Below are 56,294 nucleotides of genomic sequence, written 5' to 3' on the forward strand. Positions count from 1 at the left end.
CGAAGGTTGGCGCAGCTTGCCCTAACTGGGAAGTGGAGAAGAAGACGGGGCGAATGGCGTCAAAATCGCGCTCTTCCACCATGCGTTGCATGAGTACTGAGCCGACCATTCCGCGCCAACCGATAAAACCAACATTTTTCATAGCGTGTTTTCCTGCAGATATATGTGCTGTATATGTGAATAAGTGCCCCTGGCATCCCCTCACATTACAAAATGCAGCTAAAGTCGCAAGCAAAATTAATCAATGATTGCTTAGCAATCAGAAGTGCAACTTATCCCCTCATCCATAGGGGACGCATTTCCTCCTACCACAGTACGCGGTCAGAGTGATGCGTAGAGCAGAAAGTCCGCAACAATTATCAGGGAATTTGAGTGATGAGTGAAATCTTTTCCGCCGCAGTTTTATTGATCCTGATTATGGATCCACTGGGAAATTTGCCCATTTTTATGTCGGTGCTAAAACACACGGAACCCAAGCGCCGCAAGGCGATCATGATACGTGAGCTTTTAATCGCACTTCTACTCATGCTGATTTTTCTCTTCGCTGGCGAGAAGATTCTGGCGTTTTTAAACCTGCGCGCCGAGACGGTTTCCATCTCCGGTGGCATCATTTTATTCCTGATTGCCATCAAGATGATTTTCCCTAGCGCCACCGGAAATAGTTCGGGGCTGCCGGCGGGAGAAGAACCGTTTATTGTGCCGCTCGCGATTCCATTAGTGGCGGGGCCAACGCTGTTGGCGACCTTAATGCTGCTTTCACATCAGTACCCGAATAATTTGTCGCATCTGGTGATTGCGCTGCTGATCGCCTGGGGCGGTACGGTAGTGATTTTGCTGCAGTCGTCGCTGTTCCTGCGCCTGCTCGGTGAGAAAGGGGTGAACGCGCTGGAGCGTCTGATGGGCTTGATTCTGGTGATGATGGCGACCCAGATGTTCCTGGACGGTATTCGGATGTGGATGAAGGGGTAAAAGGTTAGTTCGGTGCGGCCCCGGGGTCGGCGTAAACGCCTCGGCCGGGCTACCGCTCAAGTAGCCCGGCCGAGCGTAGCGACGCCGGGGAAGCCGTCAGCTCAACAGCGTAAACGCAATCATACCGATAATAGCGCCGACCGTTCCCAGGATGGTTTCCATCATGGTCCAGGTTTTCAGCGTCTGCGCTTCGGTAGCGCCGGTAAACTTACCGAACAGCCAGAAGCCTGCGTCATTCACGTGGCTCACCACGATAGAACCGCCGCCGATACAGATAGAGAGCGCCGCCAGCTGCGCACCGCTGTAGTGCAGCTGTTCAATCACCGGCATCACCAGGCCAACCGCGGTCAAACACGCCACCGTGGCGGAACCCTGAATGATACGTACCGCCGCGGCCAGGATGAAGCAGGTCAGCGCAATCGGCAGGCCCATCCCGGTCAGGGCTTCACCCAACGCCGGGCCAACGCCGGAATCCACCAGCACCTGTTTGAACACGCCACCGGCACCAATCACCAGCAGGATAATCCCCGCAGGCTGCAGCGCCGCGCCGCAAATTGCCATCACCTTGTCTTTTTCCATGCCCTGACGGAACGCCAGACCATAGATAGCCACCAGGCAGGCAATCAGGATCGCGGTGAACGGGTGGCCGATAAATTCAAACCACTGATAGGTTTCTGACCCCACCGGCACGAAACGCGCGGCAATAGTTTTCAGACCCACCAGCACCAGCGGCAGCAGGATCAGCGCCAGGCTAAAGCCGAAAGACGGCATTTTACCTTCGCCAAGGTGCGGCTCGGTGATGTCATCAGGAATATTCAGCTCAACGTAGCGGCTGATAAAGTTGCCCCACAGCGGACCGGCAATAATCATCCCCGGGATCGCCGCACACAGGCCAATCAGAATCATCCAGCCAAAGTCAGCATGCATCTGGGAGGCCAGCAGCATCGGCGCTGGCCCCGGCAGCAGGAACGCCGCCGCGGCAGCAACGCCCGCAAACAGTGGAATCACCAGCTTCACCAGGTTCGTCCCGGTGTGGCGCGCCATCGAGAACGCGACGCTAATCAGCAGCACGATCGCCACTTCAAAGAACAGCGGCAGCGCGCAGATAAGACCGGCAATACCAATCGCGTAGTGCGCACGGCTATGGCCGAACGATTTCAGCATTTTGACGGCAATCTGATCGACCGCGCCGGTTTCATGCAGAATCTTGCCAAACATCGCGCCAAGCGCCACGACAATCGCCAGGAAGCCCAGCGTGCCGCCCATCCCTTTCTCCATGGTTTCCGCGATTTTAATCAACGGCATACCGGAGAAAAGCCCTGCACCAATAGACACCACCATCAAAGCCAGGAAGGCGTGCATACGCGCCTTCATGACTAAAAACAGCAGCAGCAGAACGGAGCCGACTGCGGTTAAAACGAGCGTTAAAGTTGTCACGCGGCACGGCCTTTGTTGATCACCTCAATCGTACTGTCGATAACGCCTTCCAGCGGCTGATCGATATCAACCACCAGGACATCGCGTTCTTCAGCGCCCGGCTCTTGCAGGGTTTCAAACTGAGTGACCAGCATTTGAGTTTTGAAGAAGTGACCTTTACGCGCCTTCAGGCGGCTCTCAATCACCTCGAAATCCCCTTTCAGGTAGACGAAGGAGAGGTTCGGGTTACCTTCACGCAGAATGTCGCGGTACGCTTTTTTCAGCGCCGAGCAGACAATCAGCGAAACTTTGTTGGTGCGCTGCATCGCGAAAGCCGCGTCGTTCAGCGCCTGCAACCATGGTTTGCGATCGTCGTCGTTCAGCGGTTCGCCGGAGGACATTTTGACGATATTGCTGCGTGGGTGCAGGAAGTCGCCGTCGAGGAACGCGGCGTTCAGACGGTGTGCGACTTCGCTGGCGACGGCGGATTTACCGCTGCCGGATACGCCCATCAGTACATAGACATGGTGATCGTGGTTAGTCGTGCTCAAGGCGTCCTCCTGTTGGGCACTGGCAATTAGATTGGGGAAATTGTTACGGGTAACAGTTATCGGTAACATTGTCCTGCCGGGCAAGTGGATAAGCAATAACCATTCGTGCCGGAAGTGAATTCTAAGTGAATATGTGTGATCTAGTTCAAACTTGTTAGGGCTAAATAGATCCGCCCGGTGACAAAGTGAAACCTAAATCTAACATTTTTGGCGTAACCGCTTCACCGCGAATGCGCGCCAGCAAGCGCTCTGCGCCGATGCGCCCCATGCGTTCACGCGGGGTCAGCACGCTGGCAAGACGCGGCTCCATCACCTGACCGATGTCGTGGCCGTGGAAACCGGCAATCGCGATGTCGTCAGGAATGCGCAGCCCAAGGCGCTGGCACTCAAACGCCGCGCCAACCGCCAGGTCATCGTTGGTACAGAAAATACCGTCCAGGTTGGAGAACTCGCGTCGCGCCTGGCGCATCAGTTCGATGCCGGAAGTATAGGAGGACGACTGTTCTACCATCACGCTGTACGGTATCAGGCCCGCGTCAAGCATCGCCTGCTCGTAGCCCTTCTGTTTGATGATAGTACGTTCGTCGAGACGTGCGCCTAAATAGGCAATGTGACGATGACCGCGGGCAATAATCGCCGCCGTCATCTGGCGCGCCGCTTCGAAGTTATCAAAGCCAACGGCGATGTCGAGGCACGGTGACTGGCTGTCCATCAGCTCCACCACCGGGATCCCGGCGACTTCAATCATCTTCAGGGTGCGGGGAGTGTGGGTACGTTCGGTGAGAATCAGACCGTCAATGTTCCAGGAGAGCATCGACTCCAGGCGTTCCTGCTCCATTTCTGGTTTATAGCCGTAGTGCGCCAGCATGGTCTGATAGCCGTGAGCATCGGTGACGCTTTCTACACCGCGCAGCACTTCAGCAAAAACCTGGTTGGTTAACGATGGCAGCAGCACGCCAATAGCGCGGCTAGTGGCGTTGGAGAGAATATCGGGCGCCCGGTTGGGGATATAACCCAAATCATCAAGAGCCGCCGCAATTTTGCCACGTAACGCCACGGAAACCTGTTCCGGGTTACGGAGAAAACGGCTAACCGTCATTTTGGTTACGCCAACGCGATCGGCAACATCCTGAAGTACGGGTCTTTTCTTTTTCATCGTCCGGAGGTAAGCAAAGGTGAAATATTGCTGAAGTTTACCACGGAGATGGCGCAACCTCCCCGCAAGATTAGGGAGGTTGCGCGATTTATTTAAGCCGGATCAAACTGGCGGCAGATCGAAGAGTAAAATTTCACTTTCGCTATCCGCGTGAACGGAAATTGCCTGCTCGTCCCAGATGGCCAGGCCATCGCTGGTGGTAGCCTTGGTGCCATTGATGCTCACTTCGCCTTTGACTACCTGAATCCACACGCGGCGGTCAGCGGCAATCTGGTGCACCGACTGTTCGCCTTTCGCCAGCGCCCAACGGTACAGTTCCATATCCTGATACACCTTCAGCGAGCCTTCACGGGCATCCGGTGACAGCACCAGCTGTTTGCCCTGCAGGGCGTCGAAGCGGCGCTGTTCGTAACGCGGCGTGATGCCGGTTTTTTCTGGAATGATCCAGATCTGGTACAGGTGCAGCTTATCGGTGGCGCTCGGGTTGTACTCAGAGTGACGAATACCGGTACCCGCACTCATAATCTGGAACTCGCCCGCCGGAACCTGCTCTTTGTTGCCCATGCTGTCCTGGTGCTCAACGGCGCCTTCCAGAACGTAGGTCAGGATTTCCATGTCTTTGTGCGGGTGAGTACCGAAGCCCTGGCCGGCGTCAATCACGTCATCGTTAATCACGCGCAGTGCCGAGAAGCCCATGTAATTCGGATCGTAATAATCGGCAAACGAGAAGGTATGCCAGGAATCCAGCCAACCATGATTCGCATGACCACGTTCATTTGCTTTGCGTAAGAAAATCATTTTTTACCCCCTCATGTTTTCGATGAAACAAGTTTGGACGTAAACCGGTCAGGATGATAGTGGGTGAAAATTGACTCCTCTGTTCAAAAAATATGAACAAGAACGGAGGAGCCATGTTTGCTTATTTGGCGAGGCTTATCGTGGCAGGTGCTGGCTGCTCAAAGGCCCGTTCCAGCAGTTCCATATTGGTCAGAGCCTCAGTTTCCTTGACGAAATTCGGCGTGCCGTTTGTCAGCGTCTGGTACAGCGCATCGTATACGCGACCGTAGTCACCGCGCTCCGCCTGCCACTGCTCTTTCACCGTGTCGCCTGCGTCGTTAACGTACTCCAGGTAAGAGACGGAGTCGTCGGCCGCGAAGTTCGCATCGCCCGGCATAATGCCCGCTTTCAGGCTGGTTTCCTGCTGGTCGATACCGTATTTCACAAACGACCCTTTGGTGCCGTGAACGGTAAATTTCGGGTAGTCGATTTTCACCAGGTGGCTGGTTTTGACAATCGCTTTCAGGTTGCCGTAGTAGAGTTGCGCTTCAAAGGTGTCGTCCGGGTTGGCCGGGTTGCGCAGGCTACGGATATCGTAGGAGGCGTGATCCGGGCGGCCAAACAGCGAGATAATCTGGTCCATGGTATGCACACCCAGGCCATAAAACGCGCCGTCCTGCGGGCGACCCGGCTGGGTTGGCGATTCCGGGCGGTAGTAATCAAAGTGGCTTTCCACTTCCACAATCTCACCCAGCTTGCCGCTCTCAATCGCTTTTTTGGCGGTCAGGAAGCAGGAGTCAAAGCGACGGTTCTGATACGGCGACACCGTCAGCCCCTTGCTTTTCGCCAGCGCAAACAGCGTTTTGGCTTCGGCAAGCGTTGGGGTGAACGGCTTTTCCACCAGCACGTTCTTGCCCGCTTCCAGCGCCTTTTTGGCGTACTCGAAGTGGCTATCGGCATGGGTACAGACCACCACCAGCTTCACCTGCGGGTCGTTCAGAATATCGTCCAGCTCGCTGGTGAAATGGATATGCGCGTACTGCGGCGCCTGCTCATCCGGCTTTGGGCTGCGGCGATAGATATGGGCGACGTGCCAGTCGGCTTTACGTTCGAGGACATAAGGAAGGTGGTAGCGGGTGGCGCTTTTGCCAAAGCCGATAAAGGCGCAGTGCAGAGTCATGGTTCAGTCCTTTTGAAATGTTTGCTGAACACCATAGCGCACCTCGAAACGAAATGAATCCCCACACGGCTAAAAATAGCCCGAAATAATACGTTATAACCGGCCTATAAAAACCACCAATAAATCCTGCAAAAATAACGAGTTAAATTCCGAAAATCATCCTGAATCGTTGACCGTGCCGGGCAAATTCTGGATAAGGGTGCCTGCGAAATAAGGGATATTTCGCACCTGTATCCCGCAACGGAGTCACCACGAATTGCTCATAGGAAGAGAGTTTCTCGCCGTTAATTGCACCATTTTCTTTTGGCTACTCGCCCTAATAGCCTGGTACTTCAACGCCCCCTCTCTGGCGTGTTTATCCGGCGTGTGTGCCCTCTCCTCTTTTGTCATCCACATCAAACTTAATCAGGCCAATCACATGTTTAAAAAGAATAAATCCATTGACGTTTCCCCTGCCACCGTACCGGCTTCACTCCCTGTCGAGGAAAAAGAGTCCGTCAGCGCCAAAAAGCAGGATGCAACGGTAATCGCCAGCAACGTGTGCTTTGAGGGCAATATTGCCTCAAACGGGCACGTCTATATTTACGGTTCGCTGAAAGGCAACATCGAGGCTGAAGAGGGGCTGATAAAAATCATTCACGGCGGCCTGGTCGAGGGCAACATCACCTGCCGCGAACTGATTATCGACGGTAACGTGGTGGGGCAATGTCACAGTCAGTCGCTGGAAATCGCCGAAAACGGCCATGTGGTTGGTACCCTTGCCTACCATCAACTGGCCATAAAGAAAGGCGGGAAATTCTCTGGGCAGGCAGAGGTTCTGCCCGCAGAAACAGGGAAAAACAATGTGGTCGGTTTTGCCCATGAGCCCACGATCTCCGACACTGCGTCCGCCAATACGACCAAACCCACAGAAAAAAATGACAAAAAAAAGCCAGCTTAAAGCTGGCTAAAGTAATACTGGAAGCAATGTGAGCAATGTCGTGCTTTCAGGTTCTCCGCAAGGACGCCCTGAATGCAGGACAATAATAATCATTCTCATTCGCACTTGTCCAACGTTTTTTGCAAAAAAAGCCAATTGACGCACATTTCAAAATCAATGATGTTAAAAGGGACTTTTAACCCACCAAGGAAATGAAGAATGAGTGACATAGTGATCCGCCACGCTGAACCTGAAGATTACGACGCAATCCGTCAGATCCACGCCCAGCCGGAGGTGTATCACAACACGCTACAGGTCCCTCATCCTTCCAGCCATATGTGGCAAGAGCGGCTAGCCGACCAGCCCGGTATCAAACAGCTCGTCGCCTGCATCGGTGAGCAGGTGGTTGGACACCTCTGCATCGCCGTTGCCCAGCGCCCTCGCCGCAGCCACGTCGCCGATTTCGGTATCTGCGTCGACGCCCGCTGGCAGAACCGCGGCGTCGCCAGCGCGCTGATGCGTACCATGATTGATATGTGCGACAACTGGCTGCGCGTCGACCGCATTGAGCTGACGGTGTTTGTCGATAACGCACCAGCGGTGGCGGTTTACCAGAAGCATGGGTTTGAGATTGAAGGCACGGGGCGGAAATATGGGCTGCGTAATGGGGAGTATGTGGATGCGTATTTTATGGCGCGGGTGAAGGGGTAGGCCCTCACCCTAACCCTCTCCCAGAGGGAGAGGGGACCGTATGGTGCAGCTTATAAATCAGTAATCTACCCTGCCTTTCTCCCTCTCCCTTCCAGGGAGAGGGTCGGGGTGAGGGTAAACTAGTACCCCGCCGTCAAATCATCAGGCGAACGCGGATCCGACGCCCCATACAGCGTTCCGTCCGGGTCCACCATAATGCTCTGCGTGCTGCCCATCGCCTCTTTCACCGCCACCTTCTGCCCCTTCGCTTCCAGCAGCTTCAGCGTATCCGGGCTAAACCCTTTCTCAACCCGCAGCTCGTCCGGTAGCCACTGATGGTGGAAGCGCGGCGCATTGGTGGCTTCCGCCACGTTCATGCCGAAGTCGATGGAATTCACCACCATCTGCAGCACCGTGGTGATAATCCGGCTGCCGCCTGGGCTACCGGTCACCAGCCACGTTTTCCCGTCTTTCACCACAATGGTTGGCGACATCGACGACAGTGGGCGTTTCTTCGGCCCAACCGCGTTGGCATCACCGCCCACCAGCCCGTAAACGTTCGGCACACCAGGTTTAGCGGAGAAGTCATCCATCTCGTTATTCATCAGAATGCCGGTATTGCCCGCCACGATGCCGGTACCAAAAGTGGTGTTGAGGGTGTAGGTCACCGCCACCGCGTTACCGTCTTTATCCACCACTGAGAAGTGGGTGGTCTGGTTGCTTTCGTACGGTGCCAGTTTGCCCGGTTTAATCTGGCTGGACGGTTTGGCCTTGTTGATATCAATCTGCTCAGCAATCGATTTGGCATAGGTTTTGTTGGTCAGCGCCTGCCACGGCACCTTCACGAAGTCCGGGTCGCCGAGGTATTCAGAACGGTCGGCGTAGGCGTGCTTTTCCGCCTCTGACATCAGTTGCATCGCGTCGGCGCTGCCGAAGCCGTATTTATGCAGGTCGAAGTTTTCGAGGATGTTGAGGATCTGCACGATGTGGATCCCGCCGGAGGACGGCGGCGGCATCGAGAAGACTTCGTAGCCGCGGTATTCACCGCTTATCGGCGTACGCTCAACGGCTTTGTAGTTTGCCAGATCCGCTTTGCTCATCAGGCCGCCGTTTTTATGCATCTCTTCAGCAATCTGGTCGGCAATCGCCCCTTTGTAGAAGGCATCCGGTCCGTTTTCGGCAATCAGCTCCAGGCTTTTTGCCAGATTCGCCTGCACCAGTTTATCGCCCTTTTTCAACGGCTCGCCGTCTTTCCAGAAAATGGCCTTACTGTTGGCATGATTGGGCAGCACTTCACTGCCGTAGGTTTTAAGATCGTCAGCCAGCGCGTTGTTGACCACAAACCCCTCTTTGGCGAGCTTAATCGCCGGGTGAATCACTTTGTTGAGCGGCATCGTGCCGTACTTCTCCAGCGCCAGCGAGAAGCCTGCCACCGTGCCCGGCGTGCCGGAGGCCAGGTGCGAGGTCAGCGACTTTTTACTGTCCGGGTTACCCTGGTCGTCGAGGAACATATCGCGGGTCGCCTGCTCCGGGGCCATTTCACGGAAATCAATCGCCGTGGTTTTGCCATCTTTGGTCCGCAGCATCATAAACCCGCCACCGCCGATATTCCCCGCCTGCGGGTGAGTCACCGCCAGCGCGTAGCCCACGGCCACCGCCGCATCTACGGCATTGCCGCCCTGGCGCAGAATTTCAACGCCCACGCGCGTGGCGGTAGCATCAACCGAGGCCACCATGCCATGCTGGGCACGTACTGGATGGAAAACATCCTCCTCAACGCCGTAAGAAACCGGCGGCGGTGGAGGTGCAGAAATCGCGCTAAAACAGCTTCCTGACAGCAGAGCAGCAAGGGCTACCCGGCGTAAAAACGTCGGTATTATTATCATCATCATTCTCCAGAGCGTGCGGTGAGGTCCTCACTAAGCCTGGTTCATAATGCTGAAATAATCCTCGTTACGATGGGAAAGGAGTAAACTTAAGCGATCCCCTACACGGAGGAAAGACGATGAAACGATTACTGATTCTGGCGGCACTGCTGCCGTTCACCGCGCTGGCCGCGCCGCTGAACGTCGATAACAACCCGAATAAGCCGGGCTATGAGATTCCAAGCCAGCAGCGGATGCAGACCCGCATGCTCAATCAACAGCAGCAGCAATCCAGCATGCTGAACCAGCAGCGCAAGGTGCAGACGCAGCAGCAACAGCAGCATCTGCAAAACCAGCTGAACACTAACCAGCAGCGCGTTCAGCAGGCGCAGCCGGGCATGCTAAATCAGCAACAGCAGCAGCCGCTGCCCAATAACAACGGCGGCATGCTGAAGCAGTATTAAGGCTGGAAGTCAGGCCCGATGATATCAATCGCATCGGTACAGATGCAGTCGACACCCCAGCGCAGCAGCTCGGCGGCGCGCTGGGGGTTATTCACGGTATAGACCAGAATCCGCAGCCCCGCTTCACGCAGCGCATCGACCCGCGCTTCATCCAGCAGACGATGGTTAAGATGAATGGAGACGCAGCCCAGACGCGTCGTCAGCTCACGCCAGTCGTCACGCCACTCATCCAGCAGTAACCCCCGCGGCAGCTCCGGTGCGGCAAGCTGGGCGGCTTCCAGCGCATCAATTTCAAACGACGACAGCAGCGGTGGGGTCATGTCAGCCCACAGTTCACGCGCGGCCAGCGCCACCACTTTCCCGGTCAACGGCCCGCTGCCGGTGGTCGGTTTAATTTCGATATTTGCCATCATGCCGTGCTGACGGCAGCGTTCCGCCACCTGCGACAACAGCGGCAGCGGCTCGTCTTTAAAGCTGCTGTTAAACCAGCTTCCGGCATCCACGCGCAGCAGGTCCTGCCAGCTCAGTTCACCCGCGATGCCCCAGCCGTTGCTGGTGCGTTCGAGGTTGTCGTCATGCAGCAGGAAAATCTGCCCGTCTTTCGACAGCTTGGCGTCAAACTCAATCATGGTATGCCCATAGCGAGCGCCAACGTCGATCGCCGCCAGGGTGTTTTCCGGCGCTAACTTACCGCCGCCACGGTGGGCGACGATGTGGGGATAAGGCCAATTGCTCATACGCGTAATCCTGTCTCACCTTCAAAGAGGTGCAGATGATCGTCCGGCAGATGCAGCCACAGCGTGGTGCCCCCGTGCGGACGCTGTTGGTGCGGTAAGCGCACCACCATTTTCTGCTCACCAAAGCGGCCGTGGGCCAGGTTATCGGCGCCGAGAATTTCCAGCGTATCCATCACCAATGGCACGCCGCCTTCGGCCTGCGAGCTTAGCGCAATATGTTCCGGACGGATACCCAGCGTCATGCGGCGACCGGCATATTCGCGCTGAGAGGCTGGCAGCGGCAGCTGCATACCGTTTTCCAGCACGAAGCGCGAGCCGGATTCATCAATCTGACCGTCCAGCAGGTTCATCGCCGGGCTGCCGATAAAGCTCGCCACAAAGCGGCTGGCCGGTTTCTCATACACTTCCACCGGCGTGCCAATCTGCTCGGCAATCCCTTTGTTCATCACCATCACCCGCTGGGCGAGGGTCATCGCTTCCACCTGATCGTGGGTCACATAGAGTGACGTGGTTTTCAGACGGCGGTGCAGCTGCTGCAATTCAAGACGCATTTGCACGCGCAGCTTGGCGTCGAGGTTGGAAAGCGGTTCGTCGAACAGGAACACCGCCGGGTCACGCACGATAGCGCGCCCCATCGCCACGCGCTGGCGCTGGCCGCCGGAGAGCTCGCGCGGGCGGCGCTTCAGCAGGCCGTCCAGCTCAAGAATACGCGCCGCTTCCTGCACTTTTTCGGCAATGTGCGCTTTGCCCATGCCGCGAATTTTCAGCCCCCAGGCCATGTTCTCTTCCACGCTCATGTGTGGGTAGAGCGCATAGTTCTGGAACACCATGGCGATGCCGCGATCCTTCGGCTCCATTTCGGTCACGCGCTTGCGATCAATCCAGATGTCACCGCTGGTTACGCGCTCAAGCCCTGCCACCATACGCAGCAGCGTCGATTTTCCGCAGCCCGACGGGCCGACCATCACAATAAATTCCCCGTCTGCCACGTCCAGCGTCAGCGGTTGAATGACCTGGGTTTTACCGTCCCAGCTTTTGGTTACTGCCTGTAGTTTTAAACCAGCCATTTTTATTTCTCACTATCGACCAGGCCGCGTACAAAGGCACGCTGCATGGCTAAAACGATAACAACGGGGGGAATAAGGGTGAGCAGCATCGCCGCCATCACCTGGTTCCACTGCGTGGTGCCTTCACCGGTAGCGATCATCCCTTTGATGCCCGCCACGGCGGTGCCGAGGTTCACGTCGGTAATAATCAGCAGCGGCCAGAGATACTGGTTCCAGCCGTAGATAAAGGTGATGACGAACAGCGCCGCAAGGTTGGTTTTCGACAGCGGCAGCACGATGTCGCGGAAAAAGCGCATCGGCGAAGCGCCGTCGATACGCGCCGCTTCAATCAGCTCGTCCGGCAGGGTCATAAAGAACTGTCGAAACAGGAAGGTGGCGGTCGCCGACGCCATTAACGGCAGCGTCAGGCCCGCGTAGCTGTCGAGCATCTTCAGGTTGGCAATGACCTCAACCGTCGGGAAGATACGCACTTCCACCGGCAGCATCAGGGTGATAAAGATCATCCAGAAGAACAGGTTACGCAGCGGAAAGCGGAACCAGACGATGGCGAATGCCGAGAGCATCGACACCGCGATTTTGCCGACGGTAATGGCGAAGGCCATGATGAAGCTATTGAGCATCATCAGCCAGAACGGTGCGCTGTTGGCTCCGACGCCGTTGACCCAAATCGCCTTCATATTCTCGAACAGATGGCCGCCGGGAATCAGCGTCATTGGCGTTTCAAACACCGCTTTGTTGTCCAGCGTCGCCGCCGTAAAAGCGACGTACAGCGGAAACAGGATCACAATAATCCCGAGGATCAGCATGGTGTGGCTGAATATCGTCAGCCCGCGACGGTTCTCAATCATTGGTAGCGCACCTTACTTTCCACGTAGCGGAACTGCACCACGGTCAGGATGATGACGAGGAACATCAGCACCACCGACTGCGCCGCAGAGGCCGAGAGATCCAGCCCGGCAAATCCTTCACGGTAAATCTTATAAATCAGCGTGGTGGTGGCCTGTACCGGGCCGCCCGCCGTCGCGGCGTCGATCACCGGGAAGGTATCGAAGAAGGCGTACACCAGGTTCACCACCAGCAGGAAGAAGCTCACCGGCGCGATCAACGGCAGCGCCAGCTTGAAGAAGCGGCGAATCGGGCCCGCGCCGTCGATGGCCGCAGCCTCGACCAGCGAGCGCGGAATAGATTGCAGCGCGGCGAAGAAGAACAGGAAGTTGTAGCTTATCTGCTTCCACACCGAGGCGAAGACCACCAGGAACATGGCCTGACCGCTGTTCTGCGCGTGGTTCCAGTCATAGCCGAACTCGCCAAGGAAGTGGGTAATCAGCCCGCGCCCTGGGTTAAACAGGAAGATCCACAGTACGGCGGCCACGGCAGGTGCGACGGCATAAGGCAGCAGCATCAGCGTCTGGTATAGACGGCTGCCGCGCACCACGTAGTCCACCAGGGCGGCGAAGAACAGCGAGACCAGCAGGCCGCTTATCGTCACCAGGCCGCTGAACTTAATCGTCGTCCAGAAGGAGTCGAGATAGTAGCTGTCGTGGAACAGCGTGACGAAGTTATCCAGACCAACGAACTGGCTGGAGAGACCAAACGGGTCAACGCTTTGCAGTGAGTACCACAGCGCTTCACCGGCGGGCCAGATAAAGAAGATAACGGTGATAATCAGCTGCGGTGCGACCAATGCATAGGGCAGCCAGCGCGATTTAAACACCGGACGGGATGATGACATAGTTAAACTCTGAGTTGGTGTCCCCTCACCCCGGCCCTCTCCCCAAAGGGGCGAGGGAGAAAGGCGGGTCCCCTCTCCCCTATGGGGAGAGGGTTAGGGTGAGGGGGTTAGTCAATGATTAAGACTTGGTCGATTGCTCGAAGCGACGCAGCAGCTGATTCCCGCGCTCTACCGCAGAGTCCAGCGCCTGCTGAGGCGTTTTCTTACCGGTCCAGACGCTTTCCAGTTCTTCATCCACAATGGTACGAATCTGTGGCATGTTGCCCAGACGCAGCCCTTTGGTGAACGGCAACGGTGGCTTGTTCAGCATCTGACGCGTGGCGATGTCGGCACCTGGGTTCTTGTCATAGAAGCCCTGCTGACGAGTCAGGTCGTACGCGGCGGTAGTGATTGGCAGGTAGCCGGTTTTCTGGTGCCATTCGGCAGCAATTTCAGGCTTCGCCAGAAACTCGAGGAATTTCGCGACACCGGTGTAGGTTTCTTTGTCTTTACCCTGCATCACCCACAGGCTCGCCCCGCCGATGATGGCGTTCTGCGGCGCGCCCTTCACGTCAGCATCGTAAGGCATCATGCCCACGCCGTAGTTGAATTTGGCGTACTGACGAATGTCTGCCAGCGAGCCGGAAGAGGCGGTGGTAATGGCGCAGTCACCGTTGTAGAACTTCTCGGTAGACTCATCTTTACGGCCGAAGTAGCTGAAATCACCCTTCTTGTTCAGTTCTTCCAGCAGCGCGATGTGTTTCACCTGCTCTGGCTTGTTGAATTCCAGTACCGCATCGGTACCGTCGAAGCCGTTATTTTTGGTCGCAACCGGCAGGCCGTGCCAGGCGCTGAAGTTTTCAATCTGGATCCAGCCCTGCCAGCCGCTGGCGTAGCCGCACTTCATACCGGCCGCTTTCAGCTTCGCGGTATAGGCTGCCAGATCCTGCCAGGTTTTCGGCGGCTGGTTCGGGTCTAAACCGGCTTTCTTGAAGGCGTCTTTGTTGTAGTACAGCACCGGAGTGGAGCTGTTAAACGGCTGGGACAGCAGGTGCCCGGTTTTGGAGTCGGTGTAGTAACCGGAAACCGTCGGCACAAACTGAGATTCATCGAACTTGATACCGGCATCGTCAAACACCTGATACACCGGCTTAATCGCTTTTGACGCCATCATGGTGGCGGTTCCAACTTCATACACCTGCAAAATTGCCGGGGCGTTACCGGTACGGAACGCGGCGATACCTGCGCTCAGGCTCTGCTCATAGTTGCCTTTGTACACCGGCTGAATTTTGTAATCCGGGTTGGCGGCGTTGAAGCGCTGCGCCAGAGAGTCAACCTCTTTACCCAGCTCACCTTCCATTGAATGCCAGAACGGAATAGTAGTTACCGCCATAGCCTGACCTGCGAATGCCAGACTCATTGCCAATCCTAAAGCTGTATGTCGTAACGATATCATCGGTTATCTCTCTTTTTGTGCCGGGATGCGCGATATCACGCGTTTTATGTTCGCGGGGGTAACATGACATGCTCGAATGACAGAAAAATAACTTTTTTATTACAAAAAAAAGATAGTAAGGCGACAAAGGGATGGCAAGGCGGTGACGGTTCTAAGAAGGGAAAGTGGGAGCTATGACACGTATAGGGAAAGTGCCGTTCCCGGGCTACGATGGGATAGGTAGCCCGGTCAAGCGAAGCGTCGCCGGGGTTATCCGTGCAGGCGAGAGGCTATTTGCTCAAGCGTCAATTGACCTGCAGCAGCCTCAACCGTCATCGCCACAAAATCCGGATTGGCCGCAAGCGCAATGCCGTTGCGTTTTAAAAACAGCAATGTGATAAACAGCGCGGTGCGCTTATTACCGTCATTGAAAATATGCCCTCGTGAAATCGCCAGCAGATGCATTGCCGCCAGCTGCCATACGTCGGTCACACCTTCATATTCAATTCGGTTAAGCACCCGATACATTAACGCTTCCGCACGTCCGGGGTCGGGCATACCCACAACACCAGGCGTAACGCGGAGCAGCCGGTCATGAAACGCTATTATCTCTTCCGCTGAGATAATCTGAAGGTTCATTTATCAGCCAACTCCTCTATCTCGCTGCCGTGAACCGCCATGATGGCCGCAAATTCATCATCGAGTCTGGCGGCCTGATAGCGCTCAAACTCCTCGGCACTAATGATGACCGCAGGTTTATGCCCACGGCGTGTGATAGTGACAGGTATGCCCGTCACGGCGCTCTCCAGCACTTCAGCCAGATTCTGTCGTGCCTCGCTATAGTTAACCGTACGCATAATGACCTCCATAGTTGTACGCATTAATTGTACAACATATATGTACAAAAAAAGAGCCATCAGGCTCTTTTAAATGTTTTCGTGCGGGAAGTTCCCCCGGGGTCGGCGCAAGCGCCTCGCCCGGGCTTGTATGATTACCTCGTCAGAAAGAACCGGCCAGTTCTCTCTGATGGCGGTCCGGATGCCGTGCCCGGGCTTAGGCTTTCACGCCTGTACCGTAGATATTCTGCACCGGTCCGCCGTTCTTTCTCATGTGACAAACCGGACAGTATCATGGACCGGTTTTTACCGGTAATCCGCATTCGCAAGGTGGGTTTCACTATGGAATATGAACTGTACTTCATCGGCATTGATGTCGCTAAAACTAAACTTGATGTTGATATCCTTCGCCCTGATGGCCGCCATCTCTGTAAAAAGTTTGCCAATACTCCCCCGGGCTATGAGGACCTGGTCCGCTGGCTTCGTAGCCATGAGGTGAGCCATGCTCATGTCTGCATGGAGTCTACCAGCACCTACATGGAAGACGCTGCCGCCCATCTGAGCGATGCCGGGTATACCGTCTCCATCATCAACCCTTCCCTGAGCGCTGCCTTTGCCCGCAGTGAAGGGCTGCGCAACAAAACCGACAAAGTGGACGCTCGTATGCTGGCTCACTTCTGCCGGGAGAAAAAGCCGCCAGCATGGGAAGCGCCGCACCCGACAGAGCGGGCCCTGAAAGCGCTGGTGCTACGACATCAGTCGCTGACAGAGATGCAGACTCAGGAGAAAAACCGCCAGGAAACTGCACCGGAAGTACAGCTGGAGAGCATTGATGTTCTCCTGCAGTGTCTGGGAGCAGAGCTGAGGCGCATTGAAAAACAGATAAAAGACCTGACGGACAACGACCCCGATATGAAACAACGGCGGAAGCTGCTGAGCAGTATCCCGGGGATAGGAGAGAAAACCGCCGCGGTGCTGCTGGCGTACACGGGACTGAAGCTGAGGTTCGCCACTGCGCGGCAGTTCGCAGCGTATGCAGGACTGACGCCGAAGCAGCATGAGTCGGGGAGCAGCGTGATGCGAACAAGCAGGATGAGCAAAGCAGGACCGGTTCATCTGCGCGGAGCATTATATATGCCGGCGATGTCAGCGTTGTATCACACGGCATGGGGAAAAGCGTTCAGGGAAAGGCTGGAAGGTAACGGGAAGCGACCGAAAGTGATAATAGGTGCAATGATGCGTAAGCTGGCGCAGGTGGCCTATGGGGTATTAAAGTCAGGAAAAACGTTCGATGCGTTGCAGCATGGGATGCCTGTAGTATAAAGGCGGACGGGGAAGTGATAACAGCGCCAGAAGGCGCTGTTAAAGTTATGCCTGCAATCCGGGAAGCAACGGTGAAAAGGAGTTGCTGCCGCTCACAGTATCTACAGGTTGCCGGATGGCAACGAGTTAACCGCCGAGGTACGCGCTGCGCACCGCTTCGTTCGCCAGCAGTGCATCACCGGTGTCTTCCAGCACCACGTGGCCGTTTTCCAGCACGTAGCCGCGGTCGGCGAGCTTCAGCGCCTGGTTGGCGTTCTGCTCGACGAGGAAAATGGTCATGCCCTGCTTACGCAGTTGCTCGATGGTGTCGAAAATCTGCTGGATGATAATCGGGGCCAGCCCCAGAGAAGGCTCATCAAGCAGCAGCAGGCGCGGCTGGCTCATCAATGCACGGCCAATTGCCAGCATCTGCTGCTCACCGCCGGACATGGTGCCTGCACGCTGAATGCGACGCTCAAGCAGGCGTGGGAACAGGTCATACACCCACTTGATGCGCTCCTGGAACTGATCGCGGTCGGCGAAGAAGCCGCCCATCGCCAGGTTCTCTTCCACCGTCATGCGTGAGAAGACGCGACGCCCTTCCGGGACAATCGCCACCGCTTCACGCATGATTTTCGCCGTCTGCCAGTCGGTAATGTCTTTATCATCAAAGACAATACGCCCGCTGGTGGCGCGTGGGTCGCCGCACAATGTGCCGAGCAGCGTGGTTTTACCCGCACCGTTGGCGCCAATCAGGGTCACAATCTCCCCCTGATTGATATGCAGGCTGACGTCGTGCAGCGCCTGAATTTTGCCGTAGTGGGCGCTGACTTTATCAAACGATAACATCACTTTATCCATATTCTGCTTCGCCCCCATTATGCTTCACCTAAATAGGCGCGGATCACGTCCGGGTTGTTGCGGATCTCTTCCGGCGTACCGTTCGCCAGCGGCGTACCCTGATTCACCACGTAGATACGATCAGAAATGCCCATCACCAGCTTCATATCGTGCTCAATCAGCAGGATAGTGGTGTTGTGATGGTTACGCAGCTCGGCAATCAGTTCGTCCAGCTCTTTGGTCTCTTTCGGGTTAAGACCCGCCGCCGGTTCGTCGAGCATCAGGATTTCCGGCTGTGTCACCATGCAGCGGGCAATCTCCAGACGACGCTGGTCACCGTAGGCCAGGTTGCTGGCCTGACGGTTCGCGTGCTCTAACAGGCCGATACGCTCAAGCCAGGTGGCAGCACGATCCAGCGCTTCGCTTTGCGCGCGACGGAACGACGGGGTTTTCAGCAGGCCGGAGAAGACGCCGGTCTTCAGCTGCTGATGCTGTGCCACCAGCAGGTTTTCAATCACCGTCATTTCGCGGAACAGACGCACGTGCTGGAAGGTACGCACCACGCCCATACGGGCAATCTCCTGGCCCGGCAACCCTTCCAGGTGCTGGTCACGCAGCATAATGGTGCCGCCGGTCGGCTTGTAGAAGCCGGTCAGGCAGTTAAAGACCGTGGTTTTCCCCGCGCCGTTCGGGCCAATCAGGGAGACGATTTCCTGAGGATGCAGTTCCAGGGCGACGTTGTTAACCGCCAGCAGGCCGCCAAAACGCATCATCAGGCCGTTAACGGATAATAATGGCTGACTCATGCCTGCTCTCCTTCTTTCGCTTTCCCGCTTTTCAGCTTGAGCTGCGGACGGGTCATCGGCAGAAGCCCCTGCGGACGCCAGATCATCATCAGAACCATCAAACCACCCAGCATCAGCATGCTGTATTCGTTGAAGTCACGCATCAGCTCGCGTGACACCACCAGCAGGACAGCGGCGAGAATAACCGCAAACTGCGAGCCCATCCCGCCCAGTACTACAATCGCCAGCACGAAGGCCGACTCGGCAAAGGTAAAGGATTCCGGGCTGACAAAGCCCTGGCGCGCGGCAAACAGCGTACCGGCAAAACCGGCAAACGCGGCGCTGATGGTAAAGGCGGTCAGCTTGATACGCGTTGGGCTCAGGCCCAGCGAGCGACAGGCAATTTCATCTTCACGCAGCGCTTCCCACGCACGGCCCAGCGGCATGCGCAGCAGGCGGTTGATGACAAACAGGCTCAGCACCACCAGCAACAGCGCCACCAGATAAAGGAAGATAACGCGGTCAGACGGGTCGTACTTGACGTTAAAGAAGTTGCTGAAGGTATCCCAGCCGCCTTCACGGGCGCTGCGGCTGAACTCCAGGCCGAAGAAGGTCGGTTTCGGGATCTGGCTGATACCGTTCGGCCCGCCGGTCACTTCGGTGTTGTTAAGCAGCAGGATACGGACGATTTCGCCGAAGCCTAAGGTCACAATCGCCAGATAGTCACCGCGCAGACGCAGTACCGGGAAGCCGAGCAGGAAGCCCGCCGCCGCCGAGACCAGCCCCGCGATCGGCAGACAGGTCCAGAAGCCGAGACCGTAATAGTGGTTCAGCAGCGCGAAGGTGTAAGCACCGATGGCATAGAAGCCACCGTAACCCAGCACCAACAGGCCGGAAAGCCCCACCACCACGTTCAAGCCAAGGCCGAGGATGATATAAATCATGGTCAGGGTGGCAATATCAACCGTGCCACGTGAAACCATAAACGGCCACGCTACGGCGATCACCAGCAGTGCGACCAGGAACAGCTTCTGTTTGACCGTCGAGCCGTCAATGGCAGGCAGAATAAACTTCGGCCCGGAGACGCTTTTCAGCCCCTTCTGGAATAACGGGCGCAGCATCTGGAAGAAAAAGACCACCGCGGTGCCGATAAAAATCCACTGCCAGCGGATATCCGCCGCGCTGCCGACCACCAGTTTGGTACCGTCGAGCTGTAACTGAACGCCCATAAAGACGCCGGCCAGGACAAAGAACATCGCCGCCGACAGCAGCGCCATCGCAAATTGCATCGGTTTCATACTTTCTCTACCTCCGGGCGGCCCAGGATACCGGTCGGCATCACCAGCAGCACCACGATCAGCAGCGCGAACGACACAACGTCTTTATATTCGGTGCTCAGATACGCGGAGGACAGCGCTTCCGCGATGCCGAGAATCAGCCCACCAATCATCGCCCCTGGAATACTGCCGATACCGCCCAGAACCGCCGCGGTGAAGGCTTTCATCCCGGCCATAAAGCCGATATACGGGTTGATAACGCCGTAGAACTGACCCAGCAGCACGCCCGCCACCGCCGCCATCGCTGCGCCAATGACAAACGTCAGGGCAATCACGCGGTCGGTGTTAATGCCGAGCAGGCTCGCCATTTTCAGGTCCTCCGCGCAGGCGCGACAGGCGCGGCCCATGCGGGAGTAGCGAATAAACAGCGTCAGCGCCAGCATGGCAACGAAGGTCACAATCCAGATAACCAGCTGCATGGTAGTGATGGACGCGGAGAAGTTTTCGCTGCTGCCGACAATCCACTGGCCGTTAAACAGACTTGGCAGCGCGATATCGCGCGAGCCTTCGGTCAGACTGACGTAGTTTTGCAGGAAGATGGACATCCCGATGGCGGAGATCAGCGCAATCAGACGCTTGGAGCTGCGCACCGGGCGGTAGGCCACCCGTTCGATGCTCCAGCCGTAGGCGCTGGCAATCACAATCGCCCCGATGAAGCCAGCCGCCACCAGAAGCCAGCCGGTGTCGATGCCCATCATCATTAATGCGGCGATAATCATAAAGGAGACATAACTACCGATCATGTACACCTCGCCGTGGGCGAAGTTGATCATGCCGATAATCCCGTACACCATGGTGTAACCGATGGCGATCAGTGCATAGGTGCTTCCCAGCGTAACGCCGTTAAACATCTGCTGCACAAAGTAGAGAACCTGCTCTGACATAAATTAGCCTTTTGCTACCCCTGCGGGTCTACGCCCGCCAGGGGGGAATGAAGGTTACTTCGCCACGGTGGATGAGCCGTCGGCATGCCACTGGAAGACCCCAAATTCAAATCCTTTCAGATCGCCTTTGTCATCCCAGCTCAGCGGCCCAATCACGGTTTTCGCACCGTTTGCTTTTAAGTCTTTAATCAGCGCCTGAGGGTCATCGCTACCGGTACGTTCCATGGCGGTTGCCAGAGACTGCACAGCAGCGTAGGTGATCCACACGTACGGACCGGTTGGATCTTTCTTCTGCGCTTTCAGGGCATCGACGATAGCGCCGTTTGCCGGATCCTGGTCATAGCGTTTTGGCATGGTAACCAGCATGCCTTCCGCTGCTTTACCGGCGATATTCGACAGTGAAGCGTTACCCACGCCTTCCGGCCCCATAAACTGCGTTTTCAGGCCAACCGCGCGCGCCTGGCGCAGCATCTGCCCCATTTCCGGGTAGTAGCCGCCGTAGTAAACGAAGTCGATGTTCTCTTTTTGCAGACGGGCAATCAGCGCGGAGAAGTCTTTTTCACCGGCAGTAATTCCGTCGAAGAAGACGATATTGGCTTTGCCCGCTTTCAGCCCGTCCTGAACGGAACGCGCCAGACCTTCACCGTACTGCTGCTTGTCGTGAATGATAGCGATGCGCTGTGGCTTCACTTTATTCAGGATGTAGTTTGCCGCGGTTGGGCCCTGAGAGGAGTCCAGACCAGCGGTACGCATAATGTAGTGGTAGCCACGCTGGGTCAGCTCTGGGTTAGTCGCACCCGGGGAGATCATCAGAATGCCTTCGTCTTCATAGATGTCAGACGCGGGCTGCGTGGAGGAGGAGCAGAGGTGGCCAATCACGTATTTGATGCCGTCGTTAACGATTTTGTTCGCGACAGCCACCGCTTGTTTCGGATCACAGGCATCGTCGTACTCAACGCCGACCAGTTTGTCACCCTTAATGCCGCCTTTGGCATTGATGTCTTTAATGGCCTGGCGCGCGCCGTTGAACTCCATGTCGCCCCACTGGGCAACCGGGCCGGACATCGCACCGACAACCGCTACCTTAATATCGTCTGCCATCGCCGCGTGAGACATAGCCAGCGCGATCATCCCTGCGATTACTGTTTTTGTATTCCTTTTCATACTTCGGGATCCCCATTCGTGATGTCGTATTTACACGTCGTGGCGTGCATATATTTTGTTGTGTGGTGGTTAAAAAGCATTCTGTACTTTTAATATACAACGCTACTTTTGCCATTATCTTTAATGAGTTAGCGCAGCTTTTTGGCTAAAAACAGACTAAATTCTCTATTTTTCAGTCTATTAAGAAAAGATAATATTCTGATTTTCACCATAGATAAACAAAAAAAAGCCCGAATGGCAGCATAAAATAACGACACAATAAGCCGAATAAAACGCTGGTTTTCAGGTTAAAGTTCTGACTATTTTTCGATCCATGATGTTTCAAACTGTCTGCATGGATATCGAAAAATTAATCACCTACTGAACAAGCCAAAAAAGAGAAAGCGTCCGGCAGAATAAATTGAGTACACTGGCCACCATTTTCGAGATTTGAGCAAACTGCCCATGAAGCTGACCATCATTCGTTTAGACACCTTTAGCGATCAGGACCGCATCTGCCTCGGTAAGATCTGGCCTACTCAGACCCCCAACGAACAGCACCTTGATGAGAACCACCGCCTGTATGCCGCCCGTTTTAACGAACGCCTGCTGGCAGCGGTAAAGGTGACGATCAACGGCAGCCAGGGGACGCTTAACAGTCTGTGCGTACGCGAAGTCACCCGCCGTCGCGGCGTGGGGCAGTATCTGGTCGAAGAGGTGATGCGCGATAACCCGCAGGTCAGCCGCTGGACGCTGAGCAAAGCCGGCGCACAAGAGAGCCTGGAAACGGCCGCGTTTGCCAAAGCGATGGGCTTTACGGTGCATGCTGAGGGCTGGGTTCGAGGGTAGTGCCGATCCCGGCGTCGGCTAACGCCTCGGCCGGGCTACATCATAGTAGTCCGGCCGAGCGTAGCGACGCCGGGGCAGCGCCGAACGAATTACTTCGCGTCGGTCGCCGTACCGTTAGCGTGCCAGTTGAAGATGCCGAATTCGAAGCCTTTCAGGTCACCTTTCTCATCCCACGACAGCGGACCCATCACGGTATCCACGGTATTGGCTTTCAGGTATTTTGCGATCTCAGCCGGGTCGTCAGAGTGGTTCAGACCCGCCTGCAGAGACTGCAGCGCAGCGTAGGTGGTCCATACGAATGCACCGCTTGGATCTTCTTTCTTCGCTTTGATCGCGTCTACGATAGGTTTGTTCGCCGGAACCTGGTCGTAGTTCTTAGGCTTAGTCACCAGCAGACCTTCCGCAGAATCACCCGCGATGTTAGACAGTGAAACGTTCGCCACACCTTCCGGCCCCATGAACTGGGTTTTCAGGCCAGCAGCACGCGCCTGACGCAGGATCTGCCCCATTTCCGGGTGATAACCGCCGAAGTAGACGAAGTCGATGTTCTCTTTCTTCAGACGCGCCACCAGGGTGGAGAAGTCTTTCTCACCGGCAGTGATACCGTCGAAGAAGACCACGTTCGCGCCGCCTTTCTTCAGACCGTCCTGCACTGCGCGCGCCAGACCTTCACCATACTGCTGCTTATCGTGAACGACCGCGATGCGCTGTGGTTTCACTTTCTCGAGGATATATTTCGCTGCGGTTGGGCCCTGATCGGAGTCCAGACCGGTGGTACGCAGAATCAGCTTATAGCCACGCGCGGTCAGCTCAGGCGCGGTCGCCGCTGGGGTGATCATCAAAATACCTTCGTCTTCATAGATGTCAGACGCAGGCTGTGTAGAGGAGGAGCAGAGGTGACCGATAACGTATTTGATCCCGTCATTCACCACTTTGTTCGCTACCGCAACCGCTTGTTTCGGGTCACAGGCGTCATCGTATTTTACGATTTCCAGCTTATTGCCCTTGATACCGCCCTTGGCGTTAATGTCGGCAACCGCCTGAGTCGCACCGCTGAACTCCTGGTCACCGTACTGCGCAACCGGGCCGGACATCGCGCCAACAACAGCAACTTTAATATTTTCTGCTAATGCCATATTGCTGAATGCCAGCGCAATACATCCTGCCAGTAACGCTTTACCCTTCATTTTCATCCTGAGGTTCCCCATTGTTATGGTTGTTGCATTTGTTGTGATGTTGTTATTTAGCACATTATTCTTATATCACCTACATGGTAAGTATAAGATATTAATATTGAGGGAGGCTGACCGTGCTTTTTCAGCATACTCTGCTAAAACATACCCCATTTTTGTGGAATTGAAACGTTAATTTTGACGGATTTGTAACGCAAAAATGACAAAAAAAAGCCACTCATCGGAGTGGCTTGGGTGTTGGGTACATCCCCGGCGGCGCTTTGCCTGGCCGGGAAGGGCACGCTCTATTCAGATATCGCCCGACGAATCACCTCCAGCGCCTGCTGGAACTGTTTCTCAGGGATGGTGAGCGGGTACAAGAAGCGAATGACGTTACCGTACACGCCGCAACTCAGCAGCAGCACCCCTTCCGCCAGTGCACGATCCTGCACCAGTTTGGTCAATTCCGGCGACGGCTCCCCGGTTTGCGGATTAACAAACTCTACGGCCACCATCGACCCCACGCCGCGCACATCGGCAATCGCCGGGCAGCTTTCGCGTAATTTATTAAGTACTTCAATCAGATGCTGGCCCAGATGGTTGGCGCGTGTGCAAAGCGCCTCTTCCTCAATGACATCCAGCACCGCGTGCGCGGCAGCAATCGCCAGCGGGTTCCCCGCATAAGTGCCGCCAAGGCCGCCGGGTGCCGGGGCATCCATCACCTCGGCACGCCCCGCGACGCCCGAGAGCGGGAAACCGCCCGCCAGGCTTTTCGCCATGGTGATAAGGTCAGGCTTCACGCTGTAGTGCTCCATGGCAAACAGCTTGCCGGTACGGGCAAAGCCGGTCTGCACTTCATCGGCAATCAGCAAAATACCGTGGGTATCGCAAAGCTGGCGCAACGCCTGCATAAAATCAGCAGGGGCAACATTAAAGCCACCTTCGCCCTGCACTGGTTCAATGATAATCGCCGCCACCTGGTCCGGGGCGATATCGGCTTTGAAAATATGAGTCAGGCTTTTGAGCGCCATCTCGGTGGTCACGCCGTGCGCGGCATTTGGATAGAGACCGTGATACACCGAACCAGGGAACGGGCCGAAGCCGATTTTGTACGGTGCGACTTTGCCGGTCAGCGCCATGGTCATAAACGTACGACCATGGAAGCCACCGCCGAAGGTAATCAGTCCCGGACGTTTGGTATAGGCGCGGGCAATTTTCACCGCATTCTCAACCGCTTCCGCCCCAGTGCTGAAAAACGCCGTTTTGGCGTTTCCGGCAATAGGCACGGCGGCATTAATACGTTCTGCTAATGATACATAGCTTTCATAGGGGACTATCTGATAGGCGGTGTGGGTAAAAGCCTGCAGCTGGTTTTCAACGGCGGCTATCACCTGAGGATGGCGATGTCCGGTATTCAGCACCGCAATCCCGGCGGCAAAGTCGATGTACTCGTTACCTTCAATATCCCACAGCGTAGCGTTCTCAGCGCGCTCCGCGTAGAAGCCGCACATCACGCCCACACCGCGCGGCGTGGCCTGTAAACGCCGATGATTCAGTGACTCGTTACTCACGGTAAACCCCCTGCCGTTGAAATGACGAAAAGTCTATTCAGTCTTTGCCATCGCCTGCATTAACGCCAGCGGCAAACGTGAAATAAGCAGAGGAAAGCGTGATGACGGGGAGCAGAAAAACAAAACCCCCGGATGGGCATCCAGGGGTTATCGGGGTCACGCGTTAACTGACGTTATCAGGCTTCGATAGCCGCACGCAGTTTTTTCATCGCGTTCTTTTCAAGCTGACGTACACGCTCGGCGGATACGCCGTAACGGTCGGCCAGTTCCTGCAGCGTAGACTTGTTGTCTTCGTCCAGCCAGCGGGCGCGAATGATGTCCTGGCTACGTTCGTCCAGGCCCTGCATTGCGTCGGTCAGCTTATTCGCTGCCTGCTCTTCCCAGTTATCATCTTCGATGCCGTCGGCAAAGTTGGACGATTTATCCTGCAGATAGAGCACCGGAGCAACCGAGTGGCTTTCAGACTCATCGTCTGAGGACATATCAAACGCCATGTCCTGCGCCGCCATACGGGATTCCATCTCGCGAACGTCTTTGCTGGAAACGCCCAGTTCGCGGGCAACCATTTCTACTTCATCCTGATTGAACCAGCCCAGACGCTGCTTGGTTTTACGCAGGTTGAAGAACAGCTTACGCTGCGCTTTGGTGGTAGCGACTTTAACGATACGCCAGTTACGCAGTACGTATTCGTGAATTTCCGCTTTGATCCAATGCACCGCAAAGGAGACCAGGCGTACGCCCACTTCTGGGTTAAAACGACGTACAGCTTTCATCAGGCCGATGTTGCCTTCCTGAATCAAGTCCGCCTGCGGCAGGCCATAGCCCGAGTAATTACGAGCAATATGAACAACAAAGCGCAGGTGAGACAGGATCAGCGTTTTAGCTGCTTCCAGATCGCCCTGGTAATGCAGCCGTTCAGCAAGCGCCTTTTCTTCATCAGCCGTCAACATCGGCCATGCGTTCGCAGCCCGGATATAAGATTCCAGGTTACCAACAGGGGCTAACGCTAAATTTTGCATTTCTTTGGTCATTCAAATCCTCTCAATTCACTTCATACTGGCGGCGGCTTGTCCCCGAAGGCAACAAACATGCCAGGCTCTATGAGCAACGAGAATATCATCCGCTCTTTTATCAGACAGTGAGTTTATCCACAAGTTCAATGCAACAGTGTGAATAAATTACGCACAAAATGTGACACGCGATAGGCCGCGAGGGCAGAAAGATGGGGTTTAAAACGCATCCCCTGCGGACGGAAGTCGTCGCAGGGGAAGAGTATAACAGAACTTTTTTAATCGGGAGTAAAGTGGCGTAAATGTTGTACCGTGGCAAGCCAGGCTGCCACCCAACCGATCATCGAGCTAACCAGCAGCAACAGCAGGCACTCGTCAAATGACAGGCCGCTCAGCTCAAACTGGGTACCGAAGACACGCGCCACTTCGGTGACCGCCGACGACAGTCGCATCACCAGAATTTCTGACAGGATCAGCGACAGGAACGCGCCGGAGAAGCCCAGCAGCGCACCGCCGTATAGGAACGGACGCAGGATAAACCCGTCGGTTGCCCCAATCAGCTTCTGCACGTTGATGGTATCACGACGCGCAAAGATGCTCAGACGCACGCTGTTACCGATGACGAGGAACACCGCCGCCACCATCAGCACGCCGATCATCGCCGACACGCGGCCCACCAGCCCGGTAATAGAAGCCAGACGCGCAAACCAACTGTCATCCATGCGCACTTCGTTAACGCCCTGAATCTGCGCCACGCGGTCACGCAGCGTGTTCAGCGCATCGGTGGTCTGGAAGTCGATTTTCGGGATAACGACCGCCACCGCAGGCAGCGGGTTCTCTTCCAGCATATCCAGCGCGCCGCCAAAGCCCGACCAGTTGCGGAATTCACCCAGCGCTTCGTCGCGGGAGAGGTAGTTCACCTTATCCACGCCCTGCTCGGCCTGCAGTTGCCCCACCACTTTCGCCGCCGCATCGTCATCCAGCGTTTTCTCCAGATAGACGGTGATCTGCGGAGAGGGGTAGTACTGCGAAGCCGCCGTATTGACGTTCTTGTAGACCATATAGCAGACGCTTGGCAGCGTCAGGGAGATGGCGATCACCATCACCGTCAGGAAGGTCGCCAGCGGCTTGCTTTTCAGATCCTGCAGCGCGCCCTGCCAGGCATAACGCACCTGCTCGTTGAAGACGTTGGTTTTACGCGAGTTCGGTTTCGGCGCCGGTTTACCGCGCTTCGGTGTATTTCGCCCGCCGTCACCCGATGAGGAGACCGATTTACGCAAGCGGTCGAGTCGCCCGCCGAACTGGCGAATTTGGTTAATTGCGTCGCGCTTATTCACCGGTGTGGCCTCCATGCAAATGACCGTCGCTCAGCGTCAGCATGCGGTAAGAGCGGCTGGAGATAAGCCCAATGTCGTGCGTCGCCATCAGCACCGTGACCCCAACGCGGTTAAACTCTTCGAACAGTCGCAAAATGCCTTCCGACAGTGCGTTATCCAGGTTACCCGTCGGTTCATCCGCCAGCAGTACCGCCGGCTTGTTCACCACCGCACGGGCAATGCCGACGCGCTGCTGTTCACCGCCGGAGAGCTGGATCGGGAAGTTTCTCGCTTTATCAAGCAGCCCGACTTTGTCCAACGCCGCCGAGACGCGACGACGAATATCGTCGGCGCTGGCGCCCGCAATGATCAGCGGGATCGCCACGTTATCAAACACGGTTCTGTCCATCAGCAGATGGTGATCCTGGAAAATCATGCCGATCTGGCGACGTAAGAACGGCACCTCACGGTTCTTCAGGCGGCTGATATCGTGCCCGCCGAAGTAAATTTTCCCTGCACTCGGCCGCTCGATCCCACAGATAAGCTTCAGCAGGGTACTTTTACCCGCGCCGGAGTGACCGGTCAGAAATGCCATCTCGCCTGGCTGCATATGGAATGTGACTCCCTGCAGCGCTTGTCTCCCGCCGAGATAGGCTTTGCTGACGTGTTCAAAGCGAATCATGATTAATCCTCTCGGGCAAAAAGTGCCTCAATAAAATCGCCCGCTTTAAACGGACGTAAGTCCTCAATACGTTCACCGACGCCGATATAGCGAATCGGAATGCCGAACTGATCCGCCACGGAGAATATCACCCCGCCCTTGGCGGTACCGTCGAGTTTAGTCAACGTGATGCCGGTCAGGCCAACGGCCTCGTGGAACAGTTTGGCCTGGCTGATGGCGTTCTGCCCGGTGCTGGCGTCGATGGTCAGCATGACTTCATGCGGCGCGTCGACGTCGAGCTTTTTCATCACGCGAACAATTTTCTTCAGCTCTTCCATCAGGTGCGATTTATTCTGCAAGCGCCCTGCGGTATCAGCAATCAGTACATCAACGTTACGCGCTTTCGCCGCCTGGATGGCATCGAAAATGACCGAGGCGGAATCTGCGCCGGTGTGCTGCGCGATAACCGGAATATTGTTGCGCTGGCCCCAGACCTGCAGCTGTTCAACCGCTGCCGCACGGAAGGTATCGCCCGCTGCTAGCATGACCGTTTTGCCCTGCTGCTCGAACTGACGCGCCAGCTTGCCGATGGTGGTGGTCTTACCCACACCGTTTACGCCGACCATTAAAATAACAAATGGCGTTTTGCCTTCAATATTAAGCGGTTCATCTACTTTTGCGAGGATTTCACCCATTTCATCTTTCAACAGACCGTACAGCGCTTCGGCATCGCGCAGCTGTTTACGGCTGGCGGTTTCGGTCAGGCTATTGATGATCTTACGAGTGGTTTCCACGCCGACGTCGGCAATCAGCAGCTGCTCTTCCAGCTCTTCAAACAGATCGTCGTCGATTTTCTTGCCGCGGAATAGACTGATAAATCCGGAACCGAGGTTTTCTTTGGTTTTTAACAGGCTGCGTTTCAGGCGCGCGAAGAAACCTTCTTTGGTTGGTTTTTCCTGCTCCTGCTGTGCGTCATCCGCCGGTGCTTCAACGGCCGCTTCTTCTTCCACCGCTTCGTTTTCCGACTCGACGGCAAGCGCCTGCGCTTCCAGTTCTTCGTCGGTTAACTCATCAACGGTCTCAGGTTCAATCTCTTCAACCACTTCTGGCTGTACTTCGACTACCGGCTCAGCGACTTCAACCACTTCCGGCTGTACTTCAGCAACTGGCTCAGCGACTTCAACCACTTCTGGCTGTACTTCGGCAACCGGTTCAACGGCTTCAACCACTTCTGGCTGTGCTTCGGCAACCGGTTCAACGGCTTCAACCACTTCCGGCTGTGCTTCGGCAACCGGTTCAACGGCTTCAACCACTTCCGGCTGTGCTTCGGCTACTGGCTCAGCGGTTTCAACCACTTCTGGCTGAATTTCTTCAACCGCTTCGGCCTGTGCGATTTCGCGTTCAGCAACCTGTTCAGTGACTTCAACCACTTCTTCGGCAAACGCTTCGCTTTCCGCGAGGGTGTGTGGTTCCGCACTTTCTTCAGCAGACGCCTGCGCTTCTTCGACGTACGGTGTCTCTTCAACTACCGTTTCAGGCTCAACAGCCGGCGTGTCGGCTACCGGCTGCTCTTCAATTTTTTCTTCTGATTCAACGACCTGATCCTGTTCTTTCTGCCCAAAGCCCAGCCAGGAAAAAAAGCCACGTTTTTTTTCTTTTGCCATTTGCAACCACACTCCCCGCTGTTTTTGATGGCGCCACTTCGCCATAATCGACGCGAAGGCTAAAATAATGATGAAATTAGTCGGTTAGTCTACCACTTAACTTCCCTGGCTTCACCGCTTTCACCCGGCAGGGCAGAAAGCTAGAATAGCAGGCCGAAAGAGCGACCAGAGCAAGCAAATGAAAAAACCAACTTCCGGCGGCATGGGCCAGATCCGCATTATTGGCGGGCAGTGGCGCGGCCGTAAACTCCCCGTTCCTGATAGTCCAGGACTCAGGCCCACCACCGATCGCGTGCGTGAGACCCTCTTTAACTGGCTGGCACCCTCAATGGTAGATGCCCGCTGCCTGGACTGCTTCGCCGGAAGCGGCGCGTTAGGGCTGGAAGCACTCTCCCGTTATGCCGCCAGCGCCACGCTGCTGGAGATGGAGCGTTCAGTGGCCCAACAGCTGCAAAAGAACCTCGCCACGCTGAACGCCGCGCAGGGTAAAGTGGTGAATACCAATACCCTTGCATTCCTCGCTCAGAGCGGCACGCCGCATGATATTATTTTTGTCGATCCGCCATTCCGTAAAGGATTACTGGAAGAGACGTTAAACTTACTGGAAACCAACGGCTGGCTGGCCAATAACGCGCTGATCTACGTCGAAAGCGAAGTCGAAAATGGCCTACCGCCGGTGCCGGTCAGTTGGGATCTGCATCGGGAAAAAATTGCCGGTCAGGTTGCCTATCGTCTCTATCATCGTGAAGTGCAGGGAGAAAGTGATGCTGATTAATCTTGGACGCGCGCTGATGCTGTGCGTATGGGCGTTTCTGGTGCTGAACCTGGTTCACCCGTTCCCCCGCCCGCTGAATATCTTCGTTAACGTCGCGCTGATCTTTATGGTCCTGATGCACGGCATGCAGATGGCGCTGCTGCAGTCGACAATGCCGAAAGATGGCCCGCAGATGAGCCGTGGCGAGAAAGTCCGTATCTTCCTCTTCGGCGTGTTTGAACTGCTGGTGTGGCAGAAAAAAATAGGCGCGAGCTTGAAGAAGAAGTAAGGGTTTCCCGGCCTGGCTCCCCGCCAGGCCCTGTTTTTACTGTTCAGCCTTAAAGTCGACAAAGCGCGAGCCTTTGTAGCTCAACGTTCCCTTATCCCACACCGTCAGCTGATGATACTGCTCGGCCTCGACGCGAAAACTCACCTCCAGCCCGCCCTGCTCCGGTTTAAAGCTGACGTCATAACGCATATCGCTACCGGCTGGCGTCACCGTCTGCTGACGCGAACGGCGATCGTTCAGCACCTTTTCGCGCTTGTTCGTCACCACCACCCGCTTTTGCATCAGCGGGGCGGCGTCGTTGTCCATTTTCTCTCGGCGCTGCTGCACAAAGCGGAACGAAGCGGCCACCACAATAACGGCGACGACTATAATGAAAAAAAGCGGCATCTTGCTCATTTCAGGTTCTCTTAAGAATTTATGCAAATCATAGTAAACGGCGCAGTCTGCCATTGTCATCTGGCGACTGCGGCTACTACACTGGACATTCAAGACTGGCAGTACAGTACCCATTAAGATAACAGATACAGGGACTTATTATGCTTTGGTCGTTTATCGCAGTATTCTTCTCAGGCTGGCTCTACGTGGATGCCGCCTACCGTGGGCCCGCCTGGCAGCGCTGGGCATTCAAACCTATCACCTTAATTTTACTCCTGTTTCTCGCCTGGCAGGCACCGATGTTTAACGCCATCAGCTACCTGGTACTGGCGGGCCTGTGCGCCTCATTGGTCGGCGATGCCCTCACGCTGCTTCCGCGTCAGCGCATGCTGTACGCCATCGGCGCGTTTTTCCTGTCGCACCTGCTGTATACCATCTGGTTTGCCGGACAGCTGACCTTCACCTTCTTCTGGCCGCTACCGGTGGTGCTGCTGGTGATTGGCGTGGTCTGGCTGGCGGTTATCTGGACGCGGCTTGAAGAGATGCGTCTGCCGGTGCTGGCCTTTATCGCCATGACGCTGATGATGGTCTGGGTCGCGGGCGAGCTGTGGTTTATGCGTCCAACGGACACCGCGCTCTCCGGTTTCTTCGGTGCCGGTTTACTGCTGCTGGGTAACATTATCTGGCTGGTGAGCAAATATCGCTGCCGTTTCCGCGCGGATACGGCGATTTACGCCGCCTGCTACTTTGCCGGGCACTTCTTTATCGTTCGCGCGCTTTACCTGTAATTTCCTGCTTGACTCTGGAGTCGACTCCAGAGTGTATGCTGCGCTTAATGAAGCAACGATCATTAATCGGAGGATACGATGTCGACTCCAGAGACACGTAACAATAAAGCCCCCCAATTCTCATCCTTTAAACTCGCGCCTGTGCCACAGCCACAGGACGACTGCTGCTGCGATAGCCAATGCGCAACGGCTGAGCCCGCAGTAGAACCGACGCTGGACGCCCGCTATAGCTGGGTCGTTAATGGCATGGACTGCGCCGCCTGCGCCCGTAAAGTCGAAACCGCGGTAAGCCAGGTCGCCGGCGTGAAGCAGGTTAAGGTGCTGTTCGCTACTGAAAAGCTGCTGGTTGATGCCGATGACGACATCCGCGCTCAGGTGGAGAAAGCCGTGAGCGCCGCAGGTTATTCGCTGCGTAGCGACAGCGAACCAAAGGCAGAGGATAACAGCCCGCGCTGGCGGGAAAACCTGCCGCTTATCGCGCTCGCGGTGATGATGGCGATTAGCTGGGGGCTGGAGCAGTTCAACCATCCGCTCGGCAACCTGGCCTTTATCGCCACCACGCTGGTCGGCCTTTACCCTATCGCCCGCCAGGCGCTGCGTCTGATGAAAAGCGGCAGCTGGTTCGCCATTGAAACGCTGATGAGCGTCGCGGCCATCGGCGCACTGTTTATCGGCGCGACGGCGGAAGCGGCGATGGTGCTGCTGCTGTTCTTGATCGGCGAACGCCTTGAAGGCTGGGCCGCAAACCGCGCGCGCCAAGGCGTGAGCGCGCTGATGGCGCTGAAGCCAGACACCGCCGTGCGCGTGCGCGATGGCCAGCGTGAAACCGTGGCCCAGAAGGATCTCCAGCCGGGCGATGTGATTGAAGTGGCCGCCGGTGGGCGCTTGCCTGCCGACGGGAAGCTCCTCACCCCGTTCGCCAGCTTTGATGAAAGTGCGTTAACCGGCGAGTCCATTCCGGTAGAACGTAATGCGGGCGAGAGCGTGCCAGCAGGGGCCACCAGCGCCGATCGCCTGGTACAGCTGAGCGTTATTTCCCAACCTGGCGACAGCGCCATCGACCGTATTCTGCGTCTAATTGAAGAGGCCGAGGAGCGTCGCGCACCTATCGAGCGCTTTATCGACCGTTTCAGCCGCATCTATACCCCGGCGATTATGGCCGTCGCGCTGCTGGTGACGCTGGTGCCACCGCTGCTGTTTGCCGCCTCGTGGGAGGAGTGGATCTATAAAGGGCTGACGCTGCTGCTGATTGGCTGCCCGTGTGCGCTGGTTATTTCGACTCCGGCAGCGATTACCTCAGGCCTTGCCACCGCTGCGCGCCACGGTGCGTTGATTAAAGGCGGCGCGGCGCTGGAGCAGTTGGGCCGCATCACCCAGATGGCCTTTGATAAAACCGGCACCCTGACGCTCGGCAAACCGCAGGTGACCACGATTATCCCAACCGCCGAACTCAGTGAAGACACCCTGCTGACGCTGGCCGCTGCGGTGGAACAAGGCTCTACCCACCCGCTGGCGCAGGCCGTGGTGCGCGAGGCGCAGCTGCGTGGGCTTGTCATTCCTCAAGCCGCTAATCAGCGTACGCTCGTCGGTTCCGGTATTGAAGCCAGCGTCGATGGGCAGCGCATCGTTATCTGCGCCGCAGGCAAGTTCCCGACGCCGGATCATCAGGCTGAGATTCAACGCTTAGAAAGCCAGGGCAACACCGTGGTACTCGTTACCCGTGACGATACCCTTCTGGGGATTGTAGCCCTGCGAGATACCGTGCGTCAGGAGGCGCGTCAGGCGGTCGATGGCCTGCGTGAATTAGGCATTCAGGGCATCATTCTGACCGGGGATAACCCGCGTGCCGCCGCCGCCATTGCCGATGAGTTAGGCATGGCCTACCGCGCCAACCTGCTGCCTGCCGATAAAGTCAGTGAAGTGACGGCGCTGAACGCTCAGGGGCCGCTGGCGATGGTGGGTGACGGGATTAACGACGCTCCGGCGATGAAAGCGGCGGCGATGGGCATCGCGATGGGCAGCGGCACCGACGTGGCGCTGGAAACCGCCGATGCGGCGCTGACGCATAACCGTCTGACCGGGCTGGTGCAGATGATTCGCCTGGCGCGTGCCACCCACGCTAACGTTCGACAAAACATCGCCATTGCGCTGGGGCTGAAGGGGATTTTCCTTATCACCACGCTGCTCGGCATGACCGGGTTGTGGCTGGCAGTACTGGCAGATACCGGTGCAACGGTGCTGGTGACACTGAACGCGCTGCGACTGTTGCGCGGGAAGTTTAGCGCGTAATCCTGTAGACCGGGCGAGGCGTTTACGCCGACCCCGGGTAGGCCCGGAGCGATTCCCGGCGGCGCTTCGCTTGGCCGGGCTACGGGCCCGCAGTTAGTGGCGCTTACGCAGCAAATACTGGTACGGCACTGACTCGGTCTGCTGAGCAATCAGCTCATGTTCCATAAAGCGGCAAAAGCCAGGGATATCGCGCGTGGTGGCGGGATCGTCGGCAATAATCAGCAGCGTTTCCCCCACCGGCATCGTCCGCACGGTTTTACGCACCATCATTACCGGTTCCGGGCAGCGCAGCCCTTGCGCGTCTAAGGTGTGGTCGGGGCTGGAAAACAAATCGGTCATGAGTATCTCGTCGTCAGAAAAAACGCGCTTAGTTTACGCTGACCTTGCCTCAACGCAACCAGGTTAACGATTGCGCGAAAAACAACCATTGCAATGCAGGCGGAAAGCAGTATCATTTCGCCCCTGCAACAGGCTTGCAGACTTATTGGGTTCCCTCACCCCAACCACTAAAAAGGTACAATATGACTCTCTTTACCGCTCTACAGCGCCGTCATGCGCTGGTTTGGCTATCGCTATTTCACCTGTTGGTGATCACCTCCAGTAACTATCTGGTGCAATTGCCGATTTCTATATTCGGCTTCCACACCACCTGGGGCGCGTTTAGCTTTCCGTTTATCTTCCTCGCAACCGACCTGACCGTGCGGATTTTTGGCGCCCCGCTGGCTCGCCGTATCGTTTTCGCGGTGATGGCCCCGGCGCTACTGATCTCCTACGTGATTTCATCGCTGTTCTATATGGGCGAATGGCAGGGCTTCGGCGCGCTGGCGCACTTTAACCTGTTCGTAGCCCGTATCGCCGCGGCGAGCTTTATGGCCTATGCCCTGGGGCAGATCCTTGACGTGCACGTGTTCAACCGCCTGCGTCAAAGCCGCCACTGGTGGCTCGCACCAACGGCTTCCACGCTGTTTGGTAACATCAGCGATACCCAGGCGTTCTTCTTTATCGCTTTCTGGCGCAGCACCGACCCGTTTATGGCGACGCACTGGGTAGAAATCGCCCTCGTGGACTACTGCTTTAAAGTGCTGATCAGCATTGTTTTCTTCCTGCCGATGTACGGCGTGCTGCTGAATATGCTATTGAAAAGGCTGGCAGATAAATCTGATTTGTCAGCAATGCAGCCAGGTTGAGAGTTCATTACACGGGTTGTGATAAGATACGCAGATGAGCCGTTATGGCTATTTATCGAAAGGAAGATGTCAATGCGCAAATTGGTGAAATATGCTGGTATTGGCCTGCTGGTAATGGGCCTTGCGGCCTGTGACAACAGCGACACCAGCACCCCTGCACAAGGTTCTGCAGCCGCAAGCGATGCCGCAGGTCAGGCAATCAATCTGTTAGACGGTAAGCTGAACTTTACGCTGCCGGCCGGGATGACCGACCAGAGCGGTAAGCTGGGCACCCAGAGCAACAACATGCACGTCTACTCTGACGCCACCGGCATGAAAGCGGTCATCGTCATCGTTGGCGACGACACCACCGAAGATTTAGCGGTGCTGGCAAAACGTCTTGAAGATCAGCAGCGCAGCCGCGACCCGCAGCTGCAGGTGGTGACCAATAAATCTATCGACGTGAAGGGCCACACGCTGCAGCAGCTCGACAGCATCATCTCTGCTAAAGGGCAGACCGCGTACTCTTCCGTCGTACTGGGTAAAATCGATGGCAAGCTGCTGACCATGCAGATCACGCTGCCAGCGGACAACCAGCAGCAGGCGCAGTCTGACGCTGAGAAAATCATCAATACGCTGGTCATCAACTAAGTTTTGCTGACCGATAAACGGCCTCTCGCGTGCTTACGCCAGAGGCCGTTTTTTTAGCCGCCACCCCAGCAGCAGCGCCACCGCTACCAGCCCTGCGGCGGCAATGTAAATCGTCGAAATGCCCATCCACGCCATCATCAGCCCGGCTAACGGCCCGGTAATACCCAGCGATAGATCCATAAACACGGTATAGGTTGCCAGCGCAGAGCCCTGATTCTGCTGCGGCACGGCTTTCACCGCCACCACGCCCAGCGCCGGGAACACCAGCGAGAATCCCGCCCCGGCCAAGAAGGTGCCGATTTTTGCCATCATTGGCGTATCAGCCACCCCCACCAACAGCAGGCCGACAATCTCCACCGAAAAGCAGATCATCGCTACGTTCAAGCCGCCCAGGCGGTTAATGCCGTTCGGGAACAGCAGACGCGTTCCCACAAACGCACAGCTAAAGAGCGTGAGCGCAAACGCCGCGCCGTCCCAGCCTTTCGCGTCATAAAACAGGGTGATAAAGGTGGCGATTACCCCAAAGCCCGCGGAAGCCAGTGCCAGCGCCATACCATAAGGCCAGACGCGCCCCAGCACCGCGCGAAAAGACATCGGTTTGCCCTTTTTCGCTTTCACTTCTGCACGCGGCAGCGCGCACAGAATGGCGACGGCGGCTACCGCCATAATTGCCAATGCCAACCCCTCCAGACCAACGTAGCGGTAGCACACCACGCCAAGCGGCGCGCCCATCGCCATCGCGCCATAGGTAACAATCCCGTTCCATGAGATGACCCGGCCAATATGCGGCGAACCCACGACACCCACGCCCCAGAGCGTCGAGCCAGTACCGGCAAAGCTTTGGCCGATACCGAGGATCACGCGTCCCAGGCACAACAGCACCAGACTGAGCAGCGGCCAGCCGCTGCCCGTTGCTGCCAGCAGGTAGCTCAACCCGCTGAGGAAGCAGCCGCACAGCCCCATCACCACAATTCGTTTTGGCCCCAGCAGGTCGGCATAGCGCCCGGCATGCGGGCGGCTTAGCAGCGTGGCGAAATATTGCAGGCTGATAACCAGCCCCGCCCAGAAGGCGCTGAATCCCATGACATCGTGGACATAGCCGGGCAGCACCGCCAGCGGCAGGCCAATGGTGAGGTAGCTTGCGAAGTTGAAGATAACGATGGAGACAATACGCAGGTTGAGGCGCAGGCCGCTAAGCGATTCCTCGGCGTCAGCTGCTGGCATAGATAATCCCTTATAGATGCAACGAAAAAAGCATTATTGCACATTTTGTAGCCCGGGCGAGGCGTTTACGCCGCCCCCGGTGGAAGCACGGAGCTAACCCCGGCGGCGCTGCGCTTGGCCGGGCTACGGGGTATGGGAAGGTTTGTTTGGCCAGAAGATGGTGATAACACCCGAGATAATGACTATGACGCCCAGCAGGCCGCGCCAGGAGAAGGGTTCATGCCAGCCGGGTAGCCAGATAGCGGCACACCACACCACCATGTAGCTCAGGCTCAATAAGGCGTAGGCTTTTGCCAGCGGCAGGCGCTTCAGGGCGAAGAACCAGCAGGCCATCGACGCAACATAGCCGAACAGGCCGAGGAAAAGCGCCAGCGTGCCGTCGCCGAAATGCAGCAGGTGGAGCAGGAACGCCAGCGGCTGTTCCGCCGGTGGCAGCGTGGTCATCGCCACCCGCAGCGTCAGTTGGGCGGCGCTTACCAGCCCAACGCTCATTAATGCCCAGATAAGCCCCATCAGGCGCTGCTCCCTAGCAACATAATGCCGACAATAATCAGCCCAACGCCCGCCCAGTGACGGCGGCTGACCGGCTCACGCCAGATAGTACGGGCCGCCAGCGTCACCCAGACAAAGTTCAGGCTCAGCATTGGGTAGGCCACGCTGACCGGGATTTGCTGCAACACCAGCAGCCACAGTAGCATCCCCAGCCCGAGCATCGCCAGCGCGAGCCCAAGCCAGGTCATCAGATGACGCCCACGCTGCCCGGCGGGTGCCGGGCGCGTAGCCTGTTTCTGGCATAGCTGCCCGGCACAGCTCAATAAGCTGGCGAGCAGCAGGCAGGCCCAGGTGATCATTGCGGACGGTACTGAATAAACGCGGTACGACCCATCACATACACCTCATCCGGTTTTGGCAACGGCAGATCCACCACTCTGGTATTGCGCTGCAGCTGCAGTACCAGAGAGATTGGCCCCTCCTGGCGATGCGCTTCCAGCCACTGTGGGAAATCTTCACTGGAGATAAAGCGCCCTTTAGCATCCGGATAGGAAAGACCGTATTTCAGCTCGCCCGTCTGCGAATACATGATGACGTCGCTGCGGTTCAGTTCCCAGGCAAGCCCTGCGGCGATACCGACGTTGTTGCTCAGTACGTAGCGGCTTGGAGTCAGCGACTCGCTCACAATATCCACCAGGAACTGCGGCTGCTTACTGTCGGTCACGCGGTCAGGAATCGCAAAGCCCACCAGCAGCGCTAACCCCATCGGGCAGAGTGCCGCCAGCGTCCAGCGCGGCGTAGTCGACTTGATAGACAACCAGCCCATCAGCGCCCAGACAAAGAACGCCACCGCCGCCAGCACGCACTTATACAGCTCAATCTGCATCCACACCGGGTGCTTCATCGGCCCCCACGGCGACACAACAACCACCGCCACCAAACCCACCACGCCGAAGGCGATGTTGATGATGCCATTAATCCGCAGCGCCTTCGCACCCACTTTTGCCGCATCCACCGCATAGCGCGCCATCAGCATCGCCAACGGCCCAAAGCACGGCAGAATATAGGTCGGCAGCTTGCCTTTTGCGATGCTGAAGAACAGGAACGGCATCACTATCCAGCCCAACAGATAGAACGCGCTGCCCTGGCCTTGACGATCGCGCCAGCCGAGCTTCAACGCGCCCGGCAGCAGCGCCAGCCACGGCAGGCTCCCGGCAATCAGGAACGGCAGATAATACCAGAACGGCGCTTTATGCTGAGCGTCACTCTGAGCAAAACGCTGAATATGCTCGACCCAGAAGAAGTAGCGCCAGAAGTCACCTTCACGCTGCGCAATCGCCAGCCCCCACGGCAGCACGGTGAGCACGCACACCAGCACCGACAGCCAGCCCCAGATAAGGACTTCCCGCCAGCGCTTCTGGGCGATAACCCACGGCAGCACGCCGATGACCGGCACCGCTAGCGCCAGGAACCCTTTGGTCATCACCCCCATGCCGCAGGCGATACCGAGCAGCACGTAGCCCCAGAAGCGTTCACCGGTGGTTTTCGCCGACGCCGCCAGCCAGAAGCTGAACATCGCCAGGGTCATCCACAGGGTAATCATTGGGTCGAGCACCGCGTAGGTGCCGATACTGTAGACCAGGAACGCCGTCAGGAAGATAACCCCGGAGAACACCGCCACTTTCTTGTCGCGCCAGATACGCCAGGCAAGCCAGGCCACCAGCAGCGCAGATACGGTGATAGAGAACACCGAGCCAAAGCGCACGCCAAAGTTGTTATGCCCAAACAGCCACTGACCAATGCTGTTGATCCAGTAGCCCGCAATCGGCTTTTCAAAATAACGCAGGCCGAGGAAGTGCGGCACAACCCAGTCGCCGGTGGCCAGCATTTCACGGCTGATCTCGGCGTAGCGGGTTTCATCCGGCTGCCACAGCAACCGGAAGTTGAGGGGCAGAAGGTAGTAAAGAACGAACAATGCAACTAACGAAATACCGTAGCGAAGGGATTTCATACATCGGGGCTCAATAGTTGTTGGCAACCAAGCCAGCCTTCACGGCCAGCCAACTCTCCCCGTACCACCTTCCCGACCGGGAGCTGACGGAAGTCATCCGGAAGAAGCTGGCTCAGCGGGCAAAACAGAATTTCCTGTTGCGCCGCCAGGGTCAGCAGATAATCGAACTGTTCGGCGCATACACCGCCTTCAACCTCTGCATGAATGGTATAAACCGGCGTACCGGTATCTTTGCGGATCTGCTCCAGCAGCCAGCGGTTATAGCCTTCCGCGCTGACCACGGTGCCGACGGCTTCATCCCAGGTTGGCAGAGTAACAGGGATCTGCACGGTAGCCATCTCCCCATTAGCCAACTGTGGAAGAAACGGTTGCGTGCCGCGACAATCGCTGTTGTAGTGAAAATCAAAGGACTCTTTGGCCTTCACCACGCGCTGATCCGCACGCCAGCCCGCCACCGCAGAACAGGAGACCGGACGGCCGAGAATAGACTCCAGCTCACGCAAGCCGCGCCCAATCTCTTCTACCAGTTGCTGCTCTTTCCACACGCCGCTCCACTGCTGCCAGCGGTGATGATCCCAGGCGTGGAGCCCGACTTCATGCACCTGCGCAACGCTGCGGATAATCTCCGCGTTCGCCGCACCGATACGTCGTCCAGGCCAGGCCGTGCCGGCGAGGAGAATATCCCAGCCATACAGCGATGCCGCGCGCGAGCGCAGCATCTTCCACAAGAACTTCGGTTTTACCAGGCGCCACAAGTGGCGCCCCATGTTATCCGGCCCGACGCTGAAGAAAAAACTGGCCTGTACGCGGTGCTTTTTGAGCACCGCCATCAGCCGTGGTACGCCCTCGCGAGTGCCGCGAAAGGTGTCCACATCAACGCGCAAACCTACTTTTTTCATGATGATTTTTCATCCGTCAGTTCAACCGTGCGCAGGAAGAAGTCCAGCGTCTCTTCAACGGTCTGCTGCATTTCTACCGTCGGCTGCCAATCAAGGCAACGTTTGGCGTTACGGATGCTCGGCTTACGGTGCTCAACGTCCTGATAGCCTTTGCCGTAGTAGTCGCTGCTTTCCACTTCACGGAAGCCAGCAAACGGCGGGAAGCGGTCGCGCAGCGGGTGACGTTCGAAGCAGTCGAGCAGCATTTCCGCCAGCTCTTTGATGCTGGCTTCGTTGTCCGGGTTGCCGATGTTGATGATCTGCCCATCGCAGCGGCCATCTTTGTTTTCGATGATGCGGAACAGCGCTTCGATACCGTCGCTGATGTCGGTGAAGCAGCGTTTCTGCTTGCCGCCTTCGATCAGTTTGATCGGTGAACCTTCAACCAGGTTGAGGATCAACTGGGTGATCGCACGGGAGCTGCCAATACGCGCAGCGTTCAGGTTATCCAGACGCGGGCCCATCCAGTTAAACGGACGGAACAGGGTGAACTTGAGGCCGGTTTTGTCGCCGTAGGCCCAAATCACGCGGTCCAGCAGCTGCTTGGAAACCGAGTAGATCCAACGCTGTTTGCTGATTGGCCCCACCACCAGGTTGGAGGTGTCTTCATCGAAGTTGGCGTCGGTGCACATGCCGTACACTTCGGAAGTCGATGGGAAGATGATGCGCTTGTTGTACTTCACGCAGTCGCGAATAATCTTCAGGTTCTCTTCGAAGTCCAGCTCGAACACGCGCAGCGGGTTACGGGTGTATTCGATAGGGGTGGCAATCGCCACCAGCGGCAGCACCACGTCGCATTTCTTAATGTGGTACTCGATCCACTCGGAGTGGATACTGATGTCACCTTCCACAAAGTGGAAGCGCGGGCAGTCGAGGAAGCGGCTGATGGCGTCAGAGCCAATATCCAGGCCGTAAATCTCGTAGTTGTCGTCCTCAAGCAGGCGTTCGGTCAGGTGGTTACCGATAAAGCCGTTCACGCCCAGAATCAGCACGCGAGTACGACGTTTCACCGCCACAAACGGACGGCTGGAGAGCAGCGCACCGGCCACCAGGCCCATCGCTGGCGCCAGCTGAGTACCCTGCATGTAAACGCCGTTAGCACTCTGACCGGTAACGATTTCCAGCGCGCCTTCACCGCAGGCAACCACCAGTGGAGCCACGGACAGCACGGTACCTGGCTTCGCGGCGGCCATATCGGTACGCACGCGGGATTTCCAGACGATAAATTTGTTGGTGCCGACATAGCCAAACGCGCCCGGCCACGGATCGCTCACCGCGCGCACCAGGTTGTGCAGTTCCTGCGCTGGTTTTTCCCAGATCAGGCGGCCATCATCTGGGGTACGACGACCCACGTAGGTTGCCTGAGTATCGTCCTGCGCACGTTCCTGAGTCTGACCGCTGCGAATTTTTGGCAGCGCGTCGCCCAGCAGAGTCTGGGAAGCCGCGCACAGCTTACGGTGCAGCGACAGCGCCACATCAGAATCAGCGATGGTGACGGTCTGCTGCGCCACAATGTCGCCCGCATCAGCGCGGTTAGTCATGCGGTGCAGGGTAACGCCGGTCTCTTTCTCACCGTTCACCAGCACCCAGTTCAGCGGCGCGCGGCCTCGGTATTCAGGCAGCAGCGAGCCGTGCAGGTTGAAGGCGCCTTTTGGTGCCAGATTGAGAATCTCGTCGCTCAGCAGGTTGCGATAGTAGAAGGAGAAAATCACTTCCGGTGCCATCGCACGAATACGGTCAACCCACAGCGGGTGGTTCACATCTTCCGGCGCATAGACGGTAATGCCCTGCTCGGCCGCCAGACGGGCAACGGAGCCAAAGAAGTTGTTTTCACCGGCATTATCCGGATGAGTGAAGATCGCCTCAATGTCGTATCCGGCGTCCAGCAGTGCCTGAATACCGGTGCAACCCATGTCGTGATAGGCAAATACAACAGCTTTCATTAACGATTTTCCTCTTCAGATTCCAGATTTTCCTGGCGAACAACACGTTGAATAAAGTAACGAGGACGGGCGCGCACGTCGTTGTAGATGCGGCCGATATACTCCCCGAGCAGACCCATGCCGATAAACTGGGCCCCGATAAACATGAATAAAATGGCGAACAGCATGAACACCCCGTCCCCCGCCCATTCCGGGCCCAGCGCCAGGCGCAGCACCACTAACAGAATGGAGAAGGCAAAGCCGAGCACGGCGATGACGCTGCCGACCACGCTCAGAAGACGCAGCGGCGTGGTGGTTAAACAGGTCACCAGGTCGTACATCAGGTTGATCAGGCGCATAAAGCTGTATTTCGAGTCGCCGAACTCACGCTCGGCGTGCATCACCGGGATCTCCACGGCGCGGCGAGCAAAGGTGTTCGCCAGAATCGGGATAAAGGTGCTGCGTTCATGACAGTTGAGCATCGCGTCGATGATGTGGCGGCGATAGGCGCGCAGCATGCAGCCGTAGTCGCCCATCGCTTTACCGGTGGTCCGTTGGATCAGACGGTTAATCATCTTCGAGGCGGTTTTACGGAAGATGCTGTCCTGACGGTTCTGACGCACGGTGCCAACCACGTCATAGCCTTCATCCGCTTTTTCGACCAGCCGCGGAATCTCTTCCGGCGGGTTTTGCAGGTCAGCATCAAGGGTGATGATCAAGTCACCGGTGACGTGGCTGAAGCCCGCCATAATCGCCGAGTGCTGGCCGTAGTTACGGTTCAGCAGCACCGCCACAATGTGGCTTTCCGGGGCTTCTGCCGCTTCAACCAGCATGCGTGCGGAGTCGTCGCTGCTGCCGTCATCAACCAGCAGAATTTCATAGTCACGATTCAGGGTCGCGCAGGCCGCGTCGGTACGGCGGAGAAGCTCCGGCAGGCTATCCTGCTCGTTGTAGACCGGGATCACGACGGAGACTTTCTTGACTAACGGGTACTCAAACATATCAACGGCCTGCTAACTGGTGGAGCGCCGTAATGACACGGGAGGTGTCGTCATCGGTCATATCCGGGAAAAGAGGTAATGAACAGATACGCGCGCTGTTCCATTCGGTATTCGGCAGGGAGAGTTCCGGGAAGCGCTCGCGGTAATATTTCTGCGTATGCGCCGCGCGGAAGTGCAGCCCGGTGCCAATGCCTTGCGCCTTGAGCTGCTCCATCAGCGCATCACGGCTGATACCGCAGCGCGCTTCGTCCACGCGAATAATGAACAGATGCCAGGCGTGCAGGTGCGGCCAGCTCGGTACGGCCAGCGGCTGGAATGGCGTGTCGGCCAGTTCCTGCACGTAGCGCTGCGCAATATCGTTGCGACGTTGATTGGCCGACCCTAATTTGCCCAACTGAACCAGCGCCAGGGCGGCGTTGATGTCGGCCAGGTTGTACTTAAAGCCCGGGCTAATCACTTCCGCCTGCGGAGCGCGGCCATGGGTCTGGCGGTCATAGGCATCAACGCCGAGACCGTGGAATTTGAGGCTGCGAATGCGGTTTGCCAGCTGTTCGTCGTCGGTGACAATCAGCCCACCCTCAGCGCTGGTCATGTTTTTAATGGCGTGGAAGGAGAAAATCGCCGTTCCCTGCCAGCCAACATGATGGCCTTTGTAGTAGGTACCCGCCGCATGCGCCGCGTCTTCAATCATCGGAATACCGTGACGTTCAGCGACCGCGCGAATACCATCGATATCCGCAGGCGCGCCGGCATAGTGCACGGGAATGATGGCTTTGGTACGCGGGGTAATCGCCGCTTCAACCGCCTCAGGGGTAATCATCAGATTGTCACGATCGACATCGATCATTACCGGCGTAGCGCCCAGCAGCACGATCATATTGAGGGTGGAAACCCAGGTTTGCGAAGGGGTGATAACTTCATCGCCAGGACCAATACCGAGGGCCATCAGCGTGACGTGCATACCACCGGTAGCGGAGCTCACGGCAATCGAGAAACGGTTGCCCGTCAGGGCGCAAAACGCCTCTTCCAGCGCCTGGTTTTTTGGCCCGGTGGTGATCCAACCAGATTGCAGCACCTCTTTCAGCGCTGCGAACTCCGCCTCGCCCATAGAGGGACGTGAAAACGGCAGAAAATCACTCATGAATGTTCCTTACCCTATAACGCAAATGAGTACGCCTGATTCGTGAATAAAACGGTGCTATCGCGATGTTGTTAAAATCAGGAATAGATAGATGTGATAATTAAACCTACAACATTGAATTGCGGTAAAAGTATCAGTGTTATCTTAGGATAAGATTAAGAAAGAAATGCGCATTCGCACAATAAATGATTAATAAACAAAATCAATACCTTATAAAGGTCATTGTTCTCGCTGAATTTTTGTAAAAAAAAGCCCAGCTTGCATTGCAGCTGGGCTTTGGTTCACATAATTCAACATTTTCTAAACAAAGACTTTATTTATGATCCGTTTTAATATCCGTTGCATATTAGTGTAATAAATAACGCGTAGGGCGCTGGTAAACCCTAGCGTAAATTAGCAGGGAAATCTTTTGGCAATTCGCTCGCCGCGCAGTTAATGACGCTGTCATTATCGGCCCCGCAGTCGCGTACGAAGGTAATGGTCGCAAATTCATCAATCACTTCCGTTGGGTATGCCGGGCCCGCATCACGGTAGGCGTTCATCAGCGGAATGTGCTCATTCTGGAAGCAGACGGTTTTTTCCGGGTTGTTCATCACCCAACGTGGGAAGAAGATGGTGCCGTGGAACAGTTTGTCGCCCAGATTCGCAATCAGGCTGACGTCGGTACCGGTCGGCTCGGTCCAGGAAATTTTATAGATGCTTTCGCCAACGCGAACAATGTAGGCCTGCTGATCTTTCACCCAACGATTCGCCACGATGCCGCTGTGAATACGGTAATCAAGGGTGTGGTCGTTTTTCACGTAAATCTCGTAGTTCCAGCCGTTGTCGTAGGTATAGACCAGATGTTTACCAACGAAACCGCTCAGATCGTGTTTATCAAAGTTGCTCATAATGAAATCTCCTTGTGTCGATGCAGAGATCTTATTGCTTTAAAAAGTAAATGAATAACGCTATGTTTCAATGAAACCAATCTACTTTTTAAATCAATTATGCATAAAACGACGCTGGAACAATGGGCACTGCTGGAGAAGGTGGTGGCGCTGGGTAGCTTTGCCAAAGCGGCTGAAGAGACTCACCGTAGCCAGTCGTCGGTGAGCTACAACCTGGCGCTATTGCAGGAAAGGCTTGGCGTGGCGCTGCTGATCCCGGAAGGCCGCCGGGCAGTGTTAACCCCGGCCGGTGAGCTGCTGCTCGCGCAGGTCAAACCGCTACTCAAGGCCTTCGCCTGGGTAGAGACCCGCGCCGCCACGCTGCGTGAAGGCATGCGCACCCGGCTGGATTTAGTGGTCGACAGTATTTTCCCACGCGAGCGGCTATTCGCCATTTTGCGCCAGTTTCAGCAGCGCTATCCGCAAACGCAGGTGCGCTTAACCGAAGTGCTGGAGAACGCCAGCGGTAACGATGTGATTCAGGCCGAGGCGGACGTGATGGTGCTGACCCGCCGTCAGGACATCACCGGGCGCGGTGAATGGCTGATGAATATCGATTTTGTCGCCGTCGCCCATCGCGATCATCCCCTCTTCAACCAGGAAGGCCCGCTCAACGACGAACAACTGCGCCCCTGGCCGCTGATCCGCATTGCCGATAACGACAGCGACAACCAGGCCGGGCGCGACGCGTGGACCTTTTCAACCATTGATGCCGCGATTGACGCGGTGATGTATCAGGTGGGATACGGCTGGCTGCCGGAGGAGAGAATTCAGAATGAGCTGGCGCAGGGGATTTTAAAGACGCTGCCGCTCAGCCACGGCGTACGGCGCGCCACGCCGTTGCATCTGATCGTCAAACGGGATTTAGCCCCGCTGGATGAACAGGTGGAGATGCTATTACAGCTTTTTAGTCAGCAGCATTAATCCATTATTCCGCCAGCGCCTGCGCACAGGCCCAGGCGCTGGACCACGCCCACTGGAAGTTATAGCCGCCCAGCCAGCCGGTCACGTCCATCACTTCGCCGATAAAGTACAGCCCCGGTGCTTTCTTCGCTTCCATGGTGCGTGAAGAGAGTTCATTGGTGTCCACGCCGCCCAGAGTGACTTCCGCCGTGCGATAGCCTTCGGTGCCGTTAGGCTGTACGCGCCAGTCGGTCAGGGTATCGACCAGCGTTTGCTGCTCGCGAACGTTCAGCTGCTTAAGGGTGACGTCAGGAATTTGCCCAAGCTGTTGCAGGCATTCAACCAACCGTTTCGGCAGTTGCATCGCCAGCGTATTTTTCAGGCTCTGGTTCGGATGCTCGGCGCGCTGGACGTCGAGGAAGTCTGCCAGGTCGATATCCGGCAGTAAATTAATGCTCACGAACTCGCCCGCCTGCCAATAGCTTGAGATTTGCAGCACTGCGGGGCCAGATAGGCCACGGTGGGTGAAAAGCAGACTTTCGCGGAACACCGTGCCGTCCTGCGCGGTGATGACCGACGGCACCGACACGCCGGAAAGCACCTGTAGCTGTTCGAGCATTGGCTTGTGCAACGTAAACGGCACCAGGCCCGCGCGGGTAGGCAGCACCTTCAGACCAAACTGCTCGGCAACCTTATAACCGAACGGCGTCGCCCCAAGGCCCGGCATCGACAGGCCGCCGCTGGCAATCACCAGCTTATCCGCCGACACTTGATCGCCGTTGAGCTGCAGGGTGTAGCCTTCGTCGTCGCGGGTGACGCTCAGGATTTCGCTGCGCAGGCGCGTGGTCACGTTGCCCTTTTCGCACTCGGCGACCAGCATCGCCACGATTTGATCGGCGGAGTCATCGCAGAAAAGCTGCCCGAGGGTCTTTTCATGCCAGGCAATACCGTGCTTGCCGACCATGTCGATAAAGTCCCATTGGGTATAGCGCGCCAGCGCAGATTTGCAGAAATGCGGGTTCTGGCTCAGATATGCCGCGGGTTCGACATAAAGGTTAGTAAAATTGCAGCGACCGCCGCCGGACATGAGGATTTTACGCCCCGGTTTTTTACCGTTATCCAGCAGCAAAACGCGGCGCCCAGCTTGCCCCGCCATGGCGGCACAAAACATTCCTGCCGCTCCGGCACCTACTACAATGGCATCAAACCTTTCCACGCACTATCCTCAACTTAGGTATTGTCGGGAATTGTAAATTTTTCACCGAAGTCGTACCAGTGAAATATCGACAAACCCGACTTATCTGATTGATACAAAATAAATAATTCTTTCTGACCTTTAAAATAGTATGGACAAATATCAAAAAAAATAGAGATTTCACTTTGCCCGCGCCGCCAATGTCCCTGATAATGCCGCGCGTTCATGTCCTCAAAATGGCGTAACGTCCTATGTTACATTTGTTTGCTGGTCTGGATTTACATACCGGGCTGTTGTTAGTACTGGCACTGTTGTTTGTTCTTTTCTACGAAGCGATTAACGGCTTCCACGATACGGCTAACGCAGTGGCTACCGTAATTTATACTCGTGCTATGCGCTCACAGCTTGCTGTGGCGATGGCTGCGATCTTTAACTTCTTCGGCGTTCTGTTGGGCGGCCTGAGTGTAGCTTATGCCATCGTGCATATGCTGCCGACGGATCTGTTGCTCAATATGGGCTCCGCTCACGGCCTCGCCATGGTCTTTTCCATGCTGCTGGCGGCTATTATCTGGAACCTCGGCACCTGGTATTTTGGTCTGCCTGCGTCCAGCTCCCACACGCTTATCGGTGCCATTATCGGTATTGGTTTAACCAATGCGATGATGACCGGAACGTCCGTGGTTGATGCCCTCAACATCCCGAAAGTGATTAACATTTTCGCCTCGTTGATCGTGTCACCAATTGTGGGTCTGGTCTTTGCTGGCGGTCTGATTTTCCTGCTGCGTCGTTTCTGGAGCGGCACCAAAAAACGCGCTCGTATCCACCTGACTCCTGCTGAACGTGAAAAGAAAGACGGTAAGAAAAAGCCGCCGTTCTGGACCCGTATTGCTCTGATCCTCTCCGCGATTGGCGTGGCATTCTCCCACGGCGCGAACGACGGTCAGAAAGGCATTGGTCTGGTGATGCTGGTACTGATTGGCGTTGCTCCGGCAGGCTTCGTGGTTAACATGAACGCTTCCGGCTACGAAATCACGCGTACCCGCGATGCGGTCAACAACGTTGAAACGTTCTTCCAGCAGCGCCCTGAACTGCTGCTGAAAGTCCAGAACAGCGCTGACCCGTTAACCCCTGCAGCGCTGGAAGCCACCGAGTTCCATTGCCACCCGGCTAACACCATGAACGCGCTTGAGCGTACCAAGGCGATGCTGTCGGGAATCGAGAGCTACGATAAACTCTCGGTAGAGCAGCGCGGTCAACTTCGTCGTATCATGCTTTGCATCTCTGATACCACCGATAAAGTGGCCAAGATGCCGGAAGTGAATGCCGACGATCAGCGTCTGTTGAAGAAGCTGAAAACCGACATGCTGAGCACCATTGAGTACGCGCCAATCTGGATTATTATGGCGGTCGCACTGGCACTGGGCATTGGTACCATGATCGGCTGGCGTCGCGTTGCCACCACTATCGGTGAAAAAATCGGTAAGAAAGGCATGACCTACGCTCAGGGTATGTCCGCACAGATGACCTCTGCGGTGTCCATCGGTCTGGCAAGCTATACCGGGATGCCGGTCTCCACGACGCACGTACTCTCCTCTTCCGTGGCGGGTACCATGCTGGTTGATGGCGGCGGGTTACAGCGTAAAACCGTGACCAACATTCTGATGGCCTGGGTCTTCACCCTGCCGGCCTCTATCATTCTGTCCGGCGTGCTGTACTGGATCTCGCTGAAGCTTATCTAAGTCAGCGGCGATAAAAACATAAAAACGGGTCAGGAAACTGGCCCGTTTTTTTTACTTAGTGCCAAATCATCAACGCAATTAAGCTGATGACCACCAATCCACAGAGCGAACTGGTCAAAATAAACTGACGGCGAACGCGTTCGCAGCGACGAATAAACTCATCGTCGTGATGGTCGAGGTAACGCTGCCCGTAAATGTACCAGACCAGGCGCATCTGCTTGCCCGGCTGGCCGTGGGAGGTGAAAAAGCCACCGCCATCGACATACTGATAGAGCAAGGGATCGCAACCTCGTAGTACCACCAATAGCGCACGTAGTGACGAGAAGTAACGTGCCATATTCACCACACAAACGACACACAGGGCCCAAAACAGCGCAATCGTGCTGATCATAACTCCTCCCCGGCGACCAGCCCTTAGAGATATCCCCCAGGGCATACCGCTCCCCAATTTCCCACCAACACCTCAGTAAAAGAGTGCGATTCCGATCACGTTTATTTATTCGATCGGCTCATTAAATAGTGTAGAAGATCAGTTAAATTTTTTACCACAAGGTTAATCGTTATCAATACGTAAGATTGAAAAATTTGTTTAACTAATTGGCGAACCGGATGCATTGACGGCGCCCCAAGGCCACTATAAGGTAGAAATATCTTCTACAATTAGGTCTTTAAGGGCAAACCCCGCGCAGATAGCACGCAGGACGCGGGCAAGGGACAGCGCATGGGCTGTCTGGTCCAACAGTCATCGACAACTTTATGGAAGGAGTAACACTATGGCTTACAAACACATTCTTATCGCCGTCGACCTTTCACCAGAAAGCAAAGTTCTGGTGGAGAAAGCGGTATCAATGGCTCGCCCTTACAATGCGAAAGTCTCTTTGATTCACGTTGACGTGAACTATTCCGATCTCTACACCGGGCTGATTGATGTCAATCTGGGCGATATGCAGAAACGTATCTCTGAAGAGACCCATCACGCGCTGAGCGAACTCTCTACCGGTGCGGGCTACCCTATCACCGAAACCCTGAGCGGTAGCGGCGACCTGGGTCAGGTGCTGGTTGATGCTATCAAGAAATACGATATGGACCTGGTTGTTTGCGGTCATCACCAGGATTTCTGGAGCAAACTGATGTCTTCTGCTCGTCAGCTGATCAACACCGTTCACGTTGATATGCTGATTGTTCCACTGCGTGACGACGAAGAAGAGTAAATCTGATTTAGTAGCCCGGACGAGGCGCACCAGCGCCGACTCCGGGGGGTTTTCCCCGGCGCCACTGCGTTCGGCCGGGCTACTGAGTTCACGCGTTTTTCCGCCCGGCAATCCACTCTTGTACCTCTACCACGAACGTATCCGGTGCTTTGCGGTACATCTTACGCGCCAGGTCCAGAATCGTATGCTGGCCTAGCGCCTCTTCCATCCGCTGCTGCGCCATGTCCATCACCGAACGCACGCCACAGATACCTTCACAGGCCCACTCCGGCGGCTGCTCATCAAACACCGCCAGGCGCTGACGAATCTCCCGGCACTCAAAAATACGCTTATCGCCATCGATCGCGTTGACCACGTCCAGCACCGTAATGTCTTCAGCCGGTTTCGCCAGCTGAAAACCGCCGCCCTTCCCTTCGATGCTGCGCACCAGCCCGGCCTTCGACAGGCGAGTAAAGATTTTGGCCAGATAGTCGTAGGGCACGCTTTGCAGTTCGGCAATTTCACGCACGCTCATATCGCGGGCGTCACCTTTGCCGTCCACCATGCACATCAGACTATGTATGCCGTACTCAACCCCAGAACTGTAGAATGCCATGCGCTCTTATCTCAGCCAAAATTATTCTGAGTTATTGTAGCTTTTTCATCGAATGCATTCCAGATAGCAAGCATAAATACTGAACACATAAAAATTTAATTAATTAAATATCAAATAGATAATTTAAAAATGTGTCTTCTGATACGTTTGCTGAAGCGAATCACGTTGCAATCTTTAACTACGACCAATAAAATCCGAGTCAATTAATCGTAGTCACCAGTGAGACAAACCTAATGCGTAAACAAATTCTGATCGTCGGTGCCGGTTTTGCCGGTATGTGGGCAGCGCTGAGCGCCGCGCGTCTGGCAGACAAACACCAGCAGGCCGTTGATATTACGGTGATTGCGCCACAGCCAGAGCTGCGCGTGCGTCCGCGTTTTTATGAAAGCCACGTTCAGACGCTGGTTTCCCCACTGATACCGCTGTTCGACGTCACCGGCGTTAAGTTCCTGCGCGGTACCGTTGAGCAGATCCTTCCGGCCTCGAAAGAGGTGAGCTGGAAAGATGAGAACGGCGAAGTGCGCCTGCGCCGCTACGACCGCCTGGTACTTGCCAGCGGTAGCCACGTCAACCGCGATATCGTTGCCGGTGCCGCCGAGCACGCGTTCGACCTCGATCAGCTGGAAAGCGCAACGGTACTGGAACAGCATCTGAAAGATCTGGCCGGGCAGCCTGAGAGCGAAGCGCGTAACACCGTGGTGGTGTGCGGCGGTGGCTTCACCGGGATTGAGATGGCGCTGGAGCTTCCTGGCCGTCTGCGTGAAATTCTGGGTGAAGATGCTAAGACCAGAGTTGTCGTAGTTGAGCGCGGCGCGCAGCCGGGCGGCCGCTGGAGCCAGGAATTACGCGACGTGATTATCGAAGCCTCCGCCGAACTGGGCGTGGAGTGGCTGGTGAACGCGGAAGTGGAGAGCGTGGATGCCTCCGGCGTCACGCTGAAAGATGGCCAGGTTATCGCCTCGCAAACCGTTATCTGGACCGTCGGCGTACAGGCCAACGGGCTGACCGCACAGATTGATGCGCCGCGCGACCGTCAGGGGCGTCTGCACGTCAACGGCAACCTGCAGGTGCTGGGCCATAACGATATCTACGCGACTGGCGATGTGGCTTACGCCGCGACCGATGACAAAGGCAACCACGCGCTGATGACCTGCCAGCACGCCATTCTGCTGGGCAAATTTGCCGGGAACAACGCCGCGGCAAGCGTGCTGGACGTAGCACCGCTGCCGTATCGCCAGGAGATGTATGTGACCTGTCTGGATCTGGGCGCATGGGGTGCGGTGTATAGCGAAGGCTGGGATCAGCAGGTGAAGCTCAAGCGTGAAGAGGCGAAGAAGCTGAAAGTGTCGATTGTCAGCGAGCTGATTTATCCGCCGAAAGCGGATCGTGCGGTGGCGTTTGAGATTGCGGATCCGCTGGCACCGTTTGTTTAAGATTGTGCAAGCCCTCTCACCCCGGCCCTCTCCCCAAAGGGGCGAGGGAGAAAGCAGAGGGTGCAAACCGCACGATCGGTCCCCTCTCCCCCCTGGGGAGAGGGTTAGGGTGAGGGGTAAAATTACTCCGCCTTCCCCGCATAAATATCAAACCGATGCCCTTTGGTGACCACCGCATTCGGCGTCGCCACGTCCGCCAACGGCGGGGCGTAATCCGGGCGTTTCACCACCACGCGTTTGGTTGCCAACTGACGCGCCGGTTCCAGTAAACCATCCGCATCCAAATCCGGCCCCACCAGCGACTGAAACACGCGCATCTCTTTCTTCACCAGCGCGCTTTTCTGCTTATGCGGGAACATCGGGTCAAGATACACCACCTGCGGACGCGGGCTGATATCGGTTAACGCCGTCAGGCTGGACGCATGAATTAGCTGTAGCCGCTCCTGCAACCACGGGCCGATCTCCGGGTCCGCGTAGCCACGCGCCAGGCCGTCGTCGAGCAGCGCCGCCACCACCGGGTTACGCTCCAGCATCCGCACGCGACAACCAACGGAGGCCAGCACGAACGCATCGCGCCCCAACCCCGCCGTCGCATCCACCACGTCCGGCAGATAACCGCCTTTCACGCCCACGGCTTTCGCCACCGCTTCACCGCGACCGCCGCCGAATTTGCGTCGGTGCGCCATCGCCCCGCCGACAAAATCGACGAAGATACCGCCAAGCTTGGGCTCATCGCGTTTACGCAGTTCCAGATGCTCCGGGGTCATCACCAGCGCCATCAGGTTGTCGTCGTCCTGTTCCAGCCCCCAGCGGGCAGCAAGAACAGATAAGGCGCCGTCTCCGGCGCCCGTTTCATCAATTAAGCAGATTTTCACGACAACAATCAGCCTTTGATCCCGTAATGCTCAAGCATTGCATCCAGCTGAGGCTCACGGCCACGGAAGCGTTTGAACAGCGCCATCGGTTCTTCAGAACCACCGCGGGTCAGGATGTTGTCGAGGAACGACTGCCCAGTCTGACGGTTGAAGATCCCCTCTTCCTCAAAGCGAGAGAAGGCATCTGCCGCCAGCACGTCGGCCCACAGGTAGCTGTAGTAGCCCGCCGCATAGCCACCGGCAAAGATGTGGCTGAAGGCATGTGGGAAACGACCCCAGGTTGGGCCTGGTACCACGGCGACCTGTTTCTTGATTTCGGCCAGCGTTTCGAGCACTTTCGCACCCTGCTGCGGGTTGTACTGGGCGTGCAGGCGGAAGTCGAACAGACCGAACTCCAGCTGACGCAGGATAAACAGCGCGGCCTGGTAGTTTTTCGCCGCCAGCATTTTATCCAGCAGTTCCTTCGGCAGCGGTTCGCCGGTTTCATAGTGGCCGGAGATAAACGCCAGCGCTTCCGGCTCCCAGCACCAGTTTTCCATAAACTGGCTTGGCAGCTCGACCGCATCCCACGGCACCCCGCTGATACCGGACACACCGGCAGTTTCGATGCGGGTCAGCATGTGGTGCAGGCCGTGGCCGAACTCATGGAACAGGGTGATCACTTCGTCATGGGTAAACAGCGCCGGTTTGCCGTTCACCGGGCGGTTAAAGTTACAGGTCAGGTAGGCGACCGGTTTTTGCAGCGTGCCGTCGAGTTTACGCATCTGGCCGACGCAGTCATCCATCCACGCCCCGCCGCGCTTGTGTTCACGGGCGTACAGGTCGAGGTAGAAGCTGCCGCGCAGTTCGTTGCTTTCGTCATACAGCTCGAAGAAGCGCACTTCCGGGTTCCAGACGTCAACGTCGGTACGCTCTTTAGCGGTGATGCCGTAAATGCGCTTAACCACTTCGAACAGACCGTTAACCGCTTTATTTTCCGGGAAGTATGGGCGCAGCTGCTCATCGCTGATGCTGTAGAGATGCTGTTTCTGTTTTTCGCTGTAGTAGGCGATATCCCACGGCTGCAGTTCGTCGACGCCAAATTCAGCTTTGGCGAAAGCGCGCAGCTGGGCCAGCTCTTTTTCACCCTGCGGACGAGCGCGTTTGGCGAGATCCGTCAGGAAGTCGAGCACCTGCTGTGGGTTTTCCGCCATTTTGGTGGCGAGCGATTTAAAGGCGTAGCTTTCAAAGCCCAGCAGCTGAGCCAGCTCGTGGCGCAGCGCCAGAATCTCTTCCATTACCGGGGTATTATCCCACTTACCGGCGTTTGGCCCCTGGTCGGAGGCGCGAGTGGAGTAGGCGCGGTACAGCTCTTCACGCAGTGCCTGATTGTCGCAGTAGGTCATCACCGGCAGGTAGCTCGGGATATCCAGCGTCAGCAGGTAACCTTCCTGCTCTTTGGCTTCAGCCTGAGCTTTCGCCGCGGCCAGCGCGCTTTCCGGCATGCCGGAGAGTTCGGCTTCATCGGTCACCAGCTTGCTCCAGCCCATGGTGGCATCGAGCACGTTGTTGCTGTACTGGTTGCCCAACTCGGACAGGCGGGTCGCAATTTCGCCGTAGCGCTGCTGTTTCTCTTTCGGTAGGCCGATTCCGGACAATTCAAAATCACGCAGCGCGTTATCGACCGCTTTTTTCTGTGCGGTGTTCAAGGTGGCGTAGTTATCGCCGTCACGCAGGTCGCGGTAGGCGTTGTACAGCCCTTCGTTTTGACCGACCCAGGTGCTGTATTCCGACAGCAGCGGCAGCGTCTGCTCATAGGCTTCACGCAGTTCCGGGCTGTTCTGGACCGAGTTCAGGTGGCTCACTGGCGAGAAGATGCGCCCCAGCACGTCGTCCACTTCTGCCAGCGGCTGGCAGAGGTTTTCCCAGCTATACGGCCCGCCCTGCGCGACTACCCGCTCCACATTCTCACGACAGTCGTTCAGTGCTTTGGTCACGGCAGGGACAACATGTTCGGGCTGAATCTGGGAAAACGGCGGTAGGTCGAAGGGGGTCAGTAATGGATTGGTCATATGCGCAGTCCTGGT

The 56,294-nt window shown here is 56.4% G+C and carries 56 protein-coding genes and 1 pseudogene (1 of these 57 cut by a window edge); 16 read left to right on the forward strand and 41 right to left on the reverse strand.

What is annotated here, in order from left to right; genetic code table 11:
* A protein-coding gene (gene asd / locus AB2B48_RS16260; RefSeq protein ID WP_185667345.1) for an aspartate-semialdehyde dehydrogenase crosses the window boundary here: on the reverse strand, positions 1-142 show its 5' portion. The gene continues 965 nt to the left of window position 1, outside the view; 142 of the gene's 1,107 nt are visible here — the first part of the coding sequence; its start codon is at positions 140-142; its stop codon lies off the left edge, out of view.
* A 233-nt stretch (positions 143-375) separates the two neighbouring features.
* On the opposite strand from asd, the gene AB2B48_RS16265 reads away from it, so the two are divergent.
* Complete coding sequence (locus AB2B48_RS16265) at positions 376-969, forward strand: YhgN family NAAT transporter (protein WP_035892151.1); 594 nt, start codon at positions 376-378, stop codon at positions 967-969.
* A 96-nt stretch (positions 970-1,065) separates the two neighbouring features.
* Here AB2B48_RS16265 and gntU read toward each other — a convergent pair whose 3' ends face one another.
* The 5 genes from gntU to AB2B48_RS16290 form a co-directional block, all read right to left on the reverse strand.
* Entirely contained in the window at positions 1,066-2,406 is a 1,341-nt protein-coding gene (gene gntU / locus AB2B48_RS16270) for a gluconate transporter (RefSeq protein WP_185667346.1), read from the reverse strand.
* Positions 2,403-2,936: a gluconokinase gene (gntK, locus tag AB2B48_RS16275; RefSeq protein ID WP_185667347.1), complete on the reverse strand. Its 534-nt coding sequence runs from the start codon at positions 2,934-2,936 to the stop codon at positions 2,403-2,405. Before gntK ends, gntU begins: the two co-directional genes overlap by 4 nt.
* Positions 2,937-3,096: 160 nt before the next feature.
* On the reverse strand, positions 3,097-4,092 hold the full coding sequence (gene gntR / locus AB2B48_RS16280; protein ID WP_185667348.1) for a gluconate operon transcriptional repressor GntR: 996 nt from the start codon (positions 4,090-4,092) through the stop codon (positions 3,097-3,099).
* Positions 4,093-4,194: 102 nt separating this feature from the next.
* The gene (locus AB2B48_RS16285; RefSeq protein WP_035892157.1) at positions 4,195-4,890 is read right to left on the reverse strand and encodes a pirin family protein; all 696 of its coding nucleotides are present in this window, start codon (positions 4,888-4,890) and stop codon (positions 4,195-4,197) included.
* A 121-nt stretch (positions 4,891-5,011) separates the two neighbouring features.
* Complete coding sequence (locus tag AB2B48_RS16290) at positions 5,012-6,049, reverse strand: oxidoreductase (RefSeq protein ID WP_368299620.1); 1,038 nt, start codon at positions 6,047-6,049, stop codon at positions 5,012-5,014.
* Between the two features lie 262 nt (positions 6,050-6,311).
* Between AB2B48_RS16290 and AB2B48_RS16295 the strand changes: the two genes are divergently transcribed.
* Together AB2B48_RS16295 and yhhY are read left to right on the forward strand one after the other, a co-directional pair.
* Positions 6,312-6,989, forward strand: a complete 678-nt coding sequence (locus tag AB2B48_RS16295) for a bactofilin family protein (protein ID WP_368301971.1) — start codon at positions 6,312-6,314, stop codon at positions 6,987-6,989.
* 198 nt (positions 6,990-7,187) lie between these two features.
* Entirely contained in the window at positions 7,188-7,679 is a 492-nt protein-coding gene (yhhY, locus tag AB2B48_RS16300; protein ID WP_185667350.1) for an N-acetyltransferase, read from the forward strand.
* A gap of 119 nt (positions 7,680-7,798) precedes the next feature.
* Here yhhY and ggt read toward each other — a convergent pair whose 3' ends face one another.
* Positions 7,799-9,541, reverse strand: coding sequence for a gamma-glutamyltransferase (ggt, locus tag AB2B48_RS16305; RefSeq protein WP_368301972.1), 1,743 nt, complete (start codon positions 9,539-9,541; stop codon positions 7,799-7,801).
* 122 nt (positions 9,542-9,663) lie between these two features.
* On the opposite strand from ggt, the pseudogene AB2B48_RS16310 reads away from it, so the two are divergent.
* Positions 9,664-9,975: pseudogene (locus AB2B48_RS16310) on the forward strand (DUF2756 family protein); the annotation flags it as partial.
* An 8-nt stretch (positions 9,976-9,983) separates the two neighbouring features.
* On the opposite strand, the gene ugpQ reads toward AB2B48_RS16310, so the two are convergent.
* The 7 genes from ugpQ to AB2B48_RS16345 all read right to left on the reverse strand — a co-directional run bounded on the left by ugpQ (position 9,984) and on the right by AB2B48_RS16345 (position 15,794).
* Entirely contained in the window at positions 9,984-10,724 is a 741-nt protein-coding gene (ugpQ, locus tag AB2B48_RS16315) for a glycerophosphodiester phosphodiesterase (RefSeq protein ID WP_185667352.1), read from the reverse strand.
* Positions 10,721-11,791, reverse strand: a complete 1,071-nt coding sequence (locus AB2B48_RS16320; RefSeq protein ID WP_333012705.1) for a sn-glycerol-3-phosphate import ATP-binding protein UgpC — start codon at positions 11,789-11,791, stop codon at positions 10,721-10,723. The genes ugpQ and AB2B48_RS16320 overlap by 4 nt, the downstream gene beginning before the upstream one ends.
* A gap of 2 nt (positions 11,792-11,793) precedes the next feature.
* Positions 11,794-12,639: a sn-glycerol-3-phosphate ABC transporter permease UgpE gene (gene ugpE / locus AB2B48_RS16325; RefSeq protein ID WP_123650889.1), complete on the reverse strand. Its 846-nt coding sequence runs from the start codon at positions 12,637-12,639 to the stop codon at positions 11,794-11,796.
* Positions 12,636-13,523, reverse strand: coding sequence for a sn-glycerol-3-phosphate ABC transporter permease UgpA (gene ugpA, locus AB2B48_RS16330; RefSeq protein ID WP_035892166.1), 888 nt, complete (start codon positions 13,521-13,523; stop codon positions 12,636-12,638). The genes ugpE and ugpA overlap by 4 nt, the downstream gene beginning before the upstream one ends.
* A 118-nt stretch (positions 13,524-13,641) precedes the next feature.
* Positions 13,642-14,958, reverse strand: coding sequence for a sn-glycerol-3-phosphate ABC transporter substrate-binding protein UgpB (gene ugpB / locus AB2B48_RS16335; protein ID WP_220440226.1), 1,317 nt, complete (start codon positions 14,956-14,958; stop codon positions 13,642-13,644).
* A gap of 249 nt (positions 14,959-15,207) precedes the next feature.
* On the reverse strand, positions 15,208-15,576 hold the full coding sequence (locus AB2B48_RS16340; protein WP_333012706.1) for a type II toxin-antitoxin system death-on-curing family toxin: 369 nt from the start codon (positions 15,574-15,576) through the stop codon (positions 15,208-15,210).
* Complete coding sequence (locus AB2B48_RS16345) at positions 15,573-15,794, reverse strand: type II toxin-antitoxin system Phd/YefM family antitoxin (protein ID WP_333012707.1); 222 nt, start codon at positions 15,792-15,794, stop codon at positions 15,573-15,575. The genes AB2B48_RS16340 and AB2B48_RS16345 overlap by 4 nt, the downstream gene beginning before the upstream one ends.
* A gap of 321 nt (positions 15,795-16,115) precedes the next feature.
* Here AB2B48_RS16345 and AB2B48_RS16350 point away from each other — a divergent pair, with 321 nt between their 5' ends.
* Positions 16,116-17,096, forward strand: a complete 981-nt coding sequence (locus tag AB2B48_RS16350; protein WP_368301891.1) for an IS110 family transposase — start codon at positions 16,116-16,118, stop codon at positions 17,094-17,096.
* A 126-nt stretch (positions 17,097-17,222) separates the two neighbouring features.
* On the opposite strand, the gene livF is transcribed toward AB2B48_RS16350, so the two are convergent.
* The 5 genes from livF to livK are packed head-to-tail and all read right to left on the reverse strand — an operon-like array spanning position 17,223 to position 22,085.
* Positions 17,223-17,936 carry a high-affinity branched-chain amino acid ABC transporter ATP-binding protein LivF gene (gene livF, locus AB2B48_RS16355; RefSeq protein ID WP_081918523.1) on the reverse strand — a complete coding sequence of 238 codons (714 nt, stop codon included), beginning with the start codon at positions 17,934-17,936 and terminating at the stop codon, positions 17,223-17,225.
* Positions 17,937-17,953: 17 nt separating this feature from the next.
* On the reverse strand, positions 17,954-18,721 hold the full coding sequence (gene livG, locus AB2B48_RS16360; RefSeq protein WP_333012708.1) for a high-affinity branched-chain amino acid ABC transporter ATP-binding protein LivG: 768 nt from the start codon (positions 18,719-18,721) through the stop codon (positions 17,954-17,956).
* Complete coding sequence (livM, locus tag AB2B48_RS16365; protein WP_185667357.1) at positions 18,718-19,998, reverse strand: branched chain amino acid ABC transporter permease LivM; 1,281 nt, start codon at positions 19,996-19,998, stop codon at positions 18,718-18,720. Before livM ends, livG begins: the two co-directional genes overlap by 4 nt.
* The gene (gene livH, locus AB2B48_RS16370) at positions 19,995-20,921 is read right to left on the reverse strand and encodes a high-affinity branched-chain amino acid ABC transporter permease LivH (protein WP_035892178.1); all 927 of its coding nucleotides are present in this window, start codon (positions 20,919-20,921) and stop codon (positions 19,995-19,997) included. The genes livM and livH overlap by 4 nt, the downstream gene beginning before the upstream one ends.
* Positions 20,922-20,975: 54 nt before the next feature.
* Positions 20,976-22,085 carry a high-affinity branched-chain amino acid ABC transporter substrate-binding protein LivK gene (gene livK / locus AB2B48_RS16375; RefSeq protein ID WP_185667358.1) on the reverse strand — a complete coding sequence of 370 codons (1,110 nt, stop codon included), beginning with the start codon at positions 22,083-22,085 and terminating at the stop codon, positions 20,976-20,978.
* A gap of 444 nt (positions 22,086-22,529) precedes the next feature.
* On the opposite strand from livK, the gene panM reads away from it, so the two are divergent.
* Positions 22,530-22,913: an aspartate 1-decarboxylase autocleavage activator PanM gene (gene panM, locus AB2B48_RS16380; protein ID WP_368299621.1), complete on the forward strand. Its 384-nt coding sequence runs from the start codon at positions 22,530-22,532 to the stop codon at positions 22,911-22,913.
* 89 nt (positions 22,914-23,002) lie between these two features.
* Here panM and livJ read toward each other — a convergent pair whose 3' ends face one another.
* From livJ to ftsY, 6 genes are all read right to left on the reverse strand, one after another.
* Positions 23,003-24,106: a branched chain amino acid ABC transporter substrate-binding protein LivJ gene (gene livJ, locus AB2B48_RS16385; RefSeq protein WP_185667360.1), complete on the reverse strand. Its 1,104-nt coding sequence runs from the start codon at positions 24,104-24,106 to the stop codon at positions 23,003-23,005.
* Positions 24,107-24,390: 284 nt separating this feature from the next.
* Positions 24,391-25,656, reverse strand: coding sequence for a 4-aminobutyrate--2-oxoglutarate transaminase (locus AB2B48_RS16390; RefSeq protein ID WP_368299622.1), 1,266 nt, complete (start codon positions 25,654-25,656; stop codon positions 24,391-24,393).
* Between the two features lie 176 nt (positions 25,657-25,832).
* A complete protein-coding gene (gene rpoH, locus AB2B48_RS16395; protein ID WP_064541362.1) occupies positions 25,833-26,687 on the reverse strand; it encodes an RNA polymerase sigma factor RpoH in 855 nt (284 codons plus the stop codon).
* A 257-nt stretch (positions 26,688-26,944) separates the two neighbouring features.
* Complete coding sequence (gene ftsX, locus AB2B48_RS16400; RefSeq protein WP_185667362.1) at positions 26,945-28,003, reverse strand: permease-like cell division protein FtsX; 1,059 nt, start codon at positions 28,001-28,003, stop codon at positions 26,945-26,947.
* Complete coding sequence (ftsE, locus tag AB2B48_RS16405; RefSeq protein WP_185667363.1) at positions 27,996-28,664, reverse strand: cell division ATP-binding protein FtsE; 669 nt, start codon at positions 28,662-28,664, stop codon at positions 27,996-27,998. The genes ftsX and ftsE overlap by 8 nt, the downstream gene beginning before the upstream one ends.
* Positions 28,665-28,666: 2 nt before the next feature.
* Complete coding sequence (gene ftsY, locus AB2B48_RS16410) at positions 28,667-30,307, reverse strand: signal recognition particle-docking protein FtsY (RefSeq protein ID WP_368299623.1); 1,641 nt, start codon at positions 30,305-30,307, stop codon at positions 28,667-28,669.
* Positions 30,308-30,485: 178 nt separating this feature from the next.
* Here ftsY and rsmD point away from each other — a divergent pair, with 178 nt between their 5' ends.
* Positions 30,486-31,082 (forward strand): 16S rRNA (guanine(966)-N(2))-methyltransferase, encoded by a 597-nt coding sequence (rsmD, locus tag AB2B48_RS16415; protein ID WP_333498151.1) that lies wholly within the window; start codon positions 30,486-30,488, stop codon positions 31,080-31,082.
* On the forward strand, positions 31,072-31,350 hold the full coding sequence (locus tag AB2B48_RS16420; RefSeq protein ID WP_035894809.1) for a DUF1145 family protein: 279 nt from the start codon (positions 31,072-31,074) through the stop codon (positions 31,348-31,350). Before rsmD ends, AB2B48_RS16420 begins: the two co-directional genes overlap by 11 nt.
* Before the next feature lie 36 nt (positions 31,351-31,386).
* On the opposite strand, the gene AB2B48_RS16425 is transcribed toward AB2B48_RS16420, so the two are convergent.
* Positions 31,387-31,746, reverse strand: coding sequence for a DUF2500 domain-containing protein (locus tag AB2B48_RS16425; protein ID WP_368299624.1), 360 nt, complete (start codon positions 31,744-31,746; stop codon positions 31,387-31,389).
* A 140-nt stretch (positions 31,747-31,886) separates the two neighbouring features.
* Here AB2B48_RS16425 and AB2B48_RS16430 point away from each other — a divergent pair, with 140 nt between their 5' ends.
* Both AB2B48_RS16430 and zntA read left to right on the forward strand, forming a co-directional pair.
* Positions 31,887-32,513 carry a lysoplasmalogenase gene (locus AB2B48_RS16430; RefSeq protein ID WP_185667368.1) on the forward strand — a complete coding sequence of 209 codons (627 nt, stop codon included), beginning with the start codon at positions 31,887-31,889 and terminating at the stop codon, positions 32,511-32,513.
* A 78-nt stretch (positions 32,514-32,591) separates the two neighbouring features.
* Positions 32,592-34,802, forward strand: a complete 2,211-nt coding sequence (gene zntA / locus AB2B48_RS16435; protein ID WP_368299625.1) for a Zn(II)/Cd(II)/Pb(II) translocating P-type ATPase ZntA — start codon at positions 32,592-32,594, stop codon at positions 34,800-34,802.
* A gap of 93 nt (positions 34,803-34,895) precedes the next feature.
* On the opposite strand, the gene tusA is transcribed toward zntA, so the two are convergent.
* Entirely contained in the window at positions 34,896-35,141 is a 246-nt protein-coding gene (gene tusA / locus AB2B48_RS16440) for a sulfurtransferase TusA (RefSeq protein ID WP_185667370.1), read from the reverse strand.
* A gap of 182 nt (positions 35,142-35,323) precedes the next feature.
* Here tusA and AB2B48_RS16445 point away from each other — a divergent pair, with 182 nt between their 5' ends.
* Both AB2B48_RS16445 and AB2B48_RS16450 read left to right on the forward strand, forming a co-directional pair.
* Positions 35,324-35,989, forward strand: a complete 666-nt coding sequence (locus tag AB2B48_RS16445) for a 7-cyano-7-deazaguanine/7-aminomethyl-7-deazaguanine transporter (RefSeq protein ID WP_368299626.1) — start codon at positions 35,324-35,326, stop codon at positions 35,987-35,989.
* A 72-nt stretch (positions 35,990-36,061) separates the two neighbouring features.
* On the forward strand, positions 36,062-36,619 hold the full coding sequence (locus AB2B48_RS16450; RefSeq protein WP_185667372.1) for a DcrB family lipoprotein: 558 nt from the start codon (positions 36,062-36,064) through the stop codon (positions 36,617-36,619).
* A 33-nt stretch (positions 36,620-36,652) separates the two neighbouring features.
* Here the strand turns inward: AB2B48_RS16450 and AB2B48_RS16455 are convergent, their stop codons facing one another.
* From AB2B48_RS16455 to AB2B48_RS16495, 9 genes are all read right to left on the reverse strand, one after another.
* Positions 36,653-37,843 (reverse strand): MFS transporter, encoded by a 1,191-nt coding sequence (locus AB2B48_RS16455; protein WP_368299627.1) that lies wholly within the window; start codon positions 37,841-37,843, stop codon positions 36,653-36,655.
* Between the two features lie 123 nt (positions 37,844-37,966).
* Complete coding sequence (arnF, locus tag AB2B48_RS16460) at positions 37,967-38,356, reverse strand: 4-amino-4-deoxy-L-arabinose-phosphoundecaprenol flippase subunit ArnF (RefSeq protein WP_333012713.1); 390 nt, start codon at positions 38,354-38,356, stop codon at positions 37,967-37,969.
* On the reverse strand, positions 38,356-38,694 hold the full coding sequence (gene arnE, locus AB2B48_RS16465) for a 4-amino-4-deoxy-L-arabinose-phosphoundecaprenol flippase subunit ArnE (RefSeq protein WP_220440211.1): 339 nt from the start codon (positions 38,692-38,694) through the stop codon (positions 38,356-38,358). Before arnE ends, arnF begins: the two co-directional genes overlap by 1 nt.
* Positions 38,691-40,346 (reverse strand): lipid IV(A) 4-amino-4-deoxy-L-arabinosyltransferase, encoded by a 1,656-nt coding sequence (gene arnT, locus AB2B48_RS16470; protein ID WP_368299628.1) that lies wholly within the window; start codon positions 40,344-40,346, stop codon positions 38,691-38,693. The genes arnE and arnT overlap by 4 nt, the downstream gene beginning before the upstream one ends.
* Positions 40,343-41,245, reverse strand: a complete 903-nt coding sequence (gene arnD, locus AB2B48_RS16475; RefSeq protein ID WP_185667377.1) for a 4-deoxy-4-formamido-L-arabinose-phosphoundecaprenol deformylase — start codon at positions 41,243-41,245, stop codon at positions 40,343-40,345. The genes arnT and arnD overlap by 4 nt, the downstream gene beginning before the upstream one ends.
* Positions 41,242-43,227, reverse strand: coding sequence for a bifunctional UDP-4-amino-4-deoxy-L-arabinose formyltransferase/UDP-glucuronic acid oxidase ArnA (gene arnA / locus AB2B48_RS16480; RefSeq protein WP_368299629.1), 1,986 nt, complete (start codon positions 43,225-43,227; stop codon positions 41,242-41,244). The genes arnD and arnA overlap by 4 nt, the downstream gene beginning before the upstream one ends.
* Complete coding sequence (arnC, locus tag AB2B48_RS16485) at positions 43,227-44,207, reverse strand: undecaprenyl-phosphate 4-deoxy-4-formamido-L-arabinose transferase (protein WP_220440208.1); 981 nt, start codon at positions 44,205-44,207, stop codon at positions 43,227-43,229. The genes arnA and arnC overlap by 1 nt, the downstream gene beginning before the upstream one ends.
* Before the next feature lies 1 nt (position 44,208).
* Positions 44,209-45,348, reverse strand: a complete 1,140-nt coding sequence (gene arnB / locus AB2B48_RS16490; protein ID WP_368299630.1) for a UDP-4-amino-4-deoxy-L-arabinose aminotransferase — start codon at positions 45,346-45,348, stop codon at positions 44,209-44,211.
* Positions 45,349-45,731: 383 nt separating this feature from the next.
* Positions 45,732-46,241 (reverse strand): phenolic acid decarboxylase, encoded by a 510-nt coding sequence (locus AB2B48_RS16495; RefSeq protein ID WP_185667536.1) that lies wholly within the window; start codon positions 46,239-46,241, stop codon positions 45,732-45,734.
* 96 nt (positions 46,242-46,337) lie between these two features.
* Between AB2B48_RS16495 and AB2B48_RS16500 the strand changes: the two genes are divergently transcribed.
* A complete protein-coding gene (locus AB2B48_RS16500; protein WP_368299631.1) occupies positions 46,338-47,201 on the forward strand; it encodes a LysR family transcriptional regulator in 864 nt (287 codons plus the stop codon).
* Between the two features lie 4 nt (positions 47,202-47,205).
* Here AB2B48_RS16500 and AB2B48_RS16505 read toward each other — a convergent pair whose 3' ends face one another.
* Positions 47,206-48,396 carry an NAD(P)/FAD-dependent oxidoreductase gene (locus AB2B48_RS16505; RefSeq protein ID WP_368299632.1) on the reverse strand — a complete coding sequence of 397 codons (1,191 nt, stop codon included), beginning with the start codon at positions 48,394-48,396 and terminating at the stop codon, positions 47,206-47,208.
* A 230-nt stretch (positions 48,397-48,626) separates the two neighbouring features.
* Between AB2B48_RS16505 and pitA the strand changes: the two genes are divergently transcribed.
* Positions 48,627-50,114, forward strand: coding sequence for an inorganic phosphate transporter PitA (pitA, locus tag AB2B48_RS16510; protein WP_185667384.1), 1,488 nt, complete (start codon positions 48,627-48,629; stop codon positions 50,112-50,114).
* 55 nt (positions 50,115-50,169) lie between these two features.
* Here the strand turns inward: pitA and uspB are convergent, their stop codons facing one another.
* On the reverse strand, positions 50,170-50,505 hold the full coding sequence (uspB, locus tag AB2B48_RS16515; protein ID WP_185667385.1) for a universal stress protein UspB: 336 nt from the start codon (positions 50,503-50,505) through the stop codon (positions 50,170-50,172).
* Between the two features lie 382 nt (positions 50,506-50,887).
* Here uspB and uspA point away from each other — a divergent pair, with 382 nt between their 5' ends.
* Complete coding sequence (gene uspA / locus AB2B48_RS16520; RefSeq protein ID WP_035894835.1) at positions 50,888-51,325, forward strand: universal stress protein UspA; 438 nt, start codon at positions 50,888-50,890, stop codon at positions 51,323-51,325.
* An 88-nt stretch (positions 51,326-51,413) separates the two neighbouring features.
* Here the strand turns inward: uspA and AB2B48_RS16525 are convergent, their stop codons facing one another.
* On the reverse strand, positions 51,414-51,920 hold the full coding sequence (locus AB2B48_RS16525) for an RrF2 family transcriptional regulator (RefSeq protein ID WP_185667386.1): 507 nt from the start codon (positions 51,918-51,920) through the stop codon (positions 51,414-51,416).
* 233 nt (positions 51,921-52,153) lie between these two features.
* Here AB2B48_RS16525 and AB2B48_RS16530 point away from each other — a divergent pair, with 233 nt between their 5' ends.
* A complete protein-coding gene (locus AB2B48_RS16530; RefSeq protein WP_368299633.1) occupies positions 52,154-53,353 on the forward strand; it encodes an NAD(P)/FAD-dependent oxidoreductase in 1,200 nt (399 codons plus the stop codon).
* Between the two features lie 122 nt (positions 53,354-53,475).
* On the opposite strand, the gene rsmJ is transcribed toward AB2B48_RS16530, so the two are convergent.
* The gene (gene rsmJ, locus AB2B48_RS16535; protein WP_368299634.1) at positions 53,476-54,228 is read right to left on the reverse strand and encodes a 16S rRNA (guanine(1516)-N(2))-methyltransferase RsmJ; all 753 of its coding nucleotides are present in this window, start codon (positions 54,226-54,228) and stop codon (positions 53,476-53,478) included.
* An 8-nt stretch (positions 54,229-54,236) separates the two neighbouring features.
* On the reverse strand, positions 54,237-56,279 hold the full coding sequence (gene prlC, locus AB2B48_RS16540) for an oligopeptidase A (protein WP_185667389.1): 2,043 nt from the start codon (positions 56,277-56,279) through the stop codon (positions 54,237-54,239).
* Positions 56,280-56,294: the final 15 nt, after the last annotated feature.

The sequence above is a fragment of the Kluyvera sichuanensis genome, from assembly GCF_040930405.1.
Taxonomy (GTDB): Bacteria; Pseudomonadota; Gammaproteobacteria; order Enterobacterales; family Enterobacteriaceae; genus Kluyvera; species Kluyvera sichuanensis.

Bases quoted from the DNA above. Each gene is read 5' to 3' on its own strand.
- AB2B48_RS16350 (WP_368301891.1), top strand. From the start codon at position 16,116: ATGGAATATGAACTGTACTTCATCGGCATTGATGTCGCTAAAACTAAA.
- AB2B48_RS16320 (WP_333012705.1), bottom strand. From the start codon at position 11,791: ATGGCTGGTTTAAAACTACAGGCAGTAACCAAAAGCTGGGACGGTAAA.
- AB2B48_RS16265 (WP_035892151.1), top strand. From the start codon at position 376: ATGAGTGAAATCTTTTCCGCCGCAGTTTTATTGATCCTGATTATGGAT.
- livF (WP_081918523.1), bottom strand. From the start codon at position 17,936: ATGGATAAAGTGATGTTATCGTTTGATAAAGTCAGCGCCCACTACGGC.
- AB2B48_RS16450 (WP_185667372.1), top strand. From the start codon at position 36,062: ATGCGCAAATTGGTGAAATATGCTGGTATTGGCCTGCTGGTAATGGGC.
- livG (WP_333012708.1), bottom strand. From the start codon at position 18,721: ATGAGTCAGCCATTATTATCCGTTAACGGCCTGATGATGCGTTTTGGC.
- gntR (WP_185667348.1), bottom strand. From the start codon at position 4,092: ATGAAAAAGAAAAGACCCGTACTTCAGGATGTTGCCGATCGCGTTGGC.
- uspA (WP_035894835.1), top strand. From the start codon at position 50,888: ATGGCTTACAAACACATTCTTATCGCCGTCGACCTTTCACCAGAAAGC.
- arnE (WP_220440211.1), bottom strand. From the start codon at position 38,694: ATGATCACCTGGGCCTGCCTGCTGCTCGCCAGCTTATTGAGCTGTGCC.
- ugpB (WP_220440226.1), bottom strand. From the start codon at position 14,958: ATGATATCGTTACGACATACAGCTTTAGGATTGGCAATGAGTCTGGCA.
- AB2B48_RS16530 (WP_368299633.1), top strand. From the start codon at position 52,154: ATGCGTAAACAAATTCTGATCGTCGGTGCCGGTTTTGCCGGTATGTGG.
- prlC (WP_185667389.1), bottom strand. From the start codon at position 56,279: ATGACCAATCCATTACTGACCCCCTTCGACCTACCGCCGTTTTCCCAG.
- zntA (WP_368299625.1), top strand. From the start codon at position 32,592: ATGTCGACTCCAGAGACACGTAACAATAAAGCCCCCCAATTCTCATCC.
- ftsE (WP_185667363.1), bottom strand. From the start codon at position 28,664: ATGATTCGCTTTGAACACGTCAGCAAAGCCTATCTCGGCGGGAGACAA.
- arnC (WP_220440208.1), bottom strand. From the start codon at position 44,207: ATGTTTGAGTACCCGTTAGTCAAGAAAGTCTCCGTCGTGATCCCGGTC.
- rpoH (WP_064541362.1), bottom strand. From the start codon at position 26,687: ATGACCAAAGAAATGCAAAATTTAGCGTTAGCCCCTGTTGGTAACCTG.
- AB2B48_RS16445 (WP_368299626.1), top strand. From the start codon at position 35,324: ATGACTCTCTTTACCGCTCTACAGCGCCGTCATGCGCTGGTTTGGCTA.
- arnA (WP_368299629.1), bottom strand. From the start codon at position 43,227: ATGAAAGCTGTTGTATTTGCCTATCACGACATGGGTTGCACCGGTATT.
- AB2B48_RS16500 (WP_368299631.1), top strand. From the start codon at position 46,338: ATGCATAAAACGACGCTGGAACAATGGGCACTGCTGGAGAAGGTGGTG.
- AB2B48_RS16455 (WP_368299627.1), bottom strand. From the start codon at position 37,843: ATGCCAGCAGCTGACGCCGAGGAATCGCTTAGCGGCCTGCGCCTCAAC.
- arnT (WP_368299628.1), bottom strand. From the start codon at position 40,346: ATGAAATCCCTTCGCTACGGTATTTCGTTAGTTGCATTGTTCGTTCTT.
- ugpE (WP_123650889.1), bottom strand. From the start codon at position 12,639: ATGATTGAGAACCGTCGCGGGCTGACGATATTCAGCCACACCATGCTG.
- livK (WP_185667358.1), bottom strand. From the start codon at position 22,085: ATGAAAAGGAATACAAAAACAGTAATCGCAGGGATGATCGCGCTGGCT.
- livJ (WP_185667360.1), bottom strand. From the start codon at position 24,106: ATGAAAATGAAGGGTAAAGCGTTACTGGCAGGATGTATTGCGCTGGCA.
- ugpA (WP_035892166.1), bottom strand. From the start codon at position 13,523: ATGTCATCATCCCGTCCGGTGTTTAAATCGCGCTGGCTGCCCTATGCA.
- AB2B48_RS16340 (WP_333012706.1), bottom strand. From the start codon at position 15,576: ATGAACCTTCAGATTATCTCAGCGGAAGAGATAATAGCGTTTCATGAC.
- AB2B48_RS16430 (WP_185667368.1), top strand. From the start codon at position 31,887: ATGCTTTGGTCGTTTATCGCAGTATTCTTCTCAGGCTGGCTCTACGTG.
- uspB (WP_185667385.1), bottom strand. From the start codon at position 50,505: ATGATCAGCACGATTGCGCTGTTTTGGGCCCTGTGTGTCGTTTGTGTG.
- panM (WP_368299621.1), top strand. From the start codon at position 22,530: ATGAAGCTGACCATCATTCGTTTAGACACCTTTAGCGATCAGGACCGC.
- AB2B48_RS16290 (WP_368299620.1), bottom strand. From the start codon at position 6,049: ATGACTCTGCACTGCGCCTTTATCGGCTTTGGCAAAAGCGCCACCCGC.
- livH (WP_035892178.1), bottom strand. From the start codon at position 20,921: ATGTCAGAGCAGGTTCTCTACTTTGTGCAGCAGATGTTTAACGGCGTT.
- AB2B48_RS16285 (WP_035892157.1), bottom strand. From the start codon at position 4,890: ATGATTTTCTTACGCAAAGCAAATGAACGTGGTCATGCGAATCATGGT.
- arnD (WP_185667377.1), bottom strand. From the start codon at position 41,245: ATGAAAAAAGTAGGTTTGCGCGTTGATGTGGACACCTTTCGCGGCACT.
- arnB (WP_368299630.1), bottom strand. From the start codon at position 45,348: ATGAGTGATTTTCTGCCGTTTTCACGTCCCTCTATGGGCGAGGCGGAG.
- AB2B48_RS16345 (WP_333012707.1), bottom strand. From the start codon at position 15,794: ATGCGTACGGTTAACTATAGCGAGGCACGACAGAATCTGGCTGAAGTG.
- rsmD (WP_333498151.1), top strand. From the start codon at position 30,486: ATGAAAAAACCAACTTCCGGCGGCATGGGCCAGATCCGCATTATTGGC.
- yhhY (WP_185667350.1), top strand. From the start codon at position 7,188: ATGAGTGACATAGTGATCCGCCACGCTGAACCTGAAGATTACGACGCA.
- livM (WP_185667357.1), bottom strand. From the start codon at position 19,998: ATGAAACCGATGCAATTTGCGATGGCGCTGCTGTCGGCGGCGATGTTC.
- pitA (WP_185667384.1), top strand. From the start codon at position 48,627: ATGTTACATTTGTTTGCTGGTCTGGATTTACATACCGGGCTGTTGTTA.
- AB2B48_RS16420 (WP_035894809.1), top strand. From the start codon at position 31,072: ATGCTGATTAATCTTGGACGCGCGCTGATGCTGTGCGTATGGGCGTTT.
- AB2B48_RS16525 (WP_185667386.1), bottom strand. From the start codon at position 51,920: ATGGCATTCTACAGTTCTGGGGTTGAGTACGGCATACATAGTCTGATG.
- AB2B48_RS16425 (WP_368299624.1), bottom strand. From the start codon at position 31,746: ATGAGCAAGATGCCGCTTTTTTTCATTATAGTCGTCGCCGTTATTGTG.
- ftsY (WP_368299623.1), bottom strand. From the start codon at position 30,307: ATGGCAAAAGAAAAAAAACGTGGCTTTTTTTCCTGGCTGGGCTTTGGG.
- arnF (WP_333012713.1), bottom strand. From the start codon at position 38,356: ATGGGGCTTATCTGGGCATTAATGAGCGTTGGGCTGGTAAGCGCCGCC.
- ugpQ (WP_185667352.1), bottom strand. From the start codon at position 10,724: ATGAGCAATTGGCCTTATCCCCACATCGTCGCCCACCGTGGCGGCGGT.
- tusA (WP_185667370.1), bottom strand. From the start codon at position 35,141: ATGACCGATTTGTTTTCCAGCCCCGACCACACCTTAGACGCGCAAGGG.